A 55,939-nucleotide genomic window follows, 5' to 3' on the forward strand; every position below is an offset into this window, starting at 1 on the left:
CAGCAGCCAGCGCCTGAGCGGGCTGGAGGGCGTGTGCCGCGTGGAGCTGCCGCCGTTCACCGCCGCGGAGAGCACCGAGCTGCTCGGCCGGATCATCGGCCACGGCCGGGTACTGGCCGATCCCGGTGCCGCGCGCGGGATCCTGCGTCACTGCGAGGGCTCACCGCTGGCCGTCCGGCTCACCGCCGCCCGCCTCGACGCCCTGCGCCACGTCCGCCTCGCCGACCACCTCGACCGCCTGGCCGCCACCCGCCGCCTGCCCGACGAGATGTCTGCGGGCGGCACCAGCCTGCGCAAGCACTACGAGGTCTTCCACCACGGGCTGACGCCCTTGCAGCGCGCCGCTTACCGCCGCGTCGCCGCCCTGCCGGGGCCGCATTCGCACGCGCGCGTGCTGGCCGCGCTGGGGGAGCTGGGTGAACCGGGCCTGGAGGCGTTGTTCGAGTGCCACCTGCTGACGACGCCCGACTGCGAGGTCACGGCCCACAGCGCCGACTACACGTTGTCGGCGCTGGCCGCGCAGGCCTGCCCGGAGTGAGGTGCCGGCGCGAACCGGCACCCCGCCTCGATCACCCCTGTGCGGCGAGGAAACTCCGGAACGCGTCCACCAGCACCGCGTCGTCGCGCACCGGGACCCCGCGCGTCACCCGCAGCGCGATCGCCGCCTGGTTCGCGAACAGCGACAGCAGGTCCAGATCACCGAGATCGGACCGGGACTGCACGCCGGGGTCGAGCACCTCCAGCACGCCCAGCACTTCCTGGCCCACCACGAGCGGCGCGGCCATCAGCGAATCCGGCACGTACTCCGTCGACTCCGCGAACGCGCGATCGAATGTCCGGTTCGCCGCGAGATCGTTGACGATCACCGCCTGCCCGGAGCCGAGCACCCAGCCGGCGATCCCGCGCCCGGCCGGCATCCGGGTGCCCACCAGGAACTCCTCACCCGCGCCGGCGCAGGCGTGGAACACCAGCTCGTCGCCGTCGAGGAGGAACACCGAGCTGGCCGCGGCACCGAAGATGGCGCGGGCGACCTCGACCACGGACTGCAGCAACTCGTCGGTTCCGTTCACCGCACAACCTCACTTCTCGGGATGGACGTTGGCCGCGGCCAGGTACAGCACGTGTTTGAGCTGGAACAGCGTCAGGCCGGGGTGTTTGCCCAGCACCGCCGCGCAGAGCCCGCTGATCCGGGGCGCCGCGAAGCTGTTGCCGGTGGTGCAGGTGGTGCCGCCGCCGGGCCACGCGACGGTGACGTCGCGGCCCTTCGCGTAGAACTCCACGGGCGGCTCGGGGTTGTAGAGGAAGAGCCCGGGGTCGTCCTCCTGGTGGCTGCCGACGGAAAGCACGGAGCAGAAGCGCCACGGGAAGCTCACGACCGGCGTGTTGTGCGCCGACGCGACGATCGCCGTGCGCCCGAAGTACGCCTCGTCCGCGATCTCGTGCAGCTCCTGCGCGAACTTCACGCGGGTGGTCGAGAGGCTCATGTTGATCACGTCGAAGCCCTGGGCCACCGCCCAGCGCAGGCCCGCGAGCATCGACGCGCCGGTGCCGGCGAAGTGCTCGCCCAGCACGCGCACGCTGTGCAGCTCCGCGTCCGGCGCGACCTCGCGCACGATCCCCGCGCACGCCGTGCCGTGGCCGCAGGCGTCGCCGGGCGCGGCGGGCCGCACCTCGCCGTCGACCACCTCGTGGTAGCTCGCGACGTCGCCGACCAGCGGATGCCCGCCCTCGACCCCACTGTCCACAATGCACACCCGCACCCCGGCGCCGGTCGAGCCGCCCCACGCCCACTCCGGCGTGACCGCGTGGGGCGCGACCGCGGCGATCGTGATGTCGTCGGGGTCCCGGTCCTTCAGGCCCCAGCTCAGTGTTCGGGTCATCGGTACTCCTCCGCCCAGGCCCGGCCGACGACGTGTCCCTTGCGCCGGAACCACTCCGCGGCCCGCTCGGCCGCTTCCCCGGCGGGCCGGCCGGCGACGCGCAGGGTGCGGGCGAGGTCCAGGTAGGCAGTGCCGAGCGTCACCGGGGAGTCCGTCCGCGCCGCCTCGGCGACGGCGTGGCGAGCCACTTCGACGTCGCCGGTGGCCCAGCCCAGCAGCCCGAGGTGGTCCGCGGCTTCGCCGGGCGGCAGGTCGCCGGCCGGACCGAGACCGGCCGGTTTCCCCTGGCACAACAGGACTCTGGCGAGCTCCCGGGTCGCGCTCGGCAGCATCCCGGTCGCGACGGCGGCCCGCAGCAGCGTCTCCGCGACGCCGAAGTTCCCGGCCAGCGCCTCGACCCCGGCGGTGAACAGCGGCGCGATGGCCGCGGCCTCCGCGTGCCCGAGCCGCCGCACGGCCTCGTCGGCGACGGCGAGCTGCTCGCGGGCCTCGGCGAACCGGCCGCGCAGCGCGTACAGGTTGGCCAGCGGATACGTGAGCGTGACCACCGCCGTCTCGTGGCGGTGCTTCGCGAGCAGTTCGTGGCACCGCCGGGTGGCCTCGTCGGCGGGCACGGGTCCGTGCCACAGCGACATCCCGACGGCGCCGAGCGCGAGCGCGGTCTCGGACGCTTCGTCGGCGTGCTCCAGTGCCGTGTCCAGCAGCGCGAGGGCAGCGGAGTGGCGGCCGTGCAGCTGCTCCTCCTGCGCCAGCCGGACGTGCGCGCGGGCGAGCCCGAGCCGGTCGCCGTGCGCGGTGAACACCGGCAGTGTCGCGCGCGCCACGTCGGCGGCGTCGCGGCCGGCCGCACTGTCCAAGGAGGACAGCTGCAGCTCGGCGTGCGCGACGGCGAGCGGATCGGCCGACGCCAGCACCGCCTGCAGCAGGCGCCGGCCCTCGTCGGCTTCACCGAGCGCCAGGCAGGTCTCACCGAGCCCCAGCGCCACCGACGTCCACCATGAATCGTCCACAGTGGAACACGACAGCGCCCTTCGGTACAGATCCTCGGCCCAGGACAGGTCCGCCCGGGCGGCCGCCGCCCGGCCCGCTTCGGCGAGTGCCCGGGCCGCGGCCGCACGCAGGGCTTCGCTGTGCTCGTCGCGCAGGCCCAGGTCGTGGCGGTGCCGGTAAGCCTGTTCGAGGTGGTGCGCCGACGCGCTGGTGGCCGCGAGCAGCTCGTGCCACTCGGCGCGCCGCAGCTTGCTGATGCCCTGGTAGGTGACCTCGTGCAGCAGCCCGCTCGCGAACCGGTGCCGCCCGGGCGGAGCGGGTTCGACGAGCCCGTCGAGCTCCGCGAACGACGCCTCGGTCACCAGCGTGCGCACCTGGCGCAGCCCGAACTGCCGGCCGACGACCGAAGCCGCCTCGAGCGTCGTGCGCTCCGGCCGCGCGAGCGTGTCCAGCCGCGCCGCGAGCACCGCCGTGATGCCCGCCGGGAGCCGGTCGGGGTCGGTGCCCCGGCCGAGGACCGCCAGCAGGTGCTCCAGGTGCAGCGGGTTGCCCTCGGCGCGGCCGACCGCTCGCTGCAGCAGTGTGGCGTCGTGCGCCTGCACCTCGGCGAACCCGGCGGCGAGCAAATGGCTGTCCTCGGTGGACAGCGGGGGCAGAGTCAGTTCCAGTGCGCCGGGCAGGTTCGTGTACGGCGGGCGGCCGGAACAGACGAACAGCACCCGCTCCTCGCGCAGCGCCGCGGCCAGGCGGGCGAGGCCGTCCGGCAGAGCGGGCGCGGCCCAGTGCAGATCGTCGATCAGCAGCAGCACGGGCCGGGTGCGCGCGAGGTGCGTCAGGGCCGCGGTGACCGCCGCGTAGGTGGCGTCCGGGGACGGGCTGGGCGTGCCGTCGGCGAGCAGCCCGGTGCGCAGGAGCGCGGGCGGCTCGGGCAGGAGCGGCCGCAACGCCCGGGCCAGCGGCATCAGGCTCGCTTCGTCGCGGTACGGGTCGCAGCGTGTGGCCCCCAGCGCCACGCCGGGCAGGCCGTCGAGCCAGTGCTTCAGCAGCCGGGTCTTGCCGATGCCGGCGTCACCGCGGACGGCGACCACCCGGCCGCGTCCTTCCTGGACGGTCAGCCAGGCGTCGGTGAGCCGGGCGAGCTCGGCGACGCGGCCGACGAACGCGCCGCGGTGCGTCCGCGTCGGGCCGGTCAACGCGAACAGCCGGTACGCGGCGACGGGCTCGGTCTTGCCCTTGAGGCTCAGCCGCCCCGCGAACTCCACCCGCGCGGCGGGCCCGAGCAGTTCGTACGTGGTCGGCCCGACCAGCACCTGCCCGGGGCCGGCGTGCTGCTGGAGCCGGGCCGCGACGTTCACCACCTCACCCGACACGAGGTTCTCGCCCCCGCCCCGGTCGGCCGACGCGACGACCTCGCCGGTGTTCAGCCCGATCCGGGCGGCCAGCCGGCAGCCGTACGCCGTCTCCAGCTCCTCGTTCAGTTCCTCCAGCGCCGCCAGCAGCTCCAGCGCCGCCGTGGCCGCGCGCAACGCGTCGTCCTCACGCACGACCGGCACGCCGAACACGGCCATCACGGCGTCTCCGATGAACTTCTCCACGGTCCCGCCGTGCGCGGTGATCCGCTCGCGCGTGCGCTCGAAGTACCGCATCATCACCGCGCGCAGCGACTCCGCTTCCAGCGCGCCGGACAGCTCGGTGGACCCGACGAGGTCGCAGAACAGGGCCGTCACGACCTTGCGCCGGTCGAGGGCGGCCGGTTCCGGGCGGCGGGTGCCGCAGGCCGGGCAGAACCGCGCGTCCTCGGGCAGCGCGGCGGCACACGCGGAGCAGGGCATGGCGGGCGCTCCTCTCTCAGAACAGGGCGGCGCCGGCGACCGAGGCGTGGGCCTGGACCTCCGGCTCCACTTCGTCGAGCCGGGCCTTGATGTCGAGCAGCAGCACCAGCTCGGCGGGCGAGAGCGCGGCGAGGACGGCGCGCTGCTCGTCGGTGAACGTCTCGATGCCGAAACCCGCGTCCGCGAGCCTGGCCAGGTTGGGGTCAAGCGCGGTCATGGCTGTCCTCCTGGGAGACGGCGGTGAACAGGTCGATCAGCGCGCCCGCGGCGTGCAGCGCGCTGGTGCGGACGGCGAGGCGCAGCGGCGGCGTGAGGTCGAGGCGGTCGAGCAGGGCGAAGATGGCCCCGCTGTGGCCGTCGTCGACGTCGGCGTGGTGGCGCACGGTGTGGAACGCGTCGTCGGGCAGCCCGGTCCACGCCGCGAGCAGCGTGCCCAGCTCCGGTGAGGGCGCGTTGCTCTCCAGCGCGGCGATGTACCCGAGCACGCACACCGGGTGGAAGTGGCTGATCCAGTAGTACTGCGGGCCCACCAGCGCGGCGACCTCGACGGGCGGGGGAGCGGCGAGCGCGGCCACCGGGTCGCCGCCCGCGACGGCGAGGTCCTCCAGCAGCCAGTCGTCGTGGTGCAGCTCCTCCTCGATGTGCGCCGGCAGGTACGCGCCGAGCCGCACCCGCACGGGGTCGTCGCCCCCGCAGTGCGCCAGCGCCAGCTCCATCAGCGGCACGGACGCGCGCACCACGGCGTGCATGAGCACCAGGTAGCGGCTGTAGCGCGCCCGCAGCCGGTCCGGGCGCCACAGCTCGCCGGCCGCGCGGCGCACGTCCGGCGCGACGGTGTCGAGCACCGCCCGCAGCTCGGCCCCGGCGTTCATCGCGCGGTTCCGACCAGGTGCGCGTAGCGCCGGCTGCCGTAGCGTTCGAGCAGGTCCACCGGACCGCCGGACGGCTGCAGCAGCGAGGCGATCCCGCCGCCGGTCAGCTCGGCGCGGGCGAGTGCGCTCGCGTCCAGCTTCAGGCAGGTGCCGCAGCCGCCCGCGCAGCCGGCGAGGTAACCCGGGCCCACGGTCCGGATCGACCGCAGTACCGGGCTTTCCAGCCGCTCGGTCACCTCGGCCCACGACGTCGTCGCCAGATCCCCGAGGCCGAGGTGCGCCGGGCGGGCGCGGCCGTCGACCACGTCCTGGTTGCAGCAGGCGGTGATCCGTCCGTCCACAGTGCACACCGGCCACGCGGCCATCGCGCACGGCGACACCTGCGCAGGTGGCCGACCGGCCGGCTTCGCCCAGTCCGCGGCGCGGCCGAGCGGGCGGACGGTGCCGACGAGCATCGGCACGTCTACCCCGAAGTGCGCGGTGACGTCGGCGATCACGTCCGCCAGGTAGGGGTCGTCGTCGCCGGTGCCCACCACGTGCAGGCTGGTCGCGACACCCGCGTCGAGGAGCTCGCGCAGCAGGCCGAACACCTCCGCACGGCCGACCTCCCGCTCGTGGAAGACGTCCAGGCTCAGCGACACGTGGTCCACCGCCGCGAACGCGCGGCGGATCGCGAGCGGGACCTCCTTGCCCCGCAGGAAGAACGCCCCGGTGAGCACCGCCGTCCGGGTGCCCGCCACCCGCGCCGCCTCAGCCGCTTCGGCGACCAGCTCGGCCCGGAGCAAGGGTTCCCCGCCGGTGAGCACGAGGACCTCGGGCCGGCGTTCGGGCGTGAACGTGCGGAGGAACCCGAGCAGCGCTTCGGGATCGAGGTGGCGGCCGCGTTGCGTCGAAGCGGTGGAGCAGTGCGCGCAGTGCAGCGGACAGCGCTCGGTCAGCGTGACCAGCGCGCCCGCCCCGGCCCGCGTCCGCAGCGCCATGAACTCGGCCAGCCGCATGCCACACCTCCCTTCGTCGGTTCGCCTCAGGGTGCGCCGCGGCGGCTGTCGTCCGGTTGCGGAACGGTATAACCGCAGCTCGGACCGGTCGACGACAGCGCGTTCGAGCTGCGGAAACCGTTGCGACGCAGCGTATCCAGGGGTGCGGAGCAGGGTTTTCACCGAATTTGTACCGGGTTTGTGGACGGCCTTCCTAGCGTTCTGGGCAGTGCCGGAGCCGCCGGCCCCGGCATCGAGCCCCACTGACAAGGAGGACCCATGTCCGAGCAGAACATCACCCCGGAGCCCGAAGAGACCGAGACCCCCGAGGTCGAGGCCCACTCCGCCGAGGTGCTCGGCCTGCAGAAGCTCGAGGACAACCTGGGCTTCAACCAGCCGTCGCAGGCCTTCAGCTGCAGCTCGTGCGCCGGCGCCAGCTGCTGACCCGGGCTTCCGCCCGCTGATTCCGGGCCGGGGACGCCGGTGGCCACCACCGCCGTCCCCGGCCGGTTCCGTTTTCGCACCCGGCCGGAGTGCTCGTCCAAGGAGTGAGTCATGCAGTTGCCCTGGGAAACCGTGGTGTCCTATCTGGCCCACAACCCCCGCTGGTTCGAGGACTTCGCCCGGCGCGCGCCGAGCAGCGAGCACCTCGCCGTGTACCACGAGACCGTGCCGGGCAGCTACCGCCTCCGCCGGCGCGGCTACTGGCTGATCGCGGACCCGGCCGACACCCCGATGGCCCCGCAGGGCTGGAAGCTGCACGTGTCCGCGACGTCCCGCACGGGCGCCGACACGCTGCGCGCGGCCCTGCCGGTGTTGCTCGCGGCGGGCGTCCGGTTCAAGTTCCTGATGGACCCGAAGGCACTGCGCGAGGCCAACGGCAAGTCCTACGCGCGCGGTTCGAGCGGCAAGTTCATCACCGTCTACCCGGCCGACGAGGAGCAGTTCCGCGCCGTCGGCGAGGCGCTCACCGAGGCGCTGAAGGGTTTCGACGGCCCGTACATCCTCTCCGACCGGCGCTTCCCCGGTTCGAAGGTCGTCTTCTACCGCTACGGCGGGTTCTACAGCCGCTTCCGGCTGCGGCCGCTGGGCATCCGCGAGCTGCTGATCGAGGAGCCGGACGGCACGCTCGTGCCGGACCTGCGCCTGCCGTACTGGGAGGTGCCGTCCTGGACGACCGACCCGTTCCACGCGCCGGTGGCAGGGTCGAAGCGGACGCCGACGCAGGCGGCGGACAGCAGCCTGAAACTCCACAATGGACGGTTCGAGATCGAGGGCGCGCTGATGTTCAGCAACCGCGGCGGCATCTACCGCGGTGTCGACACGGAGACCGGCGCCGACGTCGTGCTGCGCGAGGCGCGCCCCGGCGTCGAGGTCGGCCCGCGCGGCGTGGACGCCGTCGAGCTGCTGCGTCACGAGTACGACCTGCTCACCGAGCTCGCCGACACCGGCCTGTTCGTGCGGCCGGTCGCGTTCTTCACCGAGTGGGAGCACGCGTTCATCGCCGAGGAGTACGTGGAGGGCGAGCACTACGGGCACCTGAGCATCACGCAGAACCCGATCTACGACCTCGACCTCACCGCCGCCCGGCTGACCGCCTACTACGAGCGCTTCCGCGGGCTGTGGAGCCAGATCGCCGAGGCCGTGGCCGTGTGCCACGAGCGCGGGATCGTGCTGGGCGACCTGTCGCCGACCAACATCATCGTCACGCCCGACGACCGGATCCGGATCATCGACCTGGAGTCGGCGTTCCACGAGGGCACCGTCACCGGCGCCGGGCTGAGCACCCCGGGAATGGTCACGCGCCGCGCGCTGCTGGCCGGCTCGGGCGACCGGCGCACGGACTACTACGCACTCGGCGCCCTCATCCTGTGCTCGGTGTTCGTCTGCCACCAGGCGGACGTGATCGAGCAGGCCGTGCCGCGGCGGCTGCTTGCGGAGGTGGCGCGGGACCTCGCGCTGCCGGACGAGCTCGTCTCGCTGATCACCGACCTGTACGCGGAAGACGCCGTGCCGACCACACCGGCGGAGGTCGCCGGCCGCATCGCGTCGCTGCGGTTGACGTGGGACTCCGCGCCGCCGCTGGCGTCGCCGGTGGTCCCGGAGGCGCTGGCGAGCAACGACCTGCACAAGCGCGTCGAGGCGGTCGTCGACGGGTTCGCCGGCTACGTGCACGCCACCGCCGACCTCACCCGCGACGACCGGATCTTTCCCTGCGACCTGCTGGTGTTCGAGACGAACCCGCTCTCGCTGGCGCACGGCGCGTACGGCACGTTGTACGCGCTGAACCGGGTGCGCGGCGAGGTGCCGGACGAGTTCCTCGCGTGGGCGCTGCGCCACTCGACCGCGCACGACGCCATGCCGCCCGGTCTGTACTACGGCTCCGCGGGCGTCGCGTGGGCGCTGTCCGCGCTGGGCCGGCCGGAGCTCGCCACCCGCGTGCTGCGCAACGCGGCCGGACATCCGTTGCTGTACCAGGAAACAGGTGTGCTCACGGGCGCGGCGGGCCACGGCATGGCGTGCCTGCGCGTCTGGCGCGACACGGGGCTGGAGGAGTTCCTCGACCGGGCCCGCGAGATCGGTGCCCACTTGGCGGCCACGGCCGTGCCCGCCGACGGCAAAGCCTGCTGGCCCCGCGAGGCGGGTGGCATTCCCGTGGGTTACGGCGAAGGCGCGTCGGGCGTCGCCATGTTCCTGCTGGCCCTGCACGCCGCGACGGGCGAGGCCGACGTGCTGGAGCTGGGCCGCGCGGCGCTCGACTTCGATCTGGCGTGCGGCCAGTACTCCTCGACCGGCCTGTACTCCTTCCCCGACCGCGCCCCGGAGGACGACGAGCCCGCGGCCGTCCTGCGCCAGTACTGGGACGAGGGCACCGCCGGTGTCCTCACCACGCTCCTGCGCTACCACCACGTCACCGGCGATCCCGTGCTGCGGACCGAGATCGACCGCCTGCTGCCGGACGTCCGCCGCAAGTACACGACGTTCCCGCAGCTCTTCCACGGCGAATCCGGCCTCGGCAACGCCCTCCTGGACGCCTACGAGTACCTCGGCGACCCCGAGCTCCTCGGCGACGCCCAGCGGTCCGCCGAAGCCGTGCTGTGCACCGCGATCCACCGCCCGGAGGGCATCGTCTTCCCGGGCGAGCAGACCGTCCGCGAGTCGGCCGACCTGGCGAGCGGCTCGGCCGGCGTGGTGTTGTTCCTGGACCGCCTGCACCGCGCCGCGCCGGGCAGCCGGACCAACCCGAACTTCCTCCTGGACGACCTCCTCCACCCGATCACCGGGGAGGGTCGATGACCACCGCCGCCGAGCGCACCGGCCGCGCGGGAGCCGGTGATGCGCCCACGGCGCCGGGTCCGGACGCCGGCCGCGCGGCGGTTGGTGCCGAGCGCGCTCCGGCCGCGTCTCGCGCTGAGCGTGCAGGGGTCGGTGATGCCCCGGCGACTCCGGCACCGGTTGCGGTTCCCGCGGCGGTTGGTGTCGAGCGCGCCACGGCCCCTTCTCGCGCGGACCGCGTAGCAGCCGGTGATACCGCCGCGATGCCGGACCCCGTCGGGGGTGGCGCAGTGCCTGGTGCCGAGCCTGAACCCGCGGGCGGAACTGCTCCTCACACCACGAGTGCGACCGCCGAGATTCCCCTGCGGCGCAACCGGCAGTTCCGGATCCTCTGGATCGGCCAGGCGTTGTCCGGCTTCGGGTCCGCCATGTCGTTCCTCGTGGTGCCCCTGCTGCTCCTGGCGGCCGGGTACTCGCCGTCGGTGGCGGGGACGCTGGGGACGGTCACGCTCCTGATCGGCCTGGCCGTCCGGATGCCGGGCGGGTTCCTGGCCGACCGGTTCGACCAGCGGCGGGTGATGGTCGTCTGCGACCTGCTGCAGCTGGCAGCCGTCGGGGCGGCCGCGGTGTGCGTGTTCTTCGTGCCGCTGCCCGTGGCCGTCGCGCTGGGGCTGGTGGTGCTGACGCAGGCCGCTCAGGAGGTGTACGGGCCGGCGCACGCGAAGCTGCTGCGGCGGATCGTGCCGTCCGGGCAGCTGGCCGACGCCGTGTCGGTCAACCAGGCCCGGGGGTACGGCGCGAGCCTCATCGCGCCGTCGGTCGGCGGGGTGCTGCTGGCCGTGGACCCGGCGCTGCCGTTCGCGGTCGACGCGCTGACGTTCGGCGCGTCCGCGCTCTGCCTCGTGCTGCTGGCGACGTCGCGGACCCGCCGGACCGGCGAGGTCCGGCCCGAGAAGCCCGCCGAGCCGCTGCTCAAGCAGGTCGGCGCGGGCTGGCGGCACCTGGTCCGCGACCCGTTCCTGCGCACGTCGTCGGTGTACTTCGCGGTGCTGAACCTGCTGTTCTCCACCTTCACCTACGCGCTGATCCTCGGCATCGGACGCGAGCCGGGCGGGACGGTGATCGCCGGTGCCGCGCTCAGCTCGTCCGCGGTCGCCGGCCTGGCGGGGTCGTTGATCGCGCCTTTCGCGCAGCGGAAACTGCCGCTGCCGGTGGTCCTCGCCGCGGGCCCGGCGCTCGCCGCCGGACTGCTCGCGCTCACCTGGGCCGGCGCGGGCGTCATCCCGTTCGCGGGCGCGTTCTCCGCGCTGTGCCTGCTGACGCCCGTCATCGGCGCCACGCTCGCCACCGTGATGGCCAAGGTCGTGCCGGACGAGATCTACGGCCGCGTGAACGCCGCGAACTCGTTCGTCGCGCAGATCCTGCAGCCGTGCGGCCCGATCCTGTCCGGCGTGCTGCTCGGCACGCTTTCCCTGGCCACCACGGCTTCGGCGTTGCTGGTGGTGTTCGCCGTGCTGGCCGTGCTCGCCTTCTTCCTGCCCGTCCCGCGCCCGTCCGTCGAGTCCGATTAGGAGGATCGCCGTGTCCGTACCCCTGTCCGTGCTCGACCTGGCCAAGGTCGGCCCGGAAACCCCGCCCGCACAAGCGGTCCGCGATGTCGTCGACGTCGCCCGCGCCGCCGACGAGAGCGGGTACCACCGGTTCTGGGTGGCCGAGCACCACGCGTCCCCGCGCACCGCGGGCAGTGCTCCCGTCGTGCTGATCGCCGCCGTGGCCGCGGCGACCCGGCGCATCCGCGCCGGCTCGGGCGGCGTCATGCTGCCCAACCACGCGCCGCTCGTCGTCGCCGAGCAGTTCGCCGTGCTGGAAGCCCTGCACCCGGGCCGCATCGACCTCGGTGTCGGCCGCTCGTCCGGCGGCAGCAAAGCCGGGCGCCACCTCGAAGCGGCCCTGCGCCGCGACGCCAAGGCCACCAGTGACTTCCCGGCCCTCGTCGACGAGCTCCTGGCCTTCCAGCACCCCGAGCTGCACCCCGCGCACCCGTACCCGAGCGTCGAGGTCTCCCCGCGCGTCGACACCTCCGCCGACGTCTTCGTCCTCGGCTCCAGCGAAAACGGCGCGCGCGTGGCGGCCGAACGCTCCCTGCCCTTCGTCTACGGCCACCACCTCGGCCTCGGCAAAGCCCGCCCCGCCGCGGTTTCGGCCTACCGCTCGGCATTCGTACCCGGTCCGTACGGCTCCCGCCCGAAGGTTCTCGCCTCGGTCAACGTCGTCTGCGCCGAGACCGACGCCCTCGCCGCCGACCTGGCGCTGGCCGCCGCCCGCGACGAGGTCCGCGCCCGAGCGGAAACCCCGCTCACCGAAGCCCGCGAGCTCTACCTGGCCCACAAGGCCGTCACGGACGCTGCCGTCCTCCACGGCTCCCGCGCCACCGTCCTGGCCGGCGCCGCCCGCCTCGCCGAGGACCTCACCGCCGACGAGCTGATCCTGGTGCCCTACGAGACTTCGGGACCGGCGCGGGTGCGCACGGTGCGGGAGGCGGGATTGCCGGCGCTGGTGGCTTCCTGACGAACAGGCGCGCGCTCACCGCGGCAGTACCTGGTCCAGAAACGCCTGCGCCGCAGGGGAAGGGTTGAACGAGCTCCACGCCAGGTACTCGATGCGGGTGGGCCCGTCGGTCACCGGAATCGTGCGGAGGGCTTCGTCGGCCGCGATGACGAAGGGCGAGAGCAGGCTGACGGCGAGGTTGTGCCGGACGAGGTCGAGGATGAGGGCCCGGCTCATGGCCTCGAAGGCGACCTCACGGCGGACGCCGGCCGCCTGGAAGGCGCGGTCGGAGGGAGCGCGGCCAGGGGTGCCGGCGGGGAAGTCGACGAAGGTTTCGCCGGCCAGGTCCGCCAGTTTCAGGCGGCGGCGGTCCGCGAGGCGGTGGGCTGCCGACACGACGGCGACGAGGCGTTCGCGGGCGAGCTCGCGGGTGGCCACGCCGTTGGCGGACGTGGGCTCGGGCAGGCCGAGGAGGGCGACGTCGACGCTGCCCTCGGCGATGGCCGCGATGAACTCGTCGCTGCCGCCGCTGTGGAGCCTGATGCGCACGGCGGGATGGCTTCGGTGGTACCCGCCCAGTGCGGCGGGCAGGTCGAGGACGGTGACGGTGGGGATCACGCCGATGGTGAGGGTGCCGCGGACCTGCCCGGTCGCGGCGGCGGCGTCCGCGACGGCGCGGTCCGCGGCCTCCAGGCTCGCCCGCGCCGCCGAGAGGAACGCCTCGCCCGCGGCAGTGAGGTCGACGCGGCGGCTCGTGCGCGCGAACAGCGTGAGGCCGAGCTCGGACTCGAGGGCCTTGATCTGGTGGCTGAGCGCCGACTGCACGACGAAACAACGTTCGGCGGCGCGGGTGAAGCTGCGCTCCTCGGCGACCGCGACGACGTAGCGCATCTGCTGAAGCTCCATGCATTGATTATTGCCGTTCATCGCTGCCATGACATCCATGTGTTGGACTCATCGGTCCCGCGGACCGACGATGGACAGGTGACTACGACTGCCAACCCCGCTCCCGCCGCTGCGCGCGTCGGGTGGACGGCGCTGACGGGTCTCGCGCCGGCGGTGTGGGGCACCACCTACCTCGTCACGACCCACCTGCTGCCGCCCGGGCATCCGCTGTTCGCGGCGTTGATGCGGTCGTTGCCGGTCGGGCTCGTCGCGCTGCCGGCGGCCCGCCGCCTCCCGCACGGGGCCTGGTGGTGGAAGAGCGCGGTGCTGGGCGTGCTGAACATGGGGGCGTTCTTCCCGCTGCTGTTCCTCGCCGCGCAGCACCTGCCCGGCGGGGTCGCGGCGACGCTGGGCGCGGCGCAGCCGATCGTCGTGGCGTTCCTCGCCGTCGCGATCCTGCGTGAGCGGCTCTCCGCCTGGCGCGTCGCCTGGGGTGTCGTCGGGGTGGCCGGAGTCGCTCTCGTCGTCCTCGGGCCCGACGCGGCGCTCGATCCCGTCGGCATCCTCGCCGGACTGGCCGGCGCCGTGTCCATGGCCACCGGGGTCGTGCTGACGAAACGGTGGGGCAGGCCCGAAGGCGTCAGCGCGCTGGGCCTGGCCGGGTGGCAGCTCACCGCAGCCGGACTCTTCCTCCTGATCCCGGCGCTGGTGATCGACGGTGTCCCGAGCGGCATCGACGGACCGGCCGTCGCCGGGTTCGCCTGGCTCGGGCTGGTCGGCGCGCTGCTGACCTACACGCTCTGGTTCTCCGGCATCCGCCGGCTGCCGGTCACCGCCACCGCGTTGCTCGGCCTGCTTTCGCCGCTCGTCGCCGCCGTCCTCGGCGCCGCCGTCGCCGGAGAAGCACTCACGTTGGTCCAGCTCGCCGGTTTCGCGTTCGCCCTCACCGCGACGGTCGCCGGCCAGCTCAGCCCACCGAAGAAGAAGGAAACCGACCTGTCATGAGAATCGCAGTCTTCGGCGGCACCGGCATGGCCGGCAGCGCCGTCGTCACCGAGGCCCTGACCCGTGGGCACGTCGTCACGGCCGTGTCGCGCCGCCCGTCCGCCGCGGAAGCCGGCAGGCTCAGCGTGCGCGCCCTGGACGTCGGGCGGACCGAGGAACTCGAGCCGGTTCTGGCCGCCGTGGACGCCGCCGTGCTGGCCATCCGCCTCGCGCCCGGCAGCGAGCACCTGCTGGCCCCGCTGACCCGCGGCTTCCTCGACGCCGCGAAGCGATGCGGCACCCGGGTCCTGGTCGTCGGCGGCTCGGCTCCGTTGCGTTCGCCGACCGACGCCGGCCGCCTCCTCGTCGACGACCCAGCGTACGTTCCCGGCGAATGGCAGACCATCGCCCGGGCCAGCCTCGACCAGCTCCGCGTCTGCGCCGACCATCCCCACGACGCCTGGACGTACCTCAGCCCGCCGGCGATCCTCGAACCGGGCACGCGCACCGGCGGCTACCGGCGGGGGAGCACCACGCTCCTCACCGACGGGAACGGAGACTCGCGCATCACCGCACCCGACCTCGCGATCGCGGTGCTCGACGAACTCGAAAGCCCGGGCGGCGAACACCACTTCACGGTCGCCCGAGGCCCCTCGGCCTGATCTCCTCCGCGGCGGCTCGATCCTGTGACCACGGCGTTCCGGTCGGTCTCGAGGTCACCCGAGCGAGTCGAGGACCAGATAGCCGTCGAGCCGCGTCACCCGGTCGGTGTCCGGGTCCGGCGGCAGCGCGTGCCCGAGGTCCTGGGAGCGGACCTCGCCGATCCACTGGTCGTGCTGGTACTCGTGGTTGATCAGCGCGATCAGCAGGTGCCGCCCGACGACGGTGAGCTGGTCCGGCGAGCTGACGTGGCCGCCGGCGATGGCACCGAGGCGCTCGTGCACGCGGGCCGCGACCGTCTCCCGGAAGGTGGTGAGCCGCTCTACCGTCGGCAGCGCACCGCGGAACCGCTCGGGCCGGGCCGAGTCCATGAGCCCGTCGAGCTCGGGGTCGGGGCTCGGTTCCGCGGCGGTGAGGTTGCGGACCATGAAGTGGGCGACGTGCGCCTGGTGGCCGAGGTGCCAGCCGATGGCGCTGGAGTCCTCGTGCGGACGCCACGTCACTTCGTCGGCGCTGAGGTCCTTCCACAGCAGGTCGGTGTAGGCGCGGGCCCGGTCGTACTCGCGCAGCAGCTCGGTCACTTCGTGCATCGGGATCACCTGGGGTGTGTGTCGAGGGTTCCGGAGACGCCCGGTGCAGGCGCCTGCCCAGTGTGGCTCGGGTGCGCGAAGAGCGCGTAACCGGCGTGACCGCCCCGCGCCCGATCGGATCAACTTTTTCCCGCCGTCGCTCGTCTGCCCCGGTATGAGCACGAAGACCACCAAGACGGCGCTGCTCGTCGCGCTGGCCGCGGGCACCGCGCTGCTGGCCGGCTGCGGCGGGGGCGCCGACAACGCGGCCGCGCCGGCCGCCGCGTCCTCCGCGGCGCCGGGCACCGAGGCCGCCGCCGGGGGAGCACCGGACACGAGCACACCGGAAGGCCGAGCCGAGGCCGACTCCATCAAGTCCGAGAACCTCATGGCCGACTGCATGAAACGGGCCGGCTTCAAGTACGTGCCGCACCCGATGCGGTACGTCGTGTCGAAGAGCAACATCGCGGGGATGGACCCGGCGCTGACGTCCTACGAAGCGCTCAAGGCCTACCGCCAGAAGTACGGCTACGGCACCGGGTACGCGAAGGACGTCTTCCCGAACGACCCGGCCGTCGCCGTCCCGGAGAACCCGCCGAACCCCAACAACGCGATCCGCGCGGCGCTGCCCGCGGCCGAGCAGAAGGCGTACGACACGGCCTACGGCACGCCCCGGGAGCTGACCTACGCCGACGCCAAGAAGCCCCCGGGCGGCTGCATCGGCGAGATCAACCGGCAGATGGGCAACACCGGCGGCGAAAGCAAGTCCGACGCGGGCCGGCAGGCCGCCGCACGCGAAGCCGCGCAGAGGTTCGAGACCGACCCCCGCGTGCTGGCCGCCGCCCAGGACTACGGCAGCTGCCTGCGCCGCAAGGGATACGCGGTGCCGAGCACCAAGCCCGGCGTCATCGAGCACACCCTCAGCCAGGCCGCGCAGCAGGAGTACGACTCGAACCCCGCCGCCTCCAAGCAGCAGGGCTTGAGCAAGGAGATCAAGACCTCACTGGACGACCTGGAGTGCGGCAAGGCCTACGAGGCGGTCGCGAAGCCGTTCGTCCAGGCGCTGCTGCAGGCGGGAGTCGGCTGACGTGGTCACCAACCCCCGGCGCGTCGTCCTCGTGCTGATGGGCGTGGCGCTGGCGGCGGGCGCGGGCGGCTGGGTCGTCGGCTCGCGGATCACCTCGCCCGCCGACGCCGCGGCGGCGCACCAGCCACCACCGGCGTCGCTCATCACGGTGGCGGTGCGCAAGCAGAAGCTCACCAGCACCGTGACCGCCCAGGGCACGATCGCCTACACCGGCGCGACACCGCTCACGCTGACCGGTTCGGTCGGCGCCCCGGCCGGCGACGCGGCCACTGCGGCCACCCAGCTGGTGACCAAAGCACCGGAGGCGGGTGCGACCGTGGGCTCGGGCGCGCGGTTGCTGGAGGTCAGCGGGCGCCCCGTGTTCCTGTTGCCCGGCGCGGTGCCGATGTACCGCACGCTCTCCGACGGCATGACCGGGGACGACGTCGAGCAGCTGCAGGCCGCGTTGACCGCGCTGGGGTTCGGGCACCCGCGCGGCGGGAAATTCGACGCCGCGACGCAGATCCAGGTGAAGCGCTGGTACGAGCGCGCCGGGTACGAACCGCAGACCACCGCCGACACGCCGCCGAAGGTGACGATCCCGTCCGGGGAGATCCTGTTCCTGCCCGAGCTGCCGGTGCGCCTCGACTCGGTCACCACCCGCGCGGGCGCGCAGGCGACCGGCCGGATCGGCACCGCGACCTCGAGCAAGGTCGACCTGCGGGGCACCCTGCCGACGGCGGACGCGCAGCTCGTGCGGGCCGGCATGACGGCGAAGCTGTCCCTGCCCGACGGCACCACCGCGTCCGCGAAGGTCGACGCCACCGGGCCGGACGCGGCGCCCTCGCCGGCCGACGACCCGGCCGCCGGGAACCCCGGGAACACCGACGGCTCAGGGGATCAGGCGAGCGGCACGGGGCAGGCGGGCGGTGCCGGGCAGCAGCCGGCCGCGGCCGACGCCGTGCCGGTCCGCTTCGCCGCCGCCGACCCGAAGGCGCTGGCCGCGTACGCCGGGCAAGCGGTGCGGATCGACATCGAGGTGGGCGCGACTTCGGGTGACGTGCTGGTCGTCCCGGTGGCCGCCGTCGTGACGAGCGCCGACGGGACGACCCGGGTCCAGGTGCAGCGTGCCGGCGGTGCGGTCGACGACGTCGCGGTGCGCACGGGACTGACCGCCGACGGGCTGGTGGAGGTCACCGCCACCGGCGGCGCGCTCGCGGCCGGCGACCGGGTGGCGGTGGGCACGAAGTGAGCGACCCGGTCATCCGGCTCGACGGCCTCGGCCGGGTGTTCCCCGCCGACCCGCCGGTCCACGCGCTCGCCGAGGTCCACCTGACCGTCGAGACGGGCGACTACCTCTCGATCGTGGGCGCTTCGGGCTCGGGCAAGTCGACCCTGCTCAACACCCTGGGCCTGCTGGACCGGCCGACCTCGGGCAGCTATCTGCTGGACGGCGTCGAGACCACGGACCTGGCCGACGGCGCCCGCGCCGAGCTGCGCGGCAGCCGCATCGGGTTCGTGTTCCAGGCGTTCCACCTGTTGCCGCACCGCAGCGCCGCGGACAACGTGGCGATGGCCGAGCTCTACCGGCACACCGGCCGCAAGCACCGGCCGGAGCGCGCGCGGGAGGCGCTGGCCCGGGTCGGGCTCGCCCACCGCGCCGGGTTCCGGCCCGACCGGCTTTCCGGCGGCGAGCGGCAGCGGGTGGCGATCGCCCGCGCCCTGCTGGGCCGGCCGGCGCTGCTGCTGTGCGACGAGCCGACCGGCAACCTCGACCGCGCCAATACCGAAAGCGTGCTCGACCTGTTCGACGAGCTGTCGGCGCAGGGCGTGACGCTGGTCGTCATCACGCACGACGAGCAGGTCAGCCACCGCGCCCGGCGGCGGGTGCGCATCGAGGACGGCCGGGTCGCCGAGGAGCCGGTGTGCGCCTGAGCGAACTGCTGGACGAGGCACTGGCCGGGATCGCCGCGCGGCCCGTGCGCACGGCCCTGACCGTGCTCGGCACCTTCATCGGCATCACCACGCTCGTGGTCACCCTCGGCGTCGCGGCGACGGCGGGCAACCAGATCGCGGGGCGGTTCGACGCCGTGACCGCGACCGGGGTGACCGTGACCGTGCCGCCGCCGCCCGACCCGTCGAGCCCGCCGCTGGTCGACTGGGCGGGATTGGCCGACCTGCAGCGGCTCGCCGGGGTGCACGCCGCGGCGTCGATCGCCGAGCTGGACACCGGCGGGACCGGCGCGTTGTCCGTGCGCGCCAACGAACTGAACGACCCGACCACCGTCACCGACCGGGCCTTGCCGGTGGTCGCGGCGACCGCCGGACTGCCGGCCGTGGTGAACGCGACGATCGCGCAGGGCCGATTCTTCGACGACGGCCACGTCAGCCGCCACGACCGCGTCGCCGTGCTCGGTGCCGGTGCGGCGAAACTGCTGGGCATCACGCGGGTGGACGACCAGCCCGCGGTGTTCGTCGACGACCGCGCGTTCACCGTGATCGGCATCCTCGGCGACACCGGCCTGGACCTCGACCGCGCGCTGGACACCTCGGTCGTGCTCCCGTACACCACGGCGGCCGACCGGCTGGCGGCCGGCGCGCCGACGAAGGTCCTCATCCGCACGGACCTCGGTGCGGCGAGCCTGATCGCCCGCCAGGCCCCGATCGCGTTGAGCCCCAACGGGCACGACTCGCTGCAGGTCCTGGCGCCACCGGACCCGGCGAGCCTGCGCGGCGGCGTCGAGCGCGACATCAACGGGCTGTTCGTGGTGCTCGGGCTGGTGTCGCTGGTGGTCGGTGCGATCGGCATCGCCAACGTCACCCTGGTGACCGTGATGGAACGCGTCGGTGAGATCGGCCTCCGCCGTGCGCTCGGCGCGCGCCGCCGGCACATCGCGGCGCAGTTCCTCGTGGAGTCGGTGACCGTGGGGCTCTTCGGCGGCCTGCTCGGCAGCAGTGCGGGGATCATCGCCGTGGTGGTCGTCTCGGCGGTGAACGGCTGGACCCCGGTGCTGGACCTGTCCCTCGCGGCGGGCGCGCCGGTGACGGGTGCGCTGGTCGGGCTGCTCGCCGGCCTGTACCCGGCGATGCGGGCCGCGCGCATGGAACCGGTGGAGGCGTTGCGTTCCGGCACCTGAGGCGCCCGGTGGCCGTAGGATCGGTGATCATGAGGTACGCGATCGCGATTCCGCAGTACTACTCCGACGGCTCGTTCGATCCGGGTGCGTTCCGGGACTACCTGGTGCGCGCGCAGGAGGCGGGCTTCCACAGCGCGTGGACGCAGGAGGCCGTGTTCGGCCGGCGCCCGCAGCTGAGCCCGCTGGAGGCGATGACCTTCGCCGCGGCGTGCACCGACACGCTGCGGCTGGGCTGCACGGTGTTCGTGTCCACGCTGCACATCCCCGCTCAGCTGGCGAAGAGCACCAGCAGCCTCGACCAGCTGTCGCGGGGCCGGCTCGAAGTCGGAGTGGGCTCCGGCGGCAAGAACCGGCCGTACCCGGCGTTCGGCATGCGGCCCGAGCGCTACCTGGCCCGGTTCACCGAAGGCGTCGAGCTGCTCAAACGGCTGTGGACGCAGGACAGCGTCGACCACGACGGCGAGTTCTGGCAGCTGTCCGGCGCGACGATCACGCCCCGCCCGTTCCAGAAGCCGCACCCGCCGCTGTGGTTCGGCGGCAGTGGGCCGAAGGCACTGAGGCGCGCCCTCGACCTGGGCACGGGGTTCTTCGGCGCGGGCTCGGTCCCGACGGCCGACTTCGCCGAGCAGGTGCGGTTCGTCCGGGCACAAGGCGACCGCCCGGACTTCGAGATCGCCAAGCGCGTCTACATCGCGATCGAAGCCGACGCCGCCCGCGCCCGGGAACGCGTCAACGCTGAGCTCACCGCCCTCTACGGCGGCCTCCCGCCCGCCATCGAAGCGGCCGCCGTCGCCGGCACCCCGGACGACTGCGTCCGCGCCGTCCGCGCCGTGATCGACGCCGGCGCCGAACTCGTCCTGTTCACCCCGCTGTACGACCAGGCGCGCCACGCGGACGTGATCGCGAAGGAGATCATCCCGGCGCTGTCCTCGAGGTGACTTTCACATCGTCGGCTTGAAACGATGCGGAGCGCCAGGGTTGTCGCGCCCCGCTGCCGCGCGGACCATCCGGCGGCCGGCGGGGTTCGACCCGCGGGGGTGGTTGTCTCCCAAAGTGGCGCGCACGACGACATCCAGACGCAGATGGCCGTCGCGGCCACCGGCGAGGCCCTGACCGACAGCGAGCTGCTCGCGGATTCCATACGGGCTGACGCCGACCTTGGCCGCGCGGCCGTAGTCCGGGGCACGGCCACGGCCGGGCTGACGACGCTGGAGAAGCAGTCCGAAGTCCCGGCCCGGCTGGACGACCGCAAGGTTTACCCTCACGTCGTCCCGATGGCGATCCCCAATGCGGACCAGGCTCGTCACCTCGGAAGCCGCCGACGTCGTCCTCGCCGCCGGCAGCGACTCCAGCCTCACGCCGACGTTGATCGCGGGGTCCATCACCATGCGCGCTTTGACCTCCGCCGGGATCTCGCGTCCGTTCGACGTGGGCAGAGACGGATCCGCCGCCTCGGAGGCGCCGTGCTTTGTGCTCGAGCCCCTAAGGGAAAGCGCCTATGACTGATTTTCTGAACGACCTGCCCAAGTTGTCTCTTGGGCAAATATCCGCTTTCGCGGCAGGCGCTGTTACGATATTTTAAGTGGTCGTCAAAAAAACGCGGAGGAACAAGGGTGTACGAGTATGGTTTGGACTCCGATGTTCCGTGGCTGGAAATACATGAAATTAGAGGGTTTGCGCAGGATGAATTATCCTGCGTGGTGCGAGTCAATGGAGGGACCGTCTCCATCGGGGGCGCCTTCGTTGTGGCAACTTTTGCAGCCGGACGTCAGGTGCCCGTGCACCTGAAGGTCAAGGAAATTTGGCGCACCGCAACACTGAAAGTTGATTTCATTGACTTTGCACATGGTGGTTTACTGGTGCTGGAGGGTGTGGGAGCTCACTTGCTTGAATCGGGTATGTTGCTAGCCGGTGAAAGTGGTTTGGAGCAATTTGGTGGTTCTGCTTAGGCCTGCCGAATTTAGAGAGGTGCTGCAGCAGACTCACGGACTCAGATCGGTCATCTCGTTCTCGCCCAATGCGGACATCGCGAAGTACTGGCAGAGCTTGCCCGGTGTCGGCGAGAGTGAGGTCCTGATTCCGCACATGATCGAGGCGGAATCGTGGACGGACTGACCATCAGGTTTCGCCGGCGGGAGGTTCGCTGCTTCCAGCGAGACCTCGAACGCGGCTTCGCCACCGTTCAGCGGCGTCTCAGTGACCAAGCCCTGGACAAATACACCCTCCCCTTCGGCGGCGGTTACTACTTCGTGCTTCCCGGCGCCGACCGATCCCGGGGTGACTACCTGGGCAAGTCACTCTTCGACGCTGCCGTCTGACTGTGGCCGGCGTCGACGCTGCGGGCAGGACACGATCCAGCCCGACCGTGGAGGCCGACCCGGGCTCGCTCCTCGTCAAATCGCCTGCGGCGGCGCCTGCAACCCCGAAAAAACCGCGGCCACAAGACGCCGCCCCTGGGCGGCGCCCGCGTCGTTGTTCGGGACGCGCCAGAGGAAGCTCATCAGCAGGATGATGTCCGCCGGGTCGTGTCCGGGTGCGATGGTGCCCTCCGTGACGCAGGCGTCGACGAGTTTGGTCACCGCCGCGGTGGCCGGGGCCCAGGAGGCGCTGATCAAGTCCTGGGCCGCGGGGCTGTGCAGTGCGTCGCCGAGGCCGTGCTTGATGCGGATGTATGCGGCGAGCGTCTCGAACCACTCGATGAAGGCGGCCTTCGCCGACGGCTGACGGGCCAGTACCTCGTCGGCCGTGGTGGTGAGGCGCTCGATGTCGTGCTGGTAGGCCGCCAGGATCAGGTCCTCGCGGGTGGGGAAGTGGCGGTAGAGGGTTCCGGCGCCGACGCCGGCGCGCTTGGCGACCTCGCTCAGCGGCACGAGGGGGTTCTGCGCGAACAGCTCGTGCGCGGCTTCGATGATCGCGACCCGGTTGCGCGCGGCCGCTTTGCGCTGTGTGCCGTAGGTGCTCGGCGTCCCGTCGGTCATGCCCCGATCATGCCCCACCTTTGACTCGCGGAGAATCCTCCGCTAGTTTCGGAGGTACTTGCGGAGAATCCTCCGCGAGTTTGCCCCGACAGGAGCCACCCCCATGCGTTATGTGAAGCTCGGTACCACCGGTCTCGACGTCTCGCCCGTTGCGATCGGCGCGATGACCTACGGCGAGCCGGACCGCGGCCACCCCGTCTGGTCCCTGGGCGAACAGGATGCCCGCCCGCTGATCAAGCACGCCCTCGAGGCCGGGATCAACTTCTTCGACACCGCCAACATGTACTCGAACGGGTCCAGCGAAGAGATCCTCGGCCGCGCGCTCAAGGACTTCGCGGATCGCGACGACGTCGTGATCGCCACCAAGCTGCGCCACCCGATGCGACCCGGTCCCAACGCCAGGGGGCTCTCGCGCAAGGCGATCATGTCCGAGGTCGACCACTCGCTACGGCGGCTCGGCACCGACTACATCGACCTGTACCAGGTGCACCGCAATGACCACGCGACACCACTGGAGGAGACCCTCGAGGCCCTCGGCGACCTCGTCAAGATGGGCAAGGTGCGCTACCTGGGCGCGTCCTCCATGCACGCCTGGGAGTTCGCGAAGGCCCTGCACCTGCAGCGCGAGCACGGGTGGGCGCGGTTCGTGTCCATGCAGGACCACTACAACCTGCTGCAGCGCGAGGAGGAGCGCGAGATGATCCCGCTGTGCCTGGACGAGGGCGTCGGCACGATCATCTGGAGCCCGCTGGCGCGGGGCCGCCTCGCCCGCGCCTGGGACGATGCGAAGGCGACCGCCCGGTCCGCGACCGACGGCGACTTCGCCGACCTGCTCTACTCGCCCGCGGAAGAGGCGTCGAACCGCGCGATCACCGAGGCCGTCGGAAAGGTGGCCGCCGCTCACGGCGTGAGCCGCGCGCAAATCGCCCTGGCCTGGCTGCACCGCCAGCCGGTGGTCACCGCGCCGCTCGTCGGTGCCGGGTCCGTGCAGCAGATCGACGACGCCGTGGCCTCCCTGGACGTCGTCCTCACCGACGACGAGGTTCGCTCGCTCGTCGCCCCGTACACCCCGCGAAACGACTGGCAGGGCGTCTCCGACGAGGCGGAGCTCGACGCCATCCGCGCCCGCGTGCCGGGCATGGCCCTGTCGTAACCGGCGACGACAGGGCAGTCCACAAGCGACACTCCTGGACCGAGCGAGGCCGGGGGATCCGGCGGCACCGCAGCGGTGCCGATCCCGGATCCCGGTGGGAAAACCCGGTGCCGGTCACCAGCCGGCCGCCGAGCCGTGCGCGATCCGCGACAGACGGTCCCACTTCTCCCAGCCCTCGATGCGGCGCGCGTACTCCGCGCGGACCAGGTCCAGGCCGCCGGCGCCGAACAGCACCCGCAGAGGCGGCTCTTCGGCGTCGGCGAGTTCGAGCACGGCTTGGCCGGTGGCTTCGATGTCGCCGGCGACGAAGCTCGTGGCCCGGTTGTCGTGCGCTTCGCGGATGTGGGCGTAGGCGGCGTCGGGCCGGGTCTGCGGGGAGCGAGCGGCCAAGCCGGTCTGGAAGACGATCGGCTCGATGAGCGTCACCTTGATGTTGTAGGGGGCGACCTCCGCGGCGAGCGACTGGCTGACGGCCTCCAGCGCCCACTTCGACGCGTGGTACAGACCGGGCGCCGGGTAGGCGACGACCCCGCCGAGCAGGAAACCTGGAGGATGCGGCCCCCGCCCCGCGCACGCATGCCCGGCAGGGCGGCCCGGGTCGTCCACATCGCCCCCAGGTAGTTCGTCTCCATCTGCTCGCGGACCTGGTCGTCGGTGGCTTCCTCCACGGCGCCGACGAGCATGTGCCCGGCGTTGTTCACCAGCACGTCGATGCCGCCGAAGCGCGCCTCGGCGGCGGCCACGGCCTCACGGACGGCCGCGGCGTCCTTGACGTCGAACCCCAGCGGCAGCACCTGGTCGCCGTACTTGTCGACGAGCGGCTGCAGCGACGCGGCGTCCCGGGCCGTCGCCGCGAGCCGGTCGCCGCGCCCCAGCACGGCCCGCGCCCACGAAGCGCCGAGCCCCCGGGACGCCCCGGTCAGAAACCAGGTCTTCGGGCCTTGTTCGCTCATCACGTGCTCCTCCGTCGTGGGAAGCCGGTGGTTTCCGGCCCCTCGTCCACCACGGTCGGCCGCGCGCGGCGACACAGGCAGAGCGAGCTCTTCCCAGGGACCGCCGGTCCCTGGCTGACCGGCGCTTCCGGAGCGACACTGGGCTCATGGACTCCGGACAGCTCGCCCACTTCCTGCGGGTGCGCCGCGAGGCGCTCACCCCGGGCGAGGTGGGGGTCACCTCCACGACACGGCGTCGCACACCCGGCCTGTGCCGCGAGGAGGTGGCCGCACGCGCGGGCTACACCCGCCTGGAACAGGCCCGCGCTCCGAAACCGACGTCGCCGGTCCTGCGCGGCCTGACCCGCGCCCTGCGCCTGACCCTGGACGAGCGCGACCACCTGTTCCGGCTCGCCGGGCACACCGCCCCCGACCGCCTTTCAGCCGACGACCACGTTTCCCCCGTGCTCCTCGGCCTGCTGGACCGCCTGCACGACATGCCCGCCCAGGTGATGACCGACCTCGGCGAGGTCCTGGCGCAGAACGCCCTCGCCGCCGCGGTCTTCGGCGACCACACCGAGCTCACCGGGCCGGACCGCAGCCTCGTCTACCGGTGGTTCACGTCGGAGGACGCCCGAGCCGCCTACCCGCCCGAAGACCGGGCCCAGGAATCCCGCGTACTGGCCGCCGACCTGCGTTCGGCCCTGGTCCGCCGAGGCGACGCCCGCGCACGGGCACTGGTCGACCAGCTGCTGCGGGACAGCCCGGAATTCGCCGAGCTGTGGTCCGCACACGACGTCGCCGTGCTGCGCAGCCGCCGCAAACGCATTCAGCACCCGGAAACAGGTCTCCTCGACCTCGACTGCCAAGCGCTCCTGGAGGCAAACCGCTCCCAGATCCTGGCGCTCTTCGTGCCCGTACCCGGCACGGACACCGCCGAACGCCTCGAGCTTCTCGGCGTGCTCCGCGCCGGCCAGGACCACTGACCGCAGCCGGCCGATCCGGTCGCTCACGCGGTGCCGGCCCGGTGACGGGGTGGCACCGCATCGCCGACGCCGTCGCGGTCGCGATCTTGAACGTCGAACCCCTCGCGGTCCGAACCCTCCTCGGTCACACTGGGCCGATGGACTACGTCCGCCGGGTGCCCGCGCCGCCGCTGGACCGGTTCATCGACGACATCTACTGCCTGACCGGGGTGCCGCGCCATCGCCGGATGACCGTGCCTCCGATGCCGTCGGCGCATTTGTTCGTCAACTTGGGCGCACCCGTTCGTGGTGCGCGACTCCGAGCCTTCGACGCCGCCGGTGCTGGTTGCCGGCGGGTTCTTCACGGGAGTGTGGACGCGGCGGTTCGTCGTCGAGTACCCCGGCCGGGTGCGGCTGGCCGGGGTGCACTTCAAGCCGTGGGGGATTTCGCCGTTCGTCGACGTGGTGGCGACCGAGCTGCGGGACCGGTGCGTGCCGGCCGACGCCGTCTGGCCGCGGGCCGCGGATCGGATCCGCGACCGGCTCGGCGGGCTCAGCTCGCCCACCGAGACGCTGCGGGTGGTGGAGGAGGAGCTGCGCGCACGCCTGGCCGAGACGGCCCCACGCGGCCTCGACCTGGTCCAGCACACCGGCAGGCGGCTGGAGACCGCCCACGGCACGATCCCGGTCGGTGTGCTCAGCGATGCCGCCGGGGTGAGCGGTAATCACCTGGCCGCGCAGTTCAAGTCCCACGTCGGGCTCACCCCGAAGCGAATGGCGCGGATCTACCGCTTCGCGCGGCTGATCCTGTCCGTCGACGCGCTGGGGCCGGTCGACTGGCCGGACCTCGCGCACCGGTGCGGGTACTTCGACCAGGCACACTTCAGCAAGGAGTTCAAGGACTTCACCGGCCACACGCCGACCGGATACCTGACCCTGCGGCGCCGGCTGCCGGCCGAGAAAGGGTTCCCGCCGGACGACGGTCCGATGCCCGCCGAGTGAATTTTTACAAGCCCCCCGCCCGCCGGGGACGGGAGGATCGGGGTATCCGCGCGAGGAGACCCGAGGAGTGGCTGTGGGCACGGTGATCATGCACAACGTGGCGTCGGTGGACGGCTTCATCGCCGACGACGAGGACGGCGTCGGCCCGCTCCACGACTGGTACTTCAGCGGGGACAACCCGATCATCGAACGTCGCGACCGGCAGGACGAGCAGGACTTCGACCATTCCGGCTCCGGAAGCGCCTTCCGGATCTCCAGCGCCTCGGCGGACTACGTCCGGTCGATGTGGGCGACGATCGGCGTGATCGTGATGGGCCGTCACCTGTTCGACCTCGTGAACGGCTGGGAAGGCAAGCCGCCCGCGGGCGAGCACGTGGTCGTGGTGTCGCACCGGCCCAAGCCCGAGGGCTGGCACCCCGAGGCGTCCTACCACTTCGTCGACGACGTGACGGCCGCGATCGGCAAGGCCCAGGAGCTCGCCGGCGACCGGACCGTCGCGGTCAACGCCGGAGACGTCGGCGGCCAGATCCTCGCGGCCGGCCTCGTGGACGAAGTGGCGATGGACATCGTGCCGGTGGTCTTCGGGTCGGGCAGACGCTACTTCGGCCGCATCGACCGGCAGTACCTGCTCGAGGATCCCCACATCGTCATCCAGGGCGAGCGCGTGCTGCACCTCGGGTTCAAGGTGCGCCGCTGACGCTGTCCGCTGCGGCGGGGACCCGGAGGCGGCAACGGGCCCGGCGTGGCCTGGGGGCAAGCACGCCGGGCTCGTCGTCCGGAGAGGTCCGCCGTGGACCTCGGGGGTCAGTTCTTGTTGGTGCCCGGGGTGAGGACCTTGTCGATGACGAACACGGTGGCGTTCTTGGTCGGGATGTTTCCGCAGAGGATCTTGGCGCCGTTGACGGTCATATTGTCGCCGGTGCCTTCGATCTTGAGCGGGCCGCCCGCGGTGTTGAGCGAGGTGACGGTGCCGGCGGCGGCGAGGCCCTTGGCGTCGTAGCGCTTGCCGACGACGTGGTACTGCAGGATCGGCGCGAGCTGGTCGGGGTTCTTGGCCAGTTCGTTGAACTTCGCGTCGCCCAGGGCGTTGAACGCCGGGTCGGCGGGAGCGAAAACGGTGATGGCCTGCTGGCTGTTGAGCGTGTCGACGAGGTTGGTGGCCTTCACGGCGGCGACCAGCTTGGTCAGCAGCGGGTTCGTCGACGCGGCCGACGCGACCGGCTGCGGGCCCATGGAGTCGAGCGAGCCGGGCGCGTTTCCTTGCGGCAGCTGGGAACACGCCGGGCCGAACACGTCGGCGTTGGTGGTCATGCCGTTGGAGACGCCGGAGTCGGCGCTCGACATCGGAGCCGAGGAGACCGGGGCCGGGGTGCTGCCACCGGACGAGCCGCTGTCGGTACCGCTGCCGCAGGCGGCGAGCGCGAGGGCGGCGGCAGCGGTGACGCCGATTCCGGCGATTCGAAGGGATTTCACGGTAAAGCTCCGTTCACAGTGGACAGATGAGGCAGGACCGGCCGTAGTGGGGCTGCCGGGGTGTTTCTCGTGAGGGATTCGGTGCCGGTCGGCGAAAGGTTGGGTCCGGCGGGCAAACTCTTTCGAGTGAGCCGGTCACGTCGCGATGAACGTGGTGGAGTGCCAGCCGGTGGCGCCGTCGGGGACGGTGCCGGCGCGCGCCTCGGTCTGGGTGTAGCCGGTCTTGTCGGTCGCGCGGACGAACACCTGGTGCGTACCGGGTTTCACGGCGATCTGGGTCCACCACATGCGCCAGGTGTTCACGTTGACCTCGGTCGAGAGCGTGGTCCGTTGCCACGGGTTGTTGTCCACTTTGATCTCGACGTCGGCGATGCCGTTGTGCTGCGACCACGCGACCCCCGCCAGCCGCACCGCACCCGCCGGCACGGTGTCGAAGCCCTTCGGGGTGTCGATGCGTGACTCGGTCTTGATCGGGGCCTGTTCGCCCCAGCCGCGTTCGAGCCAGTACGCCTGCCGCGCCTTCCAGGTGGTCACCTCGATGTCCACGACCCACTTGGTCGCCGACACGTAGCCGTAGAGCCCCGGCGTGACCAGCCGTGCGGGAAATCCGTGTTCCAGCGGAAGCGGTTCCCGGTTCATCCCGATCGCGAGCATCGCGCCGCGGCCGCGATCCAGGGCCGCCGCCACGGGGGTGCCGGAGGTCCAGCCGTCGACACTCGTGCAGAACAGCTGTTCCGCCCCCGGCCGCACCCCGGCTTCGGCCAGCAGGTCGGCCAGGTCGACCCCGATGAAGTCGGACGTCGACACGTAGTCGCCACCGACCTCGTTGGACACACAGGTCATGGTGATCGTGCGTTCGACCAGCGGGCGGTTGCGGATGTCGGAGTAGCCGTAGCGCACTTCGCGTTCCACCATGCCGTGGATGCGCAGGCTCCAGTCCTCCGCCCGCAGCTGCGGTACCGACAACGCCGTGTCCACCCGGTAGAACTTGGGGTTGGGCGTCAGGAACGTCGGGGTCCCCAGCTTGGCGAAGTCGGTGTCGGCCGGGATCGCGGGCGCGGATTTCGCCGGCACGAGGGCACCGATCGCCGCCCGGGACGCCGTCGCGTCCCGGGCGGCGCTGACCAGCTGGCCGGCCCCGCCGAGTATCCCGGCCCCGACGAGAGCACCCGCCCCGCCGAGGAGAAACGACCGCCGCGACGCACCCCCGGGCCCTTCGGCCGGAGCGTTCTTGCGGGGAGCGATCCGGTGCAGCAGCAGGAAAACGGCCGCGCCCACCACCAGGCTCGCCGCCGGTGCCAGCAGTGCCACGGCGGTCAGGTCCGGTCGCCGGTACACCGCGAACCCGCCGAGCAGCCCGAACAGGACGATGACGACCACCCCCGGCCGGGGCGAGCGCAGCGACAGCACCCCGGCGACCGCCGCCGCGGCCACCATCACCGCGGCCATGCCGCCGAGCAGCACGACCTTGTCGTAGGTGCCGAACGTCCGCACCGCGAAGTCCTTCAGCCCGATCGGCGTCAGGTCGATCGCGCCGTTGCCGACGGCGAGGTAGGGCGAGGCGTTGATGCCGATGAACCCGGCCACGAGGTGCCCGGCCGCCAGGGCCGCGAGCAGCGCCAGCACGCCGCAGAGCGCCGCGGAGGGGAGGTGCAGACGTGGGGGCGCGGCGCTCGGCGCGGCGGGGGCTTCGGTGGTGGCCATACCGGTCATTCGGCCCCGCGTGGCTCCCGGATGGGCACCCGCCCGGGTGAGTTTCCGATCGGCACCCATACGGCGCGGAACCGGTGGCGAATACCCGGTGACCCGTCGGCTGAGTGCCGACGGCTTACTCGGCACTTCGGCCGGGAGGGATCTCACATGGCCGGTCACGCCGGGACGTTGACGATGACACCGCCACCACTGTCCACAGTGGAGGAACCGGTGACGCCCGAAGCTCTGCTCGCGAGGGTGGCGCGCGGGGACGAGGCGGCGTTCGCCGCGCTGTACGACGAGCTCGCGGGCCCCGTGCTGGGCCTGGTGGTGCGGGTGCTGCGGGACCGGGCGCAGTCCGAGGAGGTCGCGCAGGAGACGTTGCTCGAGATCTGGTGCAAAGCCGCGACTTTCACCCCCGACCGGGGCAACGTGCGGTCGTGGGCGCTGACGATCGCGCACCGGCGGGCGATCGACCGCGTGCGTTCCGAGCAGTCCGGCTCCGACCGGGAGACCCGCGCCGGCCGCTTGGACCCGCGCCGGGACTTCGACGAGGTCGCCGAGCAGACGATGCTGCGCCTGGAACGCGACGACGTGCGCGCGGCCCTCGCCACGCTCACCGACCTGCAGCGCCGCTCGATCGAGCTCGCGTACTACGACGGGTACACCTATCGCGAGGTCGGCGACCTCCTCGACATCCCCGTCAGCACCGTCAAGTCGCGCATGCGCGACGGACTGATCCGCCTTCGGCACGCCCTGGGAGCACGAGCATGACCACCGCCGAAACCCACGCCCTCACCGGCGCCTACGTGCTCGACGCCATCGGCGACTCAGAGCGCGCGCAGTTCGAACGGCACCTGCGCGACTGCGAGGTCTGCGCCCAGGAGGTGAGCGAGCTGCGGGCCGTGGCCGCTCTCCTCGGCGTCGCCGCCGACACCGAGCCGCCGGCGCGAATGCGCGCGGCCGTGCTCGCGCGGATCACGGTCACGCGCCAGGCTCCGCCGCTCGTCCACGAACCGCGGCCCGCGGCCGGCGTCTCCCCGCGGTGGCGCACGCGGGCGGCGATCACGGTCGCCGCCGTCGCGGCCGTGGCCGCCGGCGTCGTCGGGGGCGTCACTTTGGGCGGCGGCCCGAGCGGCGACCACGGCCCGGCGCTCGTGACCGCGGACGGGCAGATCCTCGCCGCACCCGACGCGGTCACCGTCACCGCCCGCGCCGCCACCGGCGGGACCGGCAGGGCCGAGGCCTCCCGCAGCGTCGCACAGGTCGCGGTCTCCCTCGACGGCGTCGCGGCGCTCGACCCCGCGCACGCGTACCAGGTCTGGCTGATCGGCCCGCGCGGCCCGCTCTCGGCCGGCCTCATCCGCCCCGACGCCGGCCCGCTGGTCAGCACCCTTCCCGCCGACGTCGACCACATCGCCGTCACCACCGAACCCGCGACGGGCTCACCCCGGCCCACGACCCCGGGGGTGCTCCGGTTCGACCTCGGGTGAGCCGCTGTCCGCCGGGTACCCGGGAGCTCTGCGGGAAGTCCACAGTGGAGGAGAACACGCGCCTCGCCGAGAGCGGCGCAACCAGCGCCACCACGTCCGGCCGGGTCGGCAGCGGAGGGGCCGCGGCAGCCACTCGGCATTGTTCGCTCGACGACCGGGCCCGTTCAGCCCGTGGACGTCCTGGCGCGAAGAGCATCGTGGCGCGCATGCTGGTGGAGCGGCGCCGGTTCCGGTGGTGCGAGCGTCCAGTGTGGACAGGAGGCGTGGGGTGGGGCGGGATGCGGACGTGATCGTGGTGGGCGCGGGCTGCACGGGCACCGCCGTCGCCTGGCAGCTCGCGGCGCGCGGGGTGGAGGTCCTGGTCCTCGAGCGGGAAAGGCACGCGAGCGAGGACGAAGGGACGGCCGGGTTCCTCGCGGCCGAGGGTGACCTGGCGCCGCACCGGTGCGCGTTGCAGTCGTTGCGGTTGTGGCGGGAGCTGGAGAGTGCGGCCGGTGTCGAGGTGCTGACCCGGACCGGCGGGGTGGTGCACGGTGACACCGACGAGCTCGACCTGCTGGCCTGGGCCGCCGATGCGGCGGGCAACCCCGGCCGTTGGCTGGCGCCGGAGGAAGCGGTCGAGCGCTGGCCGGGAATCCGGTACGGCGCAAGGGTGTTCTTCCACCCGCTGGGCGGCCGGCTCGACACCGCCGCCGCGGCCGCGGCCCTGCGCCGGCGGGTGATTCGCGACGGCGGCGTGGTGGTGCGTGAGGGCGACGCCGTGACGGCGATCGACGTGCGCGGTGAACGCGACCCGGTCGTGCGCACCACCGCCCGGAGCTACCGGGCTCGCCGGGTCGTGCTCTGTGCCGGCGTCGCGTCTCGGACGCTGGCCGAAGGGAGTGTCCCGGTGCGGCCCCTGCGGCCGGCGCGGGCGGAGTCGATCCGCTGCGCGCCGGTGTCCGACGACCTCGGCTGGCCGGTGTTCCGCCACGTCCTCGCGTTCACCGAACGCGTGCTCGGTGGCTACCCGGGCCCTGTCCTCGGCACGCCGGTGCCCGGCGGGGGCGCGTCCGTGGGGTTCACCCTCCGCGGCGCCGACGAAACCGGTCGCGCCGCCCGCCGGCGAGCGCTGACCCGCTACGTGTCCGACCGCTTGCCCGGCCTCGACCCGGCCACGGCGCAGCCGACCGGGCGCCGGTACGCGGCGGGCAGGGAGCCGGTGCTGGACCGGGTCGGTCCGCTGGTGGTGGCGGCCGGCTTCGCCGGGGAACGGTTCGCGTTCCTGCCCGCGATCGGGCGCGCGGTGGCCGACCTGGCGATGACGTCGGACCCCCGCTCGAGAGGCCTCGCCTCCTGAACTCTCCGGCCAGGGGCACGGCCTGGCCGTGCCTCCGCGCCCGTGCGGCCGGCGGGGAACCACGTTCCCGCCGGCCGCACGGATCACGCGCGGCGGTCAGCCGCCGAGCCCCCATTCGCGCGCCAGCAGCTCGTACGAGCGCACCCGGTCCTCGTGGTCGTGGGTGATCGTGGTGACCACGAGCTCGTCGGCCCCGGTCGAGGCCTGCAGCTGCCGCAGCCGCCCGGCGACGGTGGCCGGCGAGCCGACGAACTGGGTGTCGACGCGGTCCGAGACCAGGTCCCGGTCCTCGTCGGTCCAGGAAAATCCCGCCGCGGTGGCGGGATCGGGGTAGGGGATGGCGCCTTCGAACCGCCGGACGCTGCGCACCCAGGCCGGATAGCCCGACGCGAGCCGGCGCGCGCTGGTGTCGTCGGCGCCGACCACGACGTCGGCCGACACGGCGACGTAGGGCTTCTCCAGCGTGACCGACGGCCGGAACGCGTCCCGGTACGCGGCCACCGCGTCGAGCCCGCTCGCCGGGCTCACGTGGTAGTTGGCGGCGAACCGCAGCCCGTTCGCGCCGGCCACCTTCGCGCTCTGGCCGCCGCTGCTGCCGAGGATCCACAGCTGCACGTCGGCGCCTTCGCCCGGCACGGCGTGCACCTCGACCCCGTCGGCCGAGCGGTAGGTCCCGTTCAGCAACGCCAGGATGTCGTCGACCTGGTCGCCGTAGTCCGGGCTCTGCGCGCCGGGCTGGCGCAGCAACGCGGTCTGCGCGGCGAACCGGGCCGAAGCGAGCAGTTTGCCGCGGTCGAGCTTCTGGCCGCCCGGGATGAGCAGCCCGTCCGCGGTGGTGTGCCCGGCCGCGGGCTCGGCGGTCTGCGCGGCTCGGTCCTTGACCAGTTGCGGGCCGCTGCGCCCCAGCCCGAGGTCGAGGCGGCCGGGGTGCACCGCGTCGAGGAGCCCGAACTCCTCCACTGTGGACAGCGCGGTGCGGTGGGCCAGCTGGACCCCCGCGGAGCCCAGCCGGATCCGGCTGGTGGCCGCGGCGGCCAGCGCGATCGCGACCACGGGTGAGCTGCCCGCGACGCCGGGGTTGAGGTGGTGCTCGGCAAACCAGTAGCGGTGGTAGCCGGCGCGTTCCGCGCGCCGGGCCAGATCGATCGTGTTGCGCACGGCTTCGGCCGCCGTCGAGCCGGCGGTGACCGGGACGAGATCGAGCACGGACAGGGGGATCGTCGGCATGGGGCGCCTCTCAGTTCTCGTCCGGCCAGGGCGGGTCCGGGATCGCGCGGCGCAGGGCCGGGGCGATCTCGTGCTGGAACAGCTCGAGCGTCGCGCGGTGCTGAGCGGGGGTGAGCCCGGCCCGGTCGGCCTGGAGGTGGATCACCTGGTGCCCGAGCTCCTTGTGGTAGCGCAGCACCTTGTCCACGATCTGCGCGGGACTGTCGATCAGCGCGGAGCTGCGCTCGACGAAGTCTTCGAGCGTGGTGAAGACCGGGGTGAGCCCTTGCCTTCGTTGCAGCGCGAGCCGGCTTTCGAACAACGGCCGATAGGTGGCCAAGGCGTCCTGTGAGGTCCGCGCGGCGTAGAAGCCCGCCGTGCCGGCGCCGACGACGGCCGCCGCGGGGTCGTGGCCGTGGAACGACCACCGTTCGCGGTAGTGGCGGACCAGGTCGGCGTACGGCTCGATCGGGTTGGTGACGTTGGCGGAGAAGAGCGGGTCGCCCCACCTCGCCGCCAGTTCCACGGAGTCGCGGCTGGTGGCGCTGCCGTGCCAGACCCGGATCGGCTGCTGCAGCGGCCTCGGCCACGTTTCCGCGTCGGTCAGCGACGGCCGGAACCGGCCCGACCAGCTGACGGTGTCTTCGCGCCAGAGCCGGCGGAACAGCTCATACCCCTCGGCGTTGCGGTCCCACTGGTCCTCGGGGGTGACGTGGAACAGCTCGCGCTGGGCGGTGCCGTTGCCCTTGCCGATGATGAGCTCCAGCCGGCCGCCGGAGAGGTTGTCCAGCGTCGAGTAGTCCTCGAACGCCCGCACCGGGTCGAGGAGGCTCAGCGTGGTGACCGCGGTGAACAACCGGATTCGCGACGTCCGCGCGGCGAGGTGGCTCAGCACGACCGGAGGCGAAGACGAGAGGAAAGGACGTTCGTGCCGCTCGCCGACACCGTAGCCGTCGAACCCCAGTTCTTCCGCGAGCTCGGCGGTGTCCACGACCTCGCGGAAGCGTTCGGCGGTCGGGGCCAGCTTGCCGGTGACCGGATCCGGCGTGTGGGTGATGAGGGTGATCAGCAGGAACTTCATCCGCGTGCTCCTTCCGGTACGGGGGCGAGTCCGAGGTGCTCGCGCAACGTGGTTCCCGTGTAGGCGGTGCGGTAGACGCCGCGGTCCTGCAGTTCGGGGACCAGCTTGTCCACGACCTCGTCGAGGGAGGCCGGCACGAGGTACGGGCTGAGGTTGAACCCGTCGACGACGCCGTCGCGCACGTATCGCGCCCACTCGTCGGCGACCTGGCCGGGGGTGCCGACGAACGTGGGCTGGCGCGGCTGGACCTCGAGCACCAGCTGGTGGATCGAGAGGTGCTTCGCCTCGGCCAGCTCCCGCCACTGCCGGATGCGGTCGAGCTTTCCGGTCCGGTGCTCGATCGAGATGGTGCCCCGCGACGGGTCGAGCTCTTCGTCGGTGGGGTCGACGTCGGGGAGCGGGCCGTGCGGATCGTAGGCGGACAGGTCCCGGCCCCAGTACTGCTCGAGGAACGCGAGGGCTCGCTGCGGGTTGATCTGCCGCCGGCGGATCTCCTCGTGGCGCGCGGCGGCGTCGGCCGGGGAGTCGCCGAGGACCACCGTCGCGCCGGGCAGAATCCGCACCGCGTCGGCCGCGCGGCCGACGCGGGCGAGCCGGGCCCGCAGGTCGGTCGCGTAGGCCAGGGCCTTGTCGTAGGCGGTGTTGGCGGAGAAGACCACGTCGGCGTGCCGGGCGGCCAGCTCCCGGCCGCCGGCCGAGTCGCCTGCCTGGAACAGCACCGGCCGGCCCTGCGGGCTGCGGGGCACGGTGGGCGCGGCCCGCAGCCGGACGAGGTCGTCGTCCCGCTCGACCGGCCCGTCGCCGGCCCACAGCGCCTTGGCCGCCGTGACGAACCCGGCCGCACGTTCGTAGCGGCGTTCGTGCTTGAGCCAGCCACCGCGCCGGAAGTTGGCGCCGGTCCAGGCGTTGTCAGTGGTCACGATGTTCCAGCCGGCCCGGCCGCCGGAGAGGAAATCGAGCGAGGCCAGTCTGCGGGCCAGGTCGGCGGGGTAGTTGTAGGTCGTGTTCTGCGTGGCGACGAGCCCGATGTGCCCGGTCGCCCCGGCCAGCGCGCTCAGCTGCGTGATCGCGTCGGGACGGCCCGCGACGTCGAGGGAGTGCACGCGGCCGCGGTTTTCCCGCACCCGGAGCCCTTCGCCGAGGAAAAACGCGTCGAAGAGCCCGCGTTCGAGGGTGCGGGCGACGGCGACGTAGGTTTCGATCTCCGTGTGGGGTGCGTTGCCCGGGTCGTCCCAGAGGAACTGCGGGCCGACACCGGTGTAGAAGACTCCGAGGTGGAGCTGGGCGGTCATGCTCATCCCTTCGGCAGTGCGGCGAAGCGGTTGGCGGGCCGGGCGAGCCCGAGCGATTCGCGGAGCGTGGCCCCGGTTTCGGGTGGCGCGTGCAGCCCGGCTTCGCGCAGTGCCGGCAGGACCTGGCCGGCGAGCACCGGCAGGTCGGTGGCGAGTGCGGCGGGGTGCAGGCGGACGCCGTCCACGCTGCCGGCCAGAGTCCGCAGCAGCGAGACCAGATCGGCGGGGGACCCGTGGTGGCGCAGCCGGCCGGTGCAGCCGATCGGCCCCGTGGCCCCGAACGTGATGTCGGCTTCGGCGAACACCAGGGGTGTCCCGTGGTCCCGGGCATGGTGTGCGCGCCGCCGGACCTCGTCCGGGTCGGGGTCCGCGACGAGCGCGACGTCGGGGCGGGCCGCGGCGGCGAGGGTGTCGGGTGCGAGCACGACGAGACTGCCCTGCGGCGGGCGCGGGGTGATCAGCGGTCCCTTGACCGAGAAGGTCTCGCCGTGGAAGTCGACGTGGTGCACTTTGCCGGGATCGAGGTAACGGCCGGTCGCGACGTCCTTGATGACGGCGTCGTCCTCCCACGAGTCCCACAGCCGCCGGACGACCTCGACGACGTCCGCCACCTCCTGCCTCAGCGCGCCGGACTCGATCGGCGGCCGGCCGACGGTCGCCAGCGCCTCGGGCCGGGCGGTCGCGCCGACCAGCCACGCGGCGCGTCCGTGGGTGGCGTGGTCGAGGCTGGCCAGCTGCGCGGCGAGGTGAAACGGCTCGGCCGTGGTGACGTGGGACGCCGGGGCGAGCGCGATCCGGTCGGTCAGCGTCGCGACGTACGCCGCCCGGGTGGTGGCGTCGAGCCGGAGGCCGCCGTCCGGTGGCAGCGGTGAGTCGTCGAAGGTCGCGAGCGCGAGGCCTGCGCGCTCCGCGCCGGCCACCACCTCGGCCAAGTGCCTGGGGGACAACGGATCGGCGCCGGGATTCGCCGTCGAAGCTCCGTCGATCTCCAGCGCGATGTGCAGGGGACGGCTTCGCGTGCGGGAGGTCATGCACCACCACCTCGTTCGTTTTCCCCACAGCTAGCGCCTTTCGGCGCTTGGCCGCACCCGAGCTCAGGATGTGGGCGGTTTTGTTCTCCCGCCGGGTGGACGGGGCTGGACACGGCCGCGCCCGCGACGAGAATGGAGGGTCAGGCCGGTGCGGGAGGCTGATGACCATGAAGCGCGCGATCCGGGCGTGGGCCCGAGCGATCACCGGGTGCGGCTGGGTGCTCGCACCTCCGTCCGCGCCCTTCGACGTGGGGTTCGTCGTGCCCGCGCCCCGCCCGGCACCGGACGATGTGCCGAGCCCGCCATTGTCGCGCCGCGAGCGCAGGGCGTTCCGGCGGATCGTGCACGACTACGCCGAGCCGGAGTGACTGTCCACAGTGGTCTCCGCGGTCCAGTCGGGAACGGAACAACTCGCGCACCGGCCGAAGTATCTCTTTGTGCGGCCGGATCTCGTCTGGTGGGAGGATTTCCGGGCTTGTCCGTCGGCGTTGACCGTTGAGAGAAACGCTCGTTAGAGTTCGCGGCGAGCGGCATCCGGGACACCGGCGGGAAATCCGGCTCGGTGCGGATGCCGGAATTGCGGGGACACTTTCTTTCCCGTCGTGGGAAATCCCCCGACATCGGCGTGATCCGGCCGCGAGACACGACGCCGTGTTCCGCCGTGCCTTCGACGAGCTAGGAGTATCCGACCGTGAGACCGTCTCTTCACCGGCGCCGGACCGGACGCGCGGCCTTCGCCGCGCTGGCGACAGCGGGTGCCTTGACGCTGAGTGCCTGCGGGGAAGGCGGCGCCACGAGCACCGCGAGCGGCCCGCCCCGCAGCGGCGGCACGTTGACGTTCGCGGTGGGCTCGGACGCCGGGTGCGTGGATCCGCAGCAGGTCAGCAGCAACGACACGATCTATTCGCTGCGCCAGATCGTCGACTCGCTGACCGACCAGGACCCCGCGACCGGGAAGATCGTGCCGTGGCTGGCACAGAGCTGGGACATCAGCCCGGACGCGACCACGTTCACCTTCCACCTGCGCTCGGGGGTGACCTTCAGCGACGGCTCGCCGCTGACCGCGCAGGTGGTCAAGGACAATTTCGACGCGGTGCCGAAACTGGGCGCCCTCGGGGTCCTCGCCGAGGGCTACCTGAGCGGTGTCCAGGCCACCACGGTGGTCGACCCGAGCACCGTCCGCGTGCGGTTCAGCCGGCCCAACGCCCAGTTCCTGCAGGCGACCTCCACGTTCTCCCTCGGCATCGAATCCTCGGCGAGCGCGAAGAAACGCCCGCAGGACAAGTGCAGCCAGGGCGTGATCGGGTCCGGTCCGTTCGTGCTGAAGCAGCACGTGGCGAACCAGTCGACCACCCTGGCCAAGCGCACCGGCTACGACTGGGGTTCCTCGCTCTGGCGCAAGAAGGGCGAGGCCTACCTCGACCAGGTCGTGTTCAAGGTGGTGCCGGAGGCCGGGGTGCGCCAGGGCAGCCTGCAGTCCGGTCAGGTCGACGCGATCGGCAGTGTCGGCAAAGCCGACGAGGCCGCGTTGAAAGCGTCCGGTGTGACGTTGCCGGCCCGGGCCAACCCGGGCGCGGTGTTCAACCTCGGCGTGAACAACTCCCGTCCGGCACTGCGGGACGAGCGGGTGCGGCAGGCGCTGCAGGTCGCGATCAACCGGCAGCAGATCGTCGACACCGTGTTCCCGTCCGGGACCCGCCCGGCGACCAGCGTCCTTTCGCACACGACACCGGACTACGCCGACCAGGGCCCGGCGCTGGCCTTCGACGCCGCGAAAGCCGAGGCACTGCTGGACTCCGCCGGCTGGACGCCCGGCGGCGACGGCATCCGGCAGCGCGACGGCGCCCGGCTCAGCCTGAACCTGGTGTGGTTCGCCAACGCGGCCACCAACCAGCCCGCGCTCGAGCTGGTGCAGCAGCAGCTGAAGGCCGTCGGGGTCGACGTCGTGCTCAAGCAGCTGCCGATCGCGCAGCTCGCGCAGGCACAGACCTCCGGTGACTTCGATCTGTTGTGGGGCAACCTGACGCGGGCGGACCCGGACATCCTGCGCGGCCAGTACTCCACGCAGCTGGCCAACGTCTACCGCATCCCCGCGACCGGCCTCGACGCGTTGCTGACGCAGCAGGCGGCGACGACCGACTCCGCGCAGCGCAAGCAGGTCGTCGCGCAGGCGCAGCAGGACGTCGTCCGCCACGCCTACGTCATCCCCGTCGTGGAACTGCAGACCGAGCTCGGGGTCGCGCCCAAGGTCCACGACCTCGACTTCGAGGCCTCCAGCCGGATCCAGCTGCACGACACGTGGCTGAGCTGACCGGCCCCAGGACATCACCGGCCCAGGAGGTGAAAACGCCATGCGTCGCTACGTGATCCGCCGCATCGCGCAGGCGGTGGGTGTGCTGTGGGCGGCCTACACGATCTCGTTCCTCGTGCTGGACTTCCTGCCCGGCGACCCGGTGTCGGCGATGGCGGGTGCCGGTTCGGACTCGGGTCCGGTCGACCCCGCGCAACTGGCCCGCCTGCGCCACGAGTACGGGTTCGACAAACCCGTGATCCTGCAGTACCTCGACTACCTCGGCAGAGCGGTGCGGGGCGACTTCGGCGACTCGATCTCCACCGGCCGCCCCGTCACGGCCACGCTCGCCGAAGCGTTGCCGCAGACGCTCGCGCTCGCCGGGGCGGCGCTGCTGCTGGCGGTGGTCTTCGGCGGGGGACTGGCGGTGCTGGCGACCTACACCACGCACCGGTGGCTGCGTCAGCTGCTGCTGTCGCTGCCGCCGCTGGGGGTGTCGGTGCCGACGTTCTGGATCGGGCTGATGCTCGTGGAGCTCTTCTCCTTCCGGGTGCGGCTGTTCCCCGCGTTCGGGGGCGACGGGGTGCGCGGGCTGGTGCTGCCGGCCGTGGCACTGGCGGTGCCCACGGGCGCGATCGTGGCCCAGGTGCTCGCGAAGAGCCTGCTCACCGCACTGGACGAGGCGTACGTGGAGACAGCGAAGGCGAAAGGCGCCGGGCGTGCGCGGATCCACTTGAGACACGCGCTGCGCAACGCCTCGCTGCCCGCGCTGACCGTCGTCGGGCTGCTGGCCGGGCAGCTGATGGCGAACTCGGTGGTGATCGAGACGGTGTTCTCGCGCGACGGGCTGGGCCGGGTGACCGCGGGCGCGGTCACGGTGCAGGACATTCCCCTGGTCCAGGGAGTGGTGGTGTTCGGGTCGCTGGTCTTCGTGGTGGTGAACCTCGTCGTCGATCTCGTCTACCCGCTGCTGGACCCGCGGATCGTGATGGCGTCGGGGAGACGGGTGGTGGTCGCGTGAGCCAGGGACTTGTCGACGACGTCGCGGCCGGGGCCGTGCTCGGTCCCGAGCCGGCCGGCTTCGGCGGGGTGCCGGGAAAGCGCCGTGGCGTAGGCCGGTTCCTCCTGCGCCGGCCGGGCCTGGTGGCCTCGGTCGCCGTGGTGGTCCTCGTGGTGCTGGCCGCGTTCTGGCCGGATCTGTTCACCTCACAGGATCCGCTGCGCGGTACGCCGGAGCAGCTGTTCCAGGCTCCGGGCGGCGCGCACTGGTTCGGCACCGACGAGCTCGGCCGCGACGTGTTCACGCGGGTCGTGCACGGCGCGCAGCTTTCGTTGCAGGCCACGCTGATCGCGCTCGCCGTCGCGTTCGTCGCGGGCGGGCTGCTCGGGCTGGTCGCCGGGTTCGCCGGGCGCTGGGTCGAAGACGTGCTGATGCGGTTCGTCGACGTGCTGCTCTCGATCCCGGCCCTGTTCCTGTCGCTGGCGCTGGTCACCGCGCTGGGCTACGGCACGGTGAAGGTCGCCATCGCCGTCGGTATCGCGAGCATCGCCGGGTTCGCCCGGGTGATGCGCGCCGAGGTGCTGCGGGCCCGCCAGGCGGTGTTCGTCGAGGCCGCCCGCTCGTGCGGGGTGCGGTGGTACTCGGTGCTGCTGCGCCACGTGCTGCCCAACGCGATCGGCCCGGTGGTCGTGCTGGCCACGGTCGAGATCGGCACGGCGATCCTGGCCGTGTCTTCGCTGAGTTTCCTGGGCTACGGAGCGCCGCCGCCGGCGCCGGAATGGGGCACATTGATCTCCGACGGACGCAACTACCTGGCCAACGCGTGGTGGCTCACCGCGTTGCCGGGCCTCACGATCGCGGTGACCGTGCTGGCCACCAACCGGATCGCCCGGGCACTGGACGGCGAATGGGCGCGGCAGCGATGACCGGGCCCGAACCGCTGCTGCGGGTGCGTGGCCTGTCGGTGTCCTACCGCACGCGCGGCGGGCAGGTGAGCGCGGTGCGCGGGGTGGACCTCGACGTGCGCGCCGGCGAGGTCGTCGCGGTGGTCGGTGAATCCGGCTCCGGCAAGAGCACCACGGCGCACGCGATCATCCGGCTGCTCGCGGCCAACGGTCACCTCGACGCGGGCACGGTCCGCTTCGGCCGGCACGGGCTCACGGCCTTGTCCGAGCGGGAGCTGCGGACCGTGCGCGGCGCGCAGATCGGGCTCGTTCCCCAGGACCCGACCGTGTCGCTCAACCCCGTCAAGCGCATCGGCGACCAGGTCGCCGAGGTGCTGCGGATCCACCGCCTGGCGAGCCGGCGCGCCGCGTGGCCGGCCGCGATCGACGTCCTGGACCGGGCCGGCCTCCCGGACGCGGCCACCCGCGCGCGCCAGTACCCCCACGAGCTGTCGGGCGGCATGCGGCAACGCGCGTTGATCGCCGTGGCCATCGCGGCGAACCCGCGGCTGATCATCGCCGACGAGCCGACCAGCGCTCTCGACGTGACCGTGCAACGCGTCATCCTCGACCACCTGCAGCGGCTGACGGAGGAGTCGGGCACCGCGGTGCTGCTGGTCACCCACGACCTCGGCGTCGCGGCGGACCGGGCGGACCGGATCGTGGTGATGTCCGAGGGCCGGGTCGTCGAGACCGGCCCCGCCGCCGGGCTGCTGGCCGAACCGCGGCACGAGTACACGCGGCGGCTGCTGGCCAGCGCGCCCAGCCTGACCACGGCCCACCCCCGCGTCTCGGCACCGGCGCCGAGCGAGGCCGCCGCGCTGGTCGAAGTCCGCAACGCCGTCAAGGAGTTCCGGCTGCCGCGCGTCTCGGGCCCGGCCAGGACCCTGCGGGCCGTCGACGACGTCAGCTTCACCCTGCACCGCGGCCGCACGCTCGCCCTCGTCGGCGAGTCCGGCTCCGGCAAGTCGACCACCGCGCGGCTGGTGCTGCGCCTGACCGACCCGACCGCCGGCGAGATCCGCTTCGCCGGCACCGACGTCACCACCGCCCGCGGCGCCGCCGTGCGGCAGCTGCGCCGGCGTGCTCAGCTGATCTACCAGAACCCTTACGCCTCACTGGATCCGCGGTTCTCGATCGGCGAGGTGATCACGGAACCGTTGCGCGCCTTCGGGGTCGGTGATCGCGCCTCCCGCCTCGCGCGCGCCCGCGACCTCCTCGACCGCGTCGCGCTCCCTGCCACCACGCTCACCCGCCGCCCGGCCGAACTGTCCGGCGGGCAACGCCAGCGCGTCGCGATCGCGCGGGCTCTCGCGCTGTCCCCGGACCTGGTGGTGTGCGACGAACCCGTGTCGGCACTCGACGTCTCCGTCCAGGCCCAGGTGCTCGACCTGCTGGCCGAGCTCCAAGCCGACACCGGTGTCGCGTACCTGTTCATCTCCCACGACCTCGCCGTCGTCCGCCAGATCGCCCACGACGTCGCCGTGATGCGCCAGGGGCGGATCGTGGAGACCGGTACCACCGAGGACCTGTTCACCAGCCCCGGCCACGAGTACACCCGCGAGCTCCTCGCCGCGATCCCCGGCAACCGGCACCGGCCGGTGCGACCGGCGACCTGACCGGCATTCGCCGGCAGGCCGTCGGTCCTCGCCACCGTCCGTGGCCCGCGGCTATCCTCCGTCAGATGCGGAGCGAGGCGGGTGTGGTCCTGGCGGGAGGGCGTTCGTCCCGGATGGGCCGGCCCAAGGCGGGCCTGGAGTGGCACGGCTCGACGTTGCTGTACCGGACGTGCGCGGTGCTGGGCCGCGCGATCGACGGCCCGGTGGTGGTCGTCGCGGCGGCCGGGCAGGAGCTGCCCGGCCTGCCGGCGGGGGTCGCGGTGGTCGAGGATCCGGTCGAGGGCCTCGGGCCGATGCAGGGCGTGGCGGCGGGGCTGGCGGCGGTGGCGGAAAGGGCCGAGGTCGCGTTCGTGTGCTCGACGGACATGCCGCTGCTGCATCCCGCGTGGGTGCGGCGCGTGCTGCGCGGGCTGGCGGAGACGGGCGCGGACATGCTCATGCCGTTCGCCCGGGGATTCCGGCAGCCGCTGGCGGCCGGGTACCGGACGTCGCTGGCCGGGCTGATCACCAAGCTGATCGGGGAGGGCGACCTGCGGCCGGGAATGTTGTTCAAGCACTGCGCCGTCACCCAGCTCGACGACGCGCAGCTGCTCGACGATCGGACTCTGGCCCGGCTCGATCCGAAGCTGGAGTCCGTGATCAACGTGAACACGCCGGAGGACTACGCCGAGGTGCGGGGTCGTGCCGCGCCGGAGGTGACGATCGAGCGGTTCGGGGCGCTGGCGGGCAAGGACGGGCACCGGCCGCAGACCGCGAGGGCGGCCACGTTGGGCGCGGCCGCCGAGCTGGCGGGCCTGGCGCTGGACCGGCACGTGGTCGCCGCGGTGAACGGTGACCAGGTGACGCGGGATCCGTTGCTGCCGCTCGTGACCGGGGATTCGGTGGCGTTCTTGTCGGCAGACGCCGGCGGCTGACCGCGCCACAACCCCGCCAACGGGCCTACAGTCGAGGGCATGGCGCCGGGAGGCTTTTTCGGACGGGCACTGATCGTCGACGTCGGTGACGACGCGGCGACCGGTGAGACGTGCGAGCTGGACGAGCGGGTGCTGCGCGCGTACCTCGGCGGTGTCGGGCTGGGCACGTGGCTGCTGCACCGGTTCGCGCCGCCGCGGGTGGATCCGCTCGCGCCGGAAGCGCCGCTGGCATTCGTGTTCTCGTCGCTCGTGGGCACGCCGCTCACCACCAGTGCGAAGTTCGCGGTGGTCGCCAAGTCGCCGCTGACCGGGTTGCTGACCGACGCGCTGGCGTCGAGCCAGTTCGCGATCGCCGGGAAGCTGACCGGGCACGACGCGATCCTCATCCGGGGCCGCGCCGCGCGGTTGTCGGTGCTGCTCGTCGACGGCGACGGGGTGCGCCTCGAACCGGCGCCGGAGCTGGCCGGGTTGCCCGCGGCCGACGCCGAAACGCGGGCCCGGCAGCGGTTCGGGCGGGGCTGGCGCACGGCGGCGATCGGGCCGGCGGGGGAGCGTCAGGTCCGCTACGCGACGATCAGCCACGACGGCCGCCACGCCGGGCGCGGCGGCCTCGGGGCCGTGCTGGGAGCCAAGAACATCAAGGCGGTTCTCGTGCGGTCGGCGACGAAGGTGGCCGTCGCGGACCAGGCCGGGGTGCTGGCCGCGGCGAAGGATCTGCGGCGGCGCAGTTTCGGCCCGGCGACGGCGAAGTACCGCGAACTGGGCACGCTGGCGAACCTGCTGGCGTTCAACGCGGTCAGCACGCTGCCGACCCGCAACTTCACCGCGGCCACCTTCGCCGGCGCGCCGAGGCTGGCCGCCGAGGAGCTGCACGAGCTGCGCGGGGTGGCCCGCAACAGCTGCGCGTCCTGCTCGATCGGCTGCGAGCACATCTACTCCCGCAAGGGCGGCGGCAGTCAGCGGATGGAGTACGAGAACGTGTTCGCCCTCGGCCCGCTGTGCGGGGTCTCCGATCCCGACGACGTGTTCGCCGCGAGCGCGAAGTGCGACGAGCTGGGCCTGGACACGATCTCGGCCGGCGGCACCATCGCGTGGGCCATGGAGTGCGTCGAGCGCGGCCTGATCGACGAACCGTGGCTGAACTTCGGTGACGGCGCCGCTTTGCTGCGGGCGCTCGAGGCGATCGGCGCGCGTGCGGAAGGGCTGGGCGAGCTGCTGGCCCAGGGGTCCCGGCGCGCGGCCGGGATCGTCGGGCACGGCTCGCTCGGCTTCGCCCCGCAGGTGAAGGGCCTGGAGCTGCCCGGTTACGAGCCGCGCAGCCTGCAGTCGATGGCGCTGGGCCTCGCGGTGAACGCGCGCGGCGCCGACCACAACCGCTCCGGCGCCTACGAAGCCGACCTCTCGGGCGAGGTGAACCGGTTCCGTGGCGGCACGGCCCACGTCGGCGCGGCGATCGGCACGGAGGACCGGGCCGCGGTGATGGACTCGATGATCCTGTGCAAGTTCCTGCGCGGGGTGTTCGAGGATCCGTTCGCCGAGTGGGCCACGCTGTTGTCCCTGGTCACCGGGTGGTCGGTGGATTCGGCCGAGCTGCGTGCCACGGCCGCGCGGATCGTGCGCGCGAAGCGGGCGTTCAACCAGCGCGAAGGGGCCACCGCGAAAGACGACACCCTGCCGCCCCGCATGCTGGAAACGCCGCTGGAGCTGGCGTCCGGTCGCGCCGCGACGTTGACCGGAGAGCAGTTGCAGGCCATGGTCGACAGTTATTACGTTGCCCGTGGGCTCGATGAGGAAGGACGGGTGCGCGCGAGCGATCTCCCCGAACTCCTCCTCGACGCCTGACTGTACGAGGTATGTTGTATACGACATACGCTCGCTTGTGGCGGAGGTCAGTGATGACGACAGTCGATGAGCCGACCACAGCGGTGCGTACGGTGACCACGACGATCGACGGCCACTCCGTGACGGTGCCCGAGGGGACGAGCATCTACAACGCGGCCAAGCAGGCCGGCGTCGACATTCCCGTGCTGTGCCACAACGAGCGCTACGACCCCGTCGGCGTCTGCCGGATGTGCGTGGTCGACACCGGCGGCCGCGTGTTCGCCGCCGCGTGCGTGCGCCCGTGCGAGGACGGCATGGAAGTCAAGACGAGCACGCCCGAGCTGGAACGCAACCGCGCGACGCTCACCGAGCTGCTGCTGTCGGACCAGCCGGACCGCGCCGAGGACCCCAAGCAGACCACGACGGGCGACAACCTGCTGCTGGAGCTGGCCGACCGCTTCGACGTCGCCAAGGAGACCACCGACCTGCCCTGCGGCTCCGGGCGCGGCACGGACCTGTCCAACCCGGTCATCGGCGTCAACCACGACGCCTGCATCCTCTGCGACCGCTGCGTGCGCGCCTGTGACGACATCCAGGGCAACGACGTGATCGGCCGCTCCGGCAAGGGCTACTCGACGAAGATCGCCTTCGACCTCGACGACCCCATGGGCTCCAGCTCCTGCGTCACGTGCGGTGAGTGCGTGCAGGCCTGCCCGACCGGCGCGCTGACCAACAAGCCGATCAACCTCATCCCGATCCAGCCCCGCGAGCAGCTCGACGCCGTCGACAGCGTCTGCCCCTACTGCGGGGTCGGCTGCGCGCTGACCTACTACGTCGACCGCGACCGCGGCGCGATCTCGTTCGCCGAAGGCCGCGACCAGCCCGGGTCGAAGAGCCGCCTGTGCGTGAAGGGCCGCTACGGCTGGGACTACGCCGCCTCTCCCCAGCGGCTCACCACACCGCTCATCCGCGTCGACTCGTCGTACCCGAAGGGCCCGCTGTCCGCGGACGTGCGGGGCGACGCCGAGAACGACCGCGGGCGTGGCGGTGGCGGCGGGAACCGCAGCGGTGGCGGCCGGAGCCAGAAGCCCGGCCGCGACGGCCGGCGCAAGCCGGGCGGGCTCGTCGACTACGACGAGGTCATGCCGCACTTCCGCGAGGCGACCTGGGAGGAGGCGCTCGACCTGGTCGCGCGGCGGCTCAAGGAGATCCACGCGACCGGCGGGCCGGGCGCGATCGCCGGGTTCGGCTCGGCGAAGTGCTCCAACGAGGAGGCCTACCTCTTCCAGAAGCTGATCCGGGCCGGGTTCGGCACGAACAACGTCGACCACTGCACGCGGCTGTGTCACGCCTCCTCGGTCGCGGCGCTGTTCGAGGGGGTCGGCTCCGGTGCGGTGTCCACGACCTACGGCGACGTGGCCAACGCGGACATCGTGATCATCACCGGGTCTAACCCGACGGCGAACCACCCGGTCGCCAGCTCGTTCTTCAAGCAGGCCCGCCGGCGCGGCACCAAGATCGTGTACGTGGACCCGCGCGCCAGCACGGTGGCCGAGCACGCCGACTACTACTGCCAGGTCAAGCCCGGCACCGACGTCGCGTTCTACAACTCGATCATGCACGAGGTGATCCGGCTCGGGATGATCGACCGCGAGTTCATCGCCGAGCGCGTGTCCGGCTACGACGAGCTCGCGCGCACGGTCGCCGAGTACCCGCCCGAGCGCGCCGCGCAGATCACCGGCGTGGACGCGGACCTGATCCGCGAGGTCGCCCGCGAGTGGGGCGAGGCGGGCGCGGGCGTCATCTACTGGGGGATGGGCATTTCCCAGCACACCACCGGCACCGACAACGCCCGCTGCCTGATCGCGCTGTGCTCGATCACCGGCAACGTCGGCCGGCCCGGCACCGGCCTGCACCCGTTGCGTGGCCAGAACAACGTGCAGGGCGCCTCGGACGCGGGCCTGATCCCGATGTTCTACCCGGACTACCAGGGCGTCGACCTCGACGGCACCCGGCAGCGCTTCGAGCAGGCGTGGGGCACGACGCTGGATCCGAAGCGCGGGCTGACCGTCACCGAGATCATCGGCTCGGTCCTCAAACCCGGTGGCGTGCGCGGGATGTACATGCTCGGGGAGAACCCGTTCCTGTCCGACCCGAACATCAACAAGGTCCGCAAAGCCCTGGGCGCGCTGGACTTCCTCGTGGTGCAGGACATCTTCCTCACCGAGACCGCCGAGTTCGCCGACGTGATCCTGCCCGCGTCGTCCTACCTGGAAAAGGACGGCAGCTACACCAACACCGACCGGCGGGTGCAGCTGGGCCGCAAGGTCATGGACCCGCCCGGGCAGGCGCGGGTCGATTGGGAGATCGTGCAGGACATCGCCCGGCGGATCGGCCTGGACTGGAACTACTCGGGCCCCAGCGAGATCTTCGACGAGATGGTCGCGCTGATGCCCTCGTACAAGAACCTGCGCCACGAAAACCTCGGCCTGTCCGGCAAGCTCTACCCCAACGCCGATCCGGAGCACTCGGACGGCACCGTGGTGCTGTTCGACGAGCGGTTCAACACCGACGACGGCCTGGCCCACCTCGTCGCCGCGCAATGGCTGCCGGCCAAGGAGCTCCCCGACGCGGAGTACCCGCTGGTTCTCAACACCGGCCGGCTGCTGGAGCACTGGCACACCGGGTCGATGACGCGGCGCTCGTTCGCGCTGGACTCGATCGCGCCGATCCCGGAGGTGTACATGCACCCGAAGGACGCCGCCGACCGGGGCCTGGCCCACGGTGAACTCGCGCGCGTGCGGTCGCGGCGCGGGGTGATCGAGCTGCAGGTGCGGATCTCGCACCGCGAACAGCTCGGGAACTGCTTCATCCCGTTCCACTTCCGGGAAGCGGCGGCGAACCTGCTGACCATCGACGAGATCGACCCGTACGGGAAGATCCCCGAGTTCAAGTTCTGCGCGATCCAGGTCGAGGCCCTGGGCGCGGCACACACGGAATCCGTCACGGCGGCAGGAGTCGCGGAATGACCTTGAGTCCCGAGCGGGTGCCCGGCGTCGAGGCGCGGGCGGGCAAGTTTCCCGGCCCGTCGCTGATCCCGGCGCTGAACGCGATCCAGGCCCGGCTCGGCTGGCTTCCGCGCGAGGAGCTGGAGGAGCTGGCCCGCGACGTGCGCCGGCCCCGGTACGAGATCGAGGGCCTGATCTCGTTCTACCCGCACTTCCGCACCACGCCGCCGAAAAAGGTGCAGATCAGCGTCTGTCACGACCTGTCGTGCTGGCTGCGCTCGGGCGAGGAGCGGATCGAGGAGATCAAGCAGCGGTACGGCGAGGACACCGACGTCGAGCTGGTCGAGGTCTCGTGCCTGGGCCGCTGCGACGCCGCACCCGCGGCCGCGGTGAACGAGCACCCGGCGCCGGTGTCCGAAGTGGACACCCTGGTCACCGCCGCGCGCGGCGGGGGAGTCGGGCACGCGTCGGCGGTGCGGCGCGAGGAGCCGTGGCCGAACGACCCGTACCCGCGCGGTTCCGGGGTGGGCGATCGCTATCGCTCGCTGCGCGCGTTGCTGGCCGGCGAGATCAGTGCCGAGTCCGTGGTGGCGACGCTGAAGGACTCCGGGCTGCGTGGCATGGGCGGCGCCGGGTTCCCGACCGGGCAGAAGTGGAGCCTGGTCGCGGGCGCCCAGCCGGGCACGGTGAAGTACGCCATCTGCAACGCCGACGAGTCCGAGCCGGGCACGTTCAAGGACCGGCAGATCCTGGCCGAGCAGCCGCACCTGGTGCTGGAAGGGCTGCTGCTGGGCATGGCCGTCGTCGGCGCCGAGCAGGGCTGGGTGTTCATCCGGCACGAGTACGGTCCCGAGGAGCACGTGCTGCGCGAGGAGATCGCCGCGCTGCGCGAGGCCGGGGTGATCGGGCCGGACGCGTGCGGGAGCGGGCGCCGGCTGGACCTCGACCTGTTCGTCTCCCCGGGCGGCTACATCCTCGGCGAGGAGACGGCGCTGCTCGAGTGCATGGAGGGCCACCGCGGCGAACCGCGCAACAAGCCTCCGTTCCCAGGCAACTACGGCCTGCACGGCCGCCCCACTCTGATCAACTCGGTGGAGACCTTCGCCGACGTGCCGGTGATCCTGCAGCGGGGCGCGGACTGGTGGCAGGCGCAGGGTATCGGCGACTCGACCGGCTGGAAGTTCTTCGCCGTCTCCGGGCACGTGACCAACCCGGGCGTTTACTGCGTGCCGCTGGGCACCACCGTGCGAGAGCTGATCGACGCCGCCGGTGGTGTGCTGGACGGTGCCCCGGTGGGCGCGGTGCAGCCGGGTGGGGCGTCGTCCAACTTCATCGGTCCCGATCAGCTCGACCTGCGGCTGGACTTCGCCTCGCTGGCCGAGGCCGGCACGATGCTCGGCTCCGGCGCCTTGGTCGTGCTCGCCGAGGGCACCGACCTGCTGGCCGCGTCGACGAACGTGCTGCGGTTCTTCCGCAACGAATCGTGCGGCAAGTGCGTGCCCTGCCGGGTCGGCTCCACCAAGGCGCACACGCTGCTGCGCGGGGTGCTCGACTCGGAGTCCGAATTGGACGATTCCGGGCGGGGGAGGATCCTGCAGCTGGAAGAGGCCATGCGCAAGACGTCGATCTGCGGGCTGGGGCAGGTCGCGCTCGGTCCCGTGGTGTCCGTGCTGGGCCTGGCCAAGGGCGCCGCCGCGGCTCGTGAGCACCCGAAGCCCGAGGGCGCGAAGGACCAGCCGGATCGGTGAGCGGACGCGAGTTCTTCACCACCCGCACCGTCGCCGAGGCCCTCGCGGGGTTCCGCCCGGCGCACCGCACCGCGGTCGAGACCGTCCCGTTGCCCGCGGCGCTGCACCGGGTGCCGGCCGGGGACATCCCGGCGCCGCATGCCCTGCCCGGGTTCGTCAAGTCCACAGTGGACGGTTTCGCGGTCCGGGCGGCGGACACCTACGGCGCCTCCGACGGCCTGCCGTCCTATCTGGACCTGCTCGGCGCCGTGCGGATGGGCGCGGCGCCGAAGGTGTCCGTGCGGCCGGGCGGGTGCGTGGCGATGCCGACCGGCGGAGTGCTGCCCGACGGGGCGGACGCGGTGGTGATGGTCGAGTTCACCGCCGAGACCATGCCGGGCACGATCGAGGTGACCCGGCCGGTCGCGCCGGGCGGCGGCCTCGTGCGCGCCGACGACGACGTGGCCGCCGGCGCACCGCTCGTTCCGGGTGGGCGGCCGCTGCGGGCGCCGGACCTGGGTCTGCTGGCCGCCGCAGGCGTGGTGACCGTGTCGGTGCACGCACGGCCGCGGGTCGTGATCATCTCCACCGGTGACGAAGTGGTCGCGCCGGAGGCCTCGTCGCTGAGCGCGGGCCAGGTGCGTGACGCGACGGCGTCCGCGCTGGCCGGCTTGGTGCTCGACGCCGGTGGCGAGCCGGTCGTCGCCGGCATCGTGTCGGACGAGCCCGGGGCGTTGAAGGACAAGCTGGCCGCGGTCCTGCCCGGTGCGGATCTGGTGGTCGTGTCGGCCGGGTCGTCGGTCGGGGCCCGGGACGAGACCGCGGGCGCCGTCGCCGCGGTCGGCGAGGTGTGGTGTCACGGGCTGGCGATCAAACCCGGGAAGCCCACGCTGCTGGCCGAGTGCGCCGGGGTCCCGGTGATCGGCCTGCCGGGCAATCCGCTGTCCGCGCTGGTGGTGTTCGGGCAGATCGGGATACCCCTGCTGTGGCGGCTCGGGGGCTGCGAGATCCCGCCCGCCCGGCCGTCGACGCGGGCGCGGCTGTCGCGGGATCTGGCCTCGGCCGCCGGGCGGCTCGACGTGGTGCAGGTGCGCTTGCGCGACGGAGTCGCCGAGCCGCTGTTCGGGCCGTCTGCCTTGCTGTCGGTACTCACCCGCGCGGACGGGTACGTGGTCGTCCCGGAACCGGCGACCGGGCTGGACAGCGGCCTGGACGTCGATGTCACGCTGTACGCATGAACAGCCCGTTCATCTCCGATGTCCCCGCCGCCCAGGCCCACGACGCCTGGCGGGAAGCGCGGGCCGCCGCCGGATGCCCGGCCCGGGTCGGGACGATCCGGGTCCCCGTCGGCGAGGCGGTCGGCCGGGTCACGGCGGAACCGGTGTGGGCGCGGCGGTCTTCGCCGGCGTTCGACTCGTCCGGGATGGACGGCATCGCCGTGCGGGCGGCCGACACCGTCGGGGCGTCGGAGACGACGCCGGTGGTGGTGACGGACTTCGAGGTCGTCGACACGGGTGATCCGCTGCCGCCCGGGTACGACTCGGTAGTCATGCGCGAACACGTCCACCACACGCCCGGCGGCGCCGAGCTGCGCACCGCGGTGCCGCCGTACCAGCACGTGCGCTCCATCGGCGAAGACATCAGCGCCGCCGAGCTGCTGCTGCCCGAGGGCCACCGGCTGCGGCCGGTCGACGCCGCCGCCAGTGCCGCCGCCGGTGTCCTCGAGCTGTCCGTGCGGCGGGCGCCGATCGTCGTGATCATCCCGACGGGCGACGAGATCCGGCCGATCGGGACCGAGCTGCGGCCGGGCGAGATCGCCGACACCAACTCGGTCATGCTGGCCGCACAGGCCCGCGAGGCCGGTTGCGACGTCCGGGTCACCGCCATCGTCGCCGACGACCCGGCCGCCATCGCCGCGGCCGTGCGCACGGCCGCGGCCGAGGCCGACCTGGTCATGCTCATCGCGGGATCCAGCGCGGGCCGCGACGACTACACCGCCCGCGTGGTCGCCGAGGCCGGAACCGTTGCCGTGCACGGAGTCGCGGTGCGGCCCGGGCATCCCGTGGTGCTCGGGACGGTGGCGGGCGAGAAGGGCACGCCGATTCTCGGAGTTCCCGGCTATCCCGTCTCCGCGGCGCTGACCTTCGACATCTTCGCCGCGCCGCTGCTGGCCGAGCTCGAAGGCGCCGCACCGCGTGAGCGGCCCTCGACGACCGCGCGGCTCGCCCGGAAGCTGCCGTCGGTGGTCGGGATGGACGACTGGGTGCGGGTGCGCCTCGGCCGCGTGCAGGACCACGTCGTCGCGACCCCGCTCCCACGAGGCGCCGGTGTGCTCACCTCGCTCGTCCGCGCCGACGGGCTGCTCGTCGTCCCGGCCGGCGTCGAAGGACACCACGCCGGGACCGAGGTCCGGGTGGAGCTGCTGCGCGGGCTCGCCGAGATCGACCGGACCATCGTCGCGATCGGCTCGCACGACCTCGTCCTCGACCTCGCGGCCTCGGCGTTGCGCGCCACCGACCCGCTGGTGACACTCGCGTCCTCCAACGTCGGCTCCCTCGGCGGCCTGGTCGCCCTGCGCGACGGGCTCTGCCACCTGGCCGGCTCACACCTGCTCGACCCGGCCACCGGCGAGTACACCCTGCCCTACGTGGAGCGGTTGCTCGGCGACGACGCCGCGGTGATCCGGCTCGTCCACCGCGACCAGGGTCTTCTCGTGGCGCCCGGAAACCCGCTGGGCCTCAAGGACATCGACGACCTCACCCGTCCCGGCGTGCGCTACGTCAACCGCCAGCGCGGCGCCGGCACCCGCGCCCTGCTCGACCACGAACTGGCCCGCCGCGACATCGACCCCGCCGCCATCCCCGGTTATGCCCGCGAGGAGCACACGCACCTCGCCGTCGCCGCCGCGGTCTCCGCCGGCCGCGCCGACACCGGGCTGGGCATCCTCGCCGCGGCCCGCGCCTTCGGCCTCGACTTCGTGCCCGTGGCGCAGGAGCCCTACGATCTCGTGCTGCGCGCCGCCGACGTGTCGCACGACCTGCTGGCTCCCCTGTGGACACTGCTCGCCGACCCGGCCTTCCGCACGCGCGTCGAGGAACTCGGCGGCTACTCCTGCACCCAGACCGGCGAACGCATCCGTTGACTCACACGGCTTGACGCGCTGCGGCGCGGCGTACTGACCGACCTCGGAAACCGGCTCCTCGACGGCAGTTGACCGGCCCCGGCGTGCCGGCGGAGCGAAGCCGCTCAGCGCAGGACGGCCGCCAGCAGGTCGGCTCCCAGTGCCGTCAGGTCGGGCAGGTTGAGGGTGTATCGGACGTAACGACCGTGCCGGCGGGTCGTGAGCAGGCCGGCGCGACGCAGGACGGCGAGGTGGCGCGAAACCTCCGGGGGTGAAAGTTCCCAGGCATGGGCCAGCTCGCCGGTGGTGTGCGGGCCGCGGGCCAGGGTGCGCAGCAGCCGCAGCCGCACCGGATGGGCGAGGGCTTCCAGCCGGAGCGTGACCGTTTCCAGCGAGACCGGCTCCGATGGGCCCGCCTCGGCGACGGGGTACTGCACCACCGGCTGCCACCCGGGCGCGTGGACCGCCACCAGGTGCGGGCGGCCGAAGACGCTGGGGAGGAAGGTGATCCCGGTGCCGTGGGCGGTGGTCGCGTTGTCCTGAAGCTTGTCGACGACGATGCAGGTGCCGTCCGGGGCCAGGGTGACGGCGCCGGAGACCGAGGCGAGCGCGGCCCCGATGCCCCGGCGCGTCAGGAGGTCGTTCTTCAGGCGCGCGTCGGCGGCGAGTTGCGCGGCGACGCTCGCCCAGGCGGCGTCGAAGAAGGCCTCGGCGCACTGTTCGAGGGTGTGCCGCACCCGGGCCCGTACGGCGGCGGGGTCCGCGAGCAGCCGTTCCGCGAAGGCCTCTTGGAGCGCGCCGCGGGCCTGGGCGAGGTCCAGCGCCCGCTCGCGCGCCGTCGCGTCGGCGAGGGGTGACGGCGCGGCGAAGTGGACCCGGTTGCTGCCGCACGTGGTGATGAGCGCGGCGGTCACATAGGTTTCGTCGTCGATCCGGTCCACCTCGTCCAGCTCCTCGGCGAGGGTCGGCCGGGGACGAGCGGGGACCAGGAAATCGGCTCGGGAGGACCGCCAGAGGAACTCCGCCTCCTTGAGCCGCTCCGCCAGCTCCGGCGGCAGCCCGGCCCAGACGTCCCCGGCCCAGCCGGCGAGCCGCGGGTGATGCCCGGGTTCGGCCAGCACGTGCAGCATCGCGGTCAGCTCGGCCAGCGGGGAGGCAGCGAACCGCAGCCGGCTGGACGGCAGGCCGCCGATGTCGATCCTCAACGTCATCCCCGCATTCTCGCCGGTCGGACGGCCGACGGCCGCGTCGGTTGACGGGGTCCGTCAACCGACGCGGTGGACCCGGCGGCCGGGCGCACCGTGGGCGCCATGGGAACCACCACCAAGATCCGGCCGCGCGCCCTGGTCCGTGCCTCCGGAGGCCCTCGTTATACCGTCGCCCTGGCCGTGGACGCGCTCGGCACCGGCTTGCTGCGGCCGTTTCTGCTGCTCTACGGGGTGACGGTGCTCAGGCTTTCCCCGCCGGTCACCGGCATCGCCATGACGGCCGGCGCCGTCGCGGGTCTGGTGTGCATGCCTGCGGTCGGCCGATGGCTGGACCAGGGCGCACGCAGCACGGTCGTGGCCGCGTCGATGCTGGTGCGCGTGCTGGGTGTGGCGCTGCTGCTGGCCGCCCCCACCGAGCACGTCTGGCTGTTCGCGATGGCGGCGCTCTTCCTCGGCATCGGCAACCAGGCCTGGCCGGCCGCCCACGCCGCCCTCGTGGCCACGGTCTCGCACGGCCGGGAACGCGACGCGGCCCTTGCGGGAGGCCGCGCGCTGCGCAACGCGGGGCTGGGCGTGGGCGCGCTCCTCGCCACCGCCTGCCTGACGGGCGGCACCACCGCGTTGCGGGTGCTGGCCGTCGTCACCGGGCTCGCTTATCTGGCCGCGGCGGCCTTGGCCTGGTCGGTCCATCTCCGCACGCAGCCGGCCGCCACCCCGGCCGAGGCCGGGGACGGCCGGCCCGCACCTCGGATGCGCGTGCTGCTGGCCGCCAACGTGGTCTACGTCTTCTGCCTCAACGTCCCCGAAATCGCGCTTCCCCTGGTCCTGGTGACACAGCTGCACGCCTCCTCGGTGTGGTCGGCCGCCCTCTTCGTGGCGAACACGGTGCTGGTGGTCACCTTGCAGGTCCCGGTGACCGTCCTGCTGTCGCGCTTCTCCCGGCGGATCGTGCTGGCGCTCGCCGGCGTGGTCCTG

52 protein-coding genes and 1 pseudogene (2 of these 53 cut by a window edge) are annotated in these 55,939 nt (G+C 72.7%); 35 read left to right on the forward strand and 18 right to left on the reverse strand.

The genetic code is table 11. The annotated features are described in order from the left end of the window. Positions 1 to 538, forward strand: partial view of a BTAD domain-containing putative transcriptional regulator gene (locus tag AB0K15_RS21070; protein WP_364052728.1) — the end only. 1,178 nt of this gene lie to the left of the window's left edge; the window shows 538 of its 1,716 coding nt (coding positions 1,179–1,716); its start codon lies off the left edge, out of view; it ends in the stop codon at positions 536 to 538. A gap of 31 nt (positions 539 to 569) precedes the next feature. Here AB0K15_RS21070 and AB0K15_RS21075 read toward each other — a convergent pair whose 3' ends face one another. Genes AB0K15_RS21075 through AB0K15_RS21100 form a run of 6 tightly spaced genes read right to left on the reverse strand, consistent with a single transcriptional unit; the run spans position 570 to position 6,572 of the window. Beyond that, positions 570 to 1,070, reverse strand: coding sequence for a GAF domain-containing protein (locus AB0K15_RS21075; RefSeq protein WP_364052731.1), 501 nt, complete (start codon positions 1,068 to 1,070; stop codon positions 570 to 572). Between the two features lie 9 nt (positions 1,071 to 1,079). Further along, positions 1,080 to 1,880, reverse strand: coding sequence for a S8 family serine peptidase (locus AB0K15_RS21080; RefSeq protein ID WP_364052734.1), 801 nt, complete (start codon positions 1,878 to 1,880; stop codon positions 1,080 to 1,082). Further along, the gene (locus AB0K15_RS21085; RefSeq protein ID WP_364052737.1) at positions 1,877 to 4,702 is read right to left on the reverse strand and encodes an adenylate/guanylate cyclase domain-containing protein; all 2,826 of its coding nucleotides are present in this window, start codon (positions 4,700 to 4,702) and stop codon (positions 1,877 to 1,879) included. The genes AB0K15_RS21080 and AB0K15_RS21085 overlap by 4 nt, the downstream gene beginning before the upstream one ends. Before the next feature lie 16 nt (positions 4,703 to 4,718). Beyond that, positions 4,719 to 4,919: an aroma-sacti cluster domain-containing protein gene (locus tag AB0K15_RS21090; RefSeq protein ID WP_364052740.1), complete on the reverse strand. Its 201-nt coding sequence runs from the start codon at positions 4,917 to 4,919 to the stop codon at positions 4,719 to 4,721. After that, positions 4,906 to 5,574, reverse strand: a complete 669-nt coding sequence (locus tag AB0K15_RS21095) for an iron-containing redox enzyme family protein (RefSeq protein ID WP_364052743.1) — start codon at positions 5,572 to 5,574, stop codon at positions 4,906 to 4,908. The genes AB0K15_RS21090 and AB0K15_RS21095 overlap by 14 nt, the downstream gene beginning before the upstream one ends. Then, positions 5,571 to 6,572 (reverse strand): radical SAM protein, encoded by a 1,002-nt coding sequence (locus tag AB0K15_RS21100; protein ID WP_364052746.1) that lies wholly within the window; start codon positions 6,570 to 6,572, stop codon positions 5,571 to 5,573. The genes AB0K15_RS21095 and AB0K15_RS21100 overlap by 4 nt, the downstream gene beginning before the upstream one ends. 258 nt (positions 6,573 to 6,830) lie before the next feature. Here AB0K15_RS21100 and AB0K15_RS21105 point away from each other — a divergent pair, with 258 nt between their 5' ends. From AB0K15_RS21105 to AB0K15_RS21120, 4 genes are all read left to right on the forward strand, one after another. Next, a complete protein-coding gene (locus tag AB0K15_RS21105) occupies positions 6,831 to 6,995 on the forward strand; it encodes a hypothetical protein (RefSeq protein ID WP_364052749.1) in 165 nt (54 codons plus the stop codon). A gap of 111 nt (positions 6,996 to 7,106) precedes the next feature. Then, the gene (gene lanKC / locus AB0K15_RS21110; protein WP_364052752.1) at positions 7,107 to 9,848 is read left to right on the forward strand and encodes a class III lanthionine synthetase LanKC; all 2,742 of its coding nucleotides are present in this window, start codon (positions 7,107 to 7,109) and stop codon (positions 9,846 to 9,848) included. 269 nt (positions 9,849 to 10,117) lie between these two features. Continuing rightward, complete coding sequence (locus tag AB0K15_RS21115; protein ID WP_364052755.1) at positions 10,118 to 11,398, forward strand: MFS transporter; 1,281 nt, start codon at positions 10,118 to 10,120, stop codon at positions 11,396 to 11,398. A gap of 10 nt (positions 11,399 to 11,408) precedes the next feature. Then, a complete protein-coding gene (locus tag AB0K15_RS21120) occupies positions 11,409 to 12,395 on the forward strand; it encodes an MsnO8 family LLM class oxidoreductase (RefSeq protein ID WP_364052758.1) in 987 nt (328 codons plus the stop codon). A gap of 15 nt (positions 12,396 to 12,410) precedes the next feature. On the opposite strand, the gene AB0K15_RS21125 is transcribed toward AB0K15_RS21120, so the two are convergent. Continuing rightward, on the reverse strand, positions 12,411 to 13,280 hold the full coding sequence (locus AB0K15_RS21125; RefSeq protein ID WP_364052761.1) for a LysR family transcriptional regulator: 870 nt from the start codon (positions 13,278 to 13,280) through the stop codon (positions 12,411 to 12,413). A gap of 78 nt (positions 13,281 to 13,358) precedes the next feature. On the opposite strand from AB0K15_RS21125, the gene AB0K15_RS21130 reads away from it, so the two are divergent. After that, positions 13,359 to 14,264 (forward strand): EamA family transporter, encoded by a 906-nt coding sequence (locus tag AB0K15_RS21130; RefSeq protein WP_364052764.1) that lies wholly within the window; start codon positions 13,359 to 13,361, stop codon positions 14,262 to 14,264. Continuing rightward, positions 14,261 to 14,905, forward strand: a complete 645-nt coding sequence (locus AB0K15_RS21135; protein WP_364052767.1) for an NAD(P)H-binding protein — start codon at positions 14,261 to 14,263, stop codon at positions 14,903 to 14,905. Before AB0K15_RS21130 ends, AB0K15_RS21135 begins: the two co-directional genes overlap by 4 nt. 54 nt (positions 14,906 to 14,959) lie before the next feature. Here AB0K15_RS21135 and AB0K15_RS21140 read toward each other — a convergent pair whose 3' ends face one another. Continuing rightward, positions 14,960 to 15,493 (reverse strand): DinB family protein, encoded by a 534-nt coding sequence (locus tag AB0K15_RS21140; protein WP_364052770.1) that lies wholly within the window; start codon positions 15,491 to 15,493, stop codon positions 14,960 to 14,962. 154 nt (positions 15,494 to 15,647) lie between these two features. Between AB0K15_RS21140 and AB0K15_RS21145 the strand changes: the two genes are divergently transcribed. Genes AB0K15_RS21145 through AB0K15_RS21165 form a run of 5 tightly spaced genes read left to right on the forward strand, consistent with a single transcriptional unit; the run spans position 15,648 to position 20,613 of the window. Continuing rightward, on the forward strand, positions 15,648 to 16,559 hold the full coding sequence (locus AB0K15_RS21145; protein ID WP_364052773.1) for a hypothetical protein: 912 nt from the start codon (positions 15,648 to 15,650) through the stop codon (positions 16,557 to 16,559). 1 nt (position 16,560) lies between these two features. After that, positions 16,561 to 17,790, forward strand: a complete 1,230-nt coding sequence (locus tag AB0K15_RS21150; protein ID WP_364052776.1) for a hypothetical protein — start codon at positions 16,561 to 16,563, stop codon at positions 17,788 to 17,790. Further along, positions 17,787 to 18,473 carry an ABC transporter ATP-binding protein gene (locus AB0K15_RS21155; protein WP_364052779.1) on the forward strand — a complete coding sequence of 229 codons (687 nt, stop codon included), beginning with the start codon at positions 17,787 to 17,789 and terminating at the stop codon, positions 18,471 to 18,473. Before AB0K15_RS21150 ends, AB0K15_RS21155 begins: the two co-directional genes overlap by 4 nt. After that, the gene (locus AB0K15_RS21160) at positions 18,464 to 19,675 is read left to right on the forward strand and encodes an ABC transporter permease (protein ID WP_364052782.1); all 1,212 of its coding nucleotides are present in this window, start codon (positions 18,464 to 18,466) and stop codon (positions 19,673 to 19,675) included. Before AB0K15_RS21155 ends, AB0K15_RS21160 begins: the two co-directional genes overlap by 10 nt. Before the next feature lie 29 nt (positions 19,676 to 19,704). Beyond that, positions 19,705 to 20,613, forward strand: a complete 909-nt coding sequence (locus tag AB0K15_RS21165) for an LLM class flavin-dependent oxidoreductase (protein ID WP_364052785.1) — start codon at positions 19,705 to 19,707, stop codon at positions 20,611 to 20,613. A 3-nt stretch (positions 20,614 to 20,616) separates the two neighbouring features. On the opposite strand, the gene AB0K15_RS21170 is transcribed toward AB0K15_RS21165, so the two are convergent. Beyond that, a complete protein-coding gene (locus AB0K15_RS21170; protein WP_364052950.1) occupies positions 20,617 to 21,063 on the reverse strand; it encodes a hypothetical protein in 447 nt (148 codons plus the stop codon). Between AB0K15_RS21170 and AB0K15_RS21175 the strand changes: the two genes are divergently transcribed. From AB0K15_RS21175 to AB0K15_RS21190, 4 genes are all read left to right on the forward strand, one after another. Next, entirely contained in the window at positions 20,963 to 21,181 is a 219-nt protein-coding gene (locus AB0K15_RS21175; protein WP_364052788.1) for a beta-ketoacyl synthase N-terminal-like domain-containing protein, read from the forward strand. The two genes, AB0K15_RS21170 and AB0K15_RS21175, sit on opposite strands and share 101 nt — an antisense overlap. 107 nt (positions 21,182 to 21,288) lie before the next feature. Then, entirely contained in the window at positions 21,289 to 21,624 is a 336-nt protein-coding gene (locus tag AB0K15_RS21180) for a hypothetical protein (RefSeq protein WP_364052791.1), read from the forward strand. A 19-nt stretch (positions 21,625 to 21,643) separates the two neighbouring features. Continuing rightward, complete coding sequence (locus AB0K15_RS21185) at positions 21,644 to 21,790, forward strand: hypothetical protein (RefSeq protein WP_364052794.1); 147 nt, start codon at positions 21,644 to 21,646, stop codon at positions 21,788 to 21,790. Further along, on the forward strand, positions 21,778 to 21,993 hold the full coding sequence (locus tag AB0K15_RS21190) for a hypothetical protein (protein ID WP_364052797.1): 216 nt from the start codon (positions 21,778 to 21,780) through the stop codon (positions 21,991 to 21,993). Before AB0K15_RS21185 ends, AB0K15_RS21190 begins: the two co-directional genes overlap by 13 nt. Before the next feature lie 75 nt (positions 21,994 to 22,068). On the opposite strand, the gene AB0K15_RS21195 is transcribed toward AB0K15_RS21190, so the two are convergent. Then, a complete protein-coding gene (locus tag AB0K15_RS21195) occupies positions 22,069 to 22,653 on the reverse strand; it encodes a TetR/AcrR family transcriptional regulator (RefSeq protein WP_364052800.1) in 585 nt (194 codons plus the stop codon). Between the two features lie 103 nt (positions 22,654 to 22,756). Here AB0K15_RS21195 and AB0K15_RS21200 point away from each other — a divergent pair, with 103 nt between their 5' ends. Next, entirely contained in the window at positions 22,757 to 23,806 is a 1,050-nt protein-coding gene (locus AB0K15_RS21200; protein WP_364052803.1) for an aldo/keto reductase, read from the forward strand. A 114-nt stretch (positions 23,807 to 23,920) separates the two neighbouring features. On the opposite strand, the pseudogene AB0K15_RS21205 reads toward AB0K15_RS21200, so the two are convergent. After that, a pseudogene (locus AB0K15_RS21205) lies at positions 23,921 to 24,759 on the reverse strand (SDR family NAD(P)-dependent oxidoreductase). 146 nt (positions 24,760 to 24,905) lie between these two features. On the opposite strand from AB0K15_RS21205, the gene AB0K15_RS21210 reads away from it, so the two are divergent. The 3 genes from AB0K15_RS21210 (at position 24,906) to AB0K15_RS21220 (ending at position 27,402) form a co-directional block, all read left to right on the forward strand. Further along, positions 24,906 to 25,724 carry a helix-turn-helix transcriptional regulator gene (locus tag AB0K15_RS21210; protein WP_364052806.1) on the forward strand — a complete coding sequence of 273 codons (819 nt, stop codon included), beginning with the start codon at positions 24,906 to 24,908 and terminating at the stop codon, positions 25,722 to 25,724. A 288-nt stretch (positions 25,725 to 26,012) separates the two neighbouring features. Further along, positions 26,013 to 26,705, forward strand: a complete 693-nt coding sequence (locus AB0K15_RS21215) for a helix-turn-helix domain-containing protein (protein WP_364052809.1) — start codon at positions 26,013 to 26,015, stop codon at positions 26,703 to 26,705. A gap of 73 nt (positions 26,706 to 26,778) precedes the next feature. Next, a complete protein-coding gene (locus tag AB0K15_RS21220) occupies positions 26,779 to 27,402 on the forward strand; it encodes a dihydrofolate reductase family protein (protein ID WP_364052812.1) in 624 nt (207 codons plus the stop codon). A 107-nt stretch (positions 27,403 to 27,509) separates the two neighbouring features. On the opposite strand, the gene AB0K15_RS21225 is transcribed toward AB0K15_RS21220, so the two are convergent. Both AB0K15_RS21225 and AB0K15_RS21230 read right to left on the reverse strand, forming a co-directional pair. Then, complete coding sequence (locus tag AB0K15_RS21225; RefSeq protein ID WP_364052815.1) at positions 27,510 to 28,178, reverse strand: fasciclin domain-containing protein; 669 nt, start codon at positions 28,176 to 28,178, stop codon at positions 27,510 to 27,512. Positions 28,179 to 28,313: 135 nt separating this feature from the next. Next, positions 28,314 to 29,882, reverse strand: a complete 1,569-nt coding sequence (locus AB0K15_RS21230) for a molybdopterin-dependent oxidoreductase (RefSeq protein ID WP_364052818.1) — start codon at positions 29,880 to 29,882, stop codon at positions 28,314 to 28,316. 183 nt (positions 29,883 to 30,065) lie between these two features. Between AB0K15_RS21230 and sigK the strand changes: the two genes are divergently transcribed. The 3 genes from sigK (at position 30,066) to AB0K15_RS21245 (ending at position 32,702) form a co-directional block, all read left to right on the forward strand. After that, positions 30,066 to 30,644 carry an ECF RNA polymerase sigma factor SigK gene (gene sigK, locus AB0K15_RS21235; protein WP_364052944.1) on the forward strand — a complete coding sequence of 193 codons (579 nt, stop codon included), beginning with the start codon at positions 30,066 to 30,068 and terminating at the stop codon, positions 30,642 to 30,644. After that, positions 30,641 to 31,363, forward strand: coding sequence for an anti-sigma factor (locus AB0K15_RS21240; protein ID WP_364052821.1), 723 nt, complete (start codon positions 30,641 to 30,643; stop codon positions 31,361 to 31,363). Before sigK ends, AB0K15_RS21240 begins: the two co-directional genes overlap by 4 nt. Positions 31,364 to 31,631: 268 nt before the next feature. Further along, positions 31,632 to 32,702: an FAD-dependent oxidoreductase gene (locus AB0K15_RS21245; protein WP_364052824.1), complete on the forward strand. Its 1,071-nt coding sequence runs from the start codon at positions 31,632 to 31,634 to the stop codon at positions 32,700 to 32,702. Positions 32,703 to 32,798: 96 nt separating this feature from the next. On the opposite strand, the gene AB0K15_RS21250 is transcribed toward AB0K15_RS21245, so the two are convergent. The 4 genes from AB0K15_RS21250 to AB0K15_RS21265 are packed head-to-tail and all read right to left on the reverse strand — an operon-like array spanning position 32,799 to position 37,312. Then, positions 32,799 to 33,929, reverse strand: coding sequence for an LLM class flavin-dependent oxidoreductase (locus tag AB0K15_RS21250; protein ID WP_364052827.1), 1,131 nt, complete (start codon positions 33,927 to 33,929; stop codon positions 32,799 to 32,801). A 10-nt stretch (positions 33,930 to 33,939) separates the two neighbouring features. After that, positions 33,940 to 34,989 (reverse strand): LLM class flavin-dependent oxidoreductase, encoded by a 1,050-nt coding sequence (locus tag AB0K15_RS21255; RefSeq protein ID WP_364052830.1) that lies wholly within the window; start codon positions 34,987 to 34,989, stop codon positions 33,940 to 33,942. Continuing rightward, entirely contained in the window at positions 34,986 to 36,281 is a 1,296-nt protein-coding gene (locus AB0K15_RS21260; protein WP_364052833.1) for an LLM class flavin-dependent oxidoreductase, read from the reverse strand. The genes AB0K15_RS21255 and AB0K15_RS21260 overlap by 4 nt, the downstream gene beginning before the upstream one ends. A 2-nt stretch (positions 36,282 to 36,283) precedes the next feature. Further along, a complete protein-coding gene (locus tag AB0K15_RS21265; protein WP_364052836.1) occupies positions 36,284 to 37,312 on the reverse strand; it encodes an LLM class flavin-dependent oxidoreductase in 1,029 nt (342 codons plus the stop codon). Between the two features lie 167 nt (positions 37,313 to 37,479). Between AB0K15_RS21265 and AB0K15_RS21270 the strand changes: the two genes are divergently transcribed. The 11 genes from AB0K15_RS21270 (at position 37,480) to AB0K15_RS21320 (ending at position 53,777) form a co-directional block, all read left to right on the forward strand. Continuing rightward, the gene (locus AB0K15_RS21270; RefSeq protein WP_364052839.1) at positions 37,480 to 37,680 is read left to right on the forward strand and encodes a hypothetical protein; all 201 of its coding nucleotides are present in this window, start codon (positions 37,480 to 37,482) and stop codon (positions 37,678 to 37,680) included. Positions 37,681 to 38,003: 323 nt separating this feature from the next. Next, a complete protein-coding gene (locus AB0K15_RS21275; protein ID WP_364052842.1) occupies positions 38,004 to 39,623 on the forward strand; it encodes an ABC transporter substrate-binding protein in 1,620 nt (539 codons plus the stop codon). 40 nt (positions 39,624 to 39,663) lie between these two features. Further along, complete coding sequence (locus AB0K15_RS21280) at positions 39,664 to 40,623, forward strand: ABC transporter permease (protein ID WP_364052845.1); 960 nt, start codon at positions 39,664 to 39,666, stop codon at positions 40,621 to 40,623. Further along, a complete protein-coding gene (locus AB0K15_RS21285; RefSeq protein ID WP_364052848.1) occupies positions 40,620 to 41,528 on the forward strand; it encodes an ABC transporter permease in 909 nt (302 codons plus the stop codon). The genes AB0K15_RS21280 and AB0K15_RS21285 overlap by 4 nt, the downstream gene beginning before the upstream one ends. Beyond that, entirely contained in the window at positions 41,510 to 43,165 is a 1,656-nt protein-coding gene (locus tag AB0K15_RS21290; protein ID WP_364052851.1) for an ABC transporter ATP-binding protein, read from the forward strand. The genes AB0K15_RS21285 and AB0K15_RS21290 overlap by 19 nt, the downstream gene beginning before the upstream one ends. Positions 43,166 to 43,230: 65 nt before the next feature. Then, the gene (locus AB0K15_RS21295; protein ID WP_364052854.1) at positions 43,231 to 44,079 is read left to right on the forward strand and encodes a molybdenum cofactor guanylyltransferase; all 849 of its coding nucleotides are present in this window, start codon (positions 43,231 to 43,233) and stop codon (positions 44,077 to 44,079) included. A gap of 39 nt (positions 44,080 to 44,118) precedes the next feature. Beyond that, a complete protein-coding gene (locus AB0K15_RS21300) occupies positions 44,119 to 45,921 on the forward strand; it encodes an aldehyde ferredoxin oxidoreductase C-terminal domain-containing protein (protein WP_364052857.1) in 1,803 nt (600 codons plus the stop codon). Between the two features lie 53 nt (positions 45,922 to 45,974). Beyond that, on the forward strand, positions 45,975 to 48,929 hold the full coding sequence (gene fdhF, locus AB0K15_RS21305; RefSeq protein ID WP_364052860.1) for a formate dehydrogenase subunit alpha: 2,955 nt from the start codon (positions 45,975 to 45,977) through the stop codon (positions 48,927 to 48,929). Next, positions 48,926 to 50,656 carry an NAD(P)H-dependent oxidoreductase subunit E gene (locus AB0K15_RS21310; protein ID WP_364052863.1) on the forward strand — a complete coding sequence of 577 codons (1,731 nt, stop codon included), beginning with the start codon at positions 48,926 to 48,928 and terminating at the stop codon, positions 50,654 to 50,656. Before fdhF ends, AB0K15_RS21310 begins: the two co-directional genes overlap by 4 nt. Beyond that, complete coding sequence (gene glp / locus AB0K15_RS21315) at positions 50,653 to 51,873, forward strand: gephyrin-like molybdotransferase Glp (protein ID WP_364052866.1); 1,221 nt, start codon at positions 50,653 to 50,655, stop codon at positions 51,871 to 51,873. The genes AB0K15_RS21310 and glp overlap by 4 nt, the downstream gene beginning before the upstream one ends. After that, positions 51,870 to 53,777 carry a molybdopterin biosynthesis protein gene (locus AB0K15_RS21320; protein ID WP_364052869.1) on the forward strand — a complete coding sequence of 636 codons (1,908 nt, stop codon included), beginning with the start codon at positions 51,870 to 51,872 and terminating at the stop codon, positions 53,775 to 53,777. Before glp ends, AB0K15_RS21320 begins: the two co-directional genes overlap by 4 nt. Positions 53,778 to 53,881: 104 nt before the next feature. Here AB0K15_RS21320 and AB0K15_RS21325 read toward each other — a convergent pair whose 3' ends face one another. Beyond that, entirely contained in the window at positions 53,882 to 54,967 is a 1,086-nt protein-coding gene (locus tag AB0K15_RS21325) for a helix-turn-helix domain-containing protein (protein WP_364052872.1), read from the reverse strand. A gap of 99 nt (positions 54,968 to 55,066) precedes the next feature. Between AB0K15_RS21325 and AB0K15_RS21330 the strand changes: the two genes are divergently transcribed. Beyond that, positions 55,067 to 55,939, forward strand: partial view of an MFS transporter gene (locus AB0K15_RS21330; protein WP_364052875.1) — the 5' portion only. 369 nt of this gene lie beyond the right edge of the window; only the first 873 of its 1,242 coding nucleotides appear in the window; it begins with the start codon at positions 55,067 to 55,069; its stop codon lies off the right edge, out of view.

Origin of the sequence: Amycolatopsis sp. NPDC049253, from assembly GCF_040678995.1 — a bacterium.
Lineage (GTDB): Bacteria > Actinomycetota > Actinomycetes > Mycobacteriales > Pseudonocardiaceae > Amycolatopsis.

Bases quoted from the DNA above. Each gene is read 5' to 3' on its own strand.
- AB0K15_RS21080 (WP_364052734.1), bottom strand. From the start codon at position 1,880: ATGACCCGAACACTGAGCTGGGGCCTGAAGGACCGGGACCCCGACGAC.
- AB0K15_RS21085 (WP_364052737.1), bottom strand. From the start codon at position 4,702: ATGCCCTGCTCCGCGTGTGCCGCCGCGCTGCCCGAGGACGCGCGGTTC.
- AB0K15_RS21090 (WP_364052740.1), bottom strand. From the start codon at position 4,919: ATGACCGCGCTTGACCCCAACCTGGCCAGGCTCGCGGACGCGGGTTTC.
- AB0K15_RS21095 (WP_364052743.1), bottom strand. From the start codon at position 5,574: ATGAACGCCGGGGCCGAGCTGCGGGCGGTGCTCGACACCGTCGCGCCG.
- AB0K15_RS21100 (WP_364052746.1), bottom strand. From the start codon at position 6,572: ATGCGGCTGGCCGAGTTCATGGCGCTGCGGACGCGGGCCGGGGCGGGC.
- AB0K15_RS21105 (WP_364052749.1), top strand. From the start codon at position 6,831: ATGTCCGAGCAGAACATCACCCCGGAGCCCGAAGAGACCGAGACCCCC.
- lanKC (WP_364052752.1), top strand. From the start codon at position 7,107: ATGCAGTTGCCCTGGGAAACCGTGGTGTCCTATCTGGCCCACAACCCC.
- AB0K15_RS21125 (WP_364052761.1), bottom strand. From the start codon at position 13,280: ATGGAGCTTCAGCAGATGCGCTACGTCGTCGCGGTCGCCGAGGAGCGC.
- AB0K15_RS21135 (WP_364052767.1), top strand. From the start codon at position 14,261: ATGAGAATCGCAGTCTTCGGCGGCACCGGCATGGCCGGCAGCGCCGTC.
- AB0K15_RS21140 (WP_364052770.1), bottom strand. From the start codon at position 15,493: ATGCACGAAGTGACCGAGCTGCTGCGCGAGTACGACCGGGCCCGCGCC.
- AB0K15_RS21145 (WP_364052773.1), top strand. From the start codon at position 15,648: ATGAGCACGAAGACCACCAAGACGGCGCTGCTCGTCGCGCTGGCCGCG.
- AB0K15_RS21165 (WP_364052785.1), top strand. From the start codon at position 19,705: ATGAGGTACGCGATCGCGATTCCGCAGTACTACTCCGACGGCTCGTTC.
- AB0K15_RS21175 (WP_364052788.1), top strand. From the start codon at position 20,963: ATGCGGACCAGGCTCGTCACCTCGGAAGCCGCCGACGTCGTCCTCGCC.
- AB0K15_RS21170 (WP_364052950.1), bottom strand. From the start codon at position 21,063: ATGGTGATGGACCCCGCGATCAACGTCGGCGTGAGGCTGGAGTCGCTG.
- AB0K15_RS21195 (WP_364052800.1), bottom strand. From the start codon at position 22,653: ATGACCGACGGGACGCCGAGCACCTACGGCACACAGCGCAAAGCGGCC.
- AB0K15_RS21200 (WP_364052803.1), top strand. From the start codon at position 22,757: ATGCGTTATGTGAAGCTCGGTACCACCGGTCTCGACGTCTCGCCCGTT.
- AB0K15_RS21210 (WP_364052806.1), top strand. From the start codon at position 24,906: ATGGACTCCGGACAGCTCGCCCACTTCCTGCGGGTGCGCCGCGAGGCG.
- AB0K15_RS21230 (WP_364052818.1), bottom strand. From the start codon at position 29,882: ATGGCCACCACCGAAGCCCCCGCCGCGCCGAGCGCCGCGCCCCCACGT.
- sigK (WP_364052944.1), top strand. From the start codon at position 30,066: ATGACACCGCCACCACTGTCCACAGTGGAGGAACCGGTGACGCCCGAA.
- AB0K15_RS21240 (WP_364052821.1), top strand. From the start codon at position 30,641: ATGACCACCGCCGAAACCCACGCCCTCACCGGCGCCTACGTGCTCGAC.
- AB0K15_RS21250 (WP_364052827.1), bottom strand. From the start codon at position 33,929: ATGCCGACGATCCCCCTGTCCGTGCTCGATCTCGTCCCGGTCACCGCC.
- AB0K15_RS21255 (WP_364052830.1), bottom strand. From the start codon at position 34,989: ATGAAGTTCCTGCTGATCACCCTCATCACCCACACGCCGGATCCGGTC.
- AB0K15_RS21260 (WP_364052833.1), bottom strand. From the start codon at position 36,281: ATGACCGCCCAGCTCCACCTCGGAGTCTTCTACACCGGTGTCGGCCCG.
- AB0K15_RS21265 (WP_364052836.1), bottom strand. From the start codon at position 37,312: ATGACCTCCCGCACGCGAAGCCGTCCCCTGCACATCGCGCTGGAGATC.
- AB0K15_RS21270 (WP_364052839.1), top strand. From the start codon at position 37,480: ATGAAGCGCGCGATCCGGGCGTGGGCCCGAGCGATCACCGGGTGCGGC.
- AB0K15_RS21280 (WP_364052845.1), top strand. From the start codon at position 39,664: ATGCGTCGCTACGTGATCCGCCGCATCGCGCAGGCGGTGGGTGTGCTG.
- AB0K15_RS21290 (WP_364052851.1), top strand. From the start codon at position 41,510: ATGGGCGCGGCAGCGATGACCGGGCCCGAACCGCTGCTGCGGGTGCGT.
- AB0K15_RS21295 (WP_364052854.1), top strand. From the start codon at position 43,231: ATGCGGAGCGAGGCGGGTGTGGTCCTGGCGGGAGGGCGTTCGTCCCGG.
- AB0K15_RS21300 (WP_364052857.1), top strand. From the start codon at position 44,119: ATGGCGCCGGGAGGCTTTTTCGGACGGGCACTGATCGTCGACGTCGGT.
- fdhF (WP_364052860.1), top strand. From the start codon at position 45,975: ATGACGACAGTCGATGAGCCGACCACAGCGGTGCGTACGGTGACCACG.
- AB0K15_RS21310 (WP_364052863.1), top strand. From the start codon at position 48,926: ATGACCTTGAGTCCCGAGCGGGTGCCCGGCGTCGAGGCGCGGGCGGGC.
- AB0K15_RS21320 (WP_364052869.1), top strand. From the start codon at position 51,870: ATGAACAGCCCGTTCATCTCCGATGTCCCCGCCGCCCAGGCCCACGAC.
- AB0K15_RS21325 (WP_364052872.1), bottom strand. From the start codon at position 54,967: ATGACGTTGAGGATCGACATCGGCGGCCTGCCGTCCAGCCGGCTGCGG.